Annotated in this window: 44 protein-coding genes (1 of these 44 cut by a window edge); 24 read left to right on the top strand and 20 right to left on the bottom strand. The window is 70.0% G+C overall.

Annotated features, from left to right (window positions below; translation table 11 throughout):
• Positions 1-491: the 3' portion of a transcriptional regulator CynR gene (cynR, locus tag T336_RS0110415; protein WP_026432490.1), read on the top strand. It extends 448 nt beyond the left edge of the window; only the last 491 of its 939 coding nucleotides appear in the window; its start codon lies beyond the left edge, outside the window; its stop codon occupies positions 489-491.
• Entirely contained in the window at positions 488-1,003 is a 516-nt protein-coding gene (locus tag T336_RS0110420; protein WP_026432491.1) for a hypothetical protein, read from the top strand. The genes cynR and T336_RS0110420 overlap by 4 nt, the downstream gene beginning before the upstream one ends.
• Positions 1,004-1,018: 15 nt before the next feature.
• On the opposite strand, the gene T336_RS0110425 is transcribed toward T336_RS0110420, so the two are convergent.
• The 8 genes from T336_RS0110425 to urtA form a co-directional block, all read right to left on the bottom strand.
• On the bottom strand, positions 1,019-2,053 hold the full coding sequence (locus tag T336_RS0110425; RefSeq protein WP_026432492.1) for an aliphatic amidase: 1,035 nt from the start codon (positions 2,051-2,053) through the stop codon (positions 1,019-1,021).
• A gap of 68 nt (positions 2,054-2,121) precedes the next feature.
• A complete protein-coding gene (locus T336_RS0110430) occupies positions 2,122-2,490 on the bottom strand; it encodes an FmdB family zinc ribbon protein (RefSeq protein ID WP_026432493.1) in 369 nt (122 codons plus the stop codon).
• A 35-nt stretch (positions 2,491-2,525) separates the two neighbouring features.
• The gene (gene fmdA, locus T336_RS0110435; protein WP_026432494.1) at positions 2,526-3,752 is read right to left on the bottom strand and encodes a formamidase; all 1,227 of its coding nucleotides are present in this window, start codon (positions 3,750-3,752) and stop codon (positions 2,526-2,528) included.
• A 27-nt stretch (positions 3,753-3,779) separates the two neighbouring features.
• A complete protein-coding gene (urtE, locus tag T336_RS0110440; protein WP_026432495.1) occupies positions 3,780-4,469 on the bottom strand; it encodes an urea ABC transporter ATP-binding subunit UrtE in 690 nt (229 codons plus the stop codon).
• Between the two features lie 430 nt (positions 4,470-4,899).
• The gene (urtD, locus tag T336_RS0110445; RefSeq protein ID WP_026432496.1) at positions 4,900-5,643 is read right to left on the bottom strand and encodes an urea ABC transporter ATP-binding protein UrtD; all 744 of its coding nucleotides are present in this window, start codon (positions 5,641-5,643) and stop codon (positions 4,900-4,902) included.
• A 28-nt stretch (positions 5,644-5,671) separates the two neighbouring features.
• On the bottom strand, positions 5,672-6,892 hold the full coding sequence (urtC, locus tag T336_RS0110450) for an urea ABC transporter permease subunit UrtC (protein WP_026432497.1): 1,221 nt from the start codon (positions 6,890-6,892) through the stop codon (positions 5,672-5,674).
• A gap of 50 nt (positions 6,893-6,942) precedes the next feature.
• Positions 6,943-7,857: an urea ABC transporter permease subunit UrtB gene (gene urtB, locus T336_RS0110455; protein WP_026432498.1), complete on the bottom strand. Its 915-nt coding sequence runs from the start codon at positions 7,855-7,857 to the stop codon at positions 6,943-6,945.
• A gap of 208 nt (positions 7,858-8,065) precedes the next feature.
• Positions 8,066-9,337 carry an urea ABC transporter substrate-binding protein gene (gene urtA / locus T336_RS0110460; RefSeq protein WP_013592748.1) on the bottom strand — a complete coding sequence of 424 codons (1,272 nt, stop codon included), beginning with the start codon at positions 9,335-9,337 and terminating at the stop codon, positions 8,066-8,068.
• A gap of 187 nt (positions 9,338-9,524) precedes the next feature.
• Here urtA and T336_RS0110465 point away from each other — a divergent pair, with 187 nt between their 5' ends.
• A complete protein-coding gene (locus T336_RS0110465; RefSeq protein WP_026432499.1) occupies positions 9,525-12,995 on the top strand; it encodes a hybrid sensor histidine kinase/response regulator in 3,471 nt (1,156 codons plus the stop codon).
• Positions 12,976-13,905, top strand: a complete 930-nt coding sequence (locus T336_RS0110470) for a response regulator transcription factor (protein WP_026432500.1) — start codon at positions 12,976-12,978, stop codon at positions 13,903-13,905. The genes T336_RS0110465 and T336_RS0110470 overlap by 20 nt, the downstream gene beginning before the upstream one ends.
• Before the next feature lie 7 nt (positions 13,906-13,912).
• On the opposite strand, the gene T336_RS0110475 is transcribed toward T336_RS0110470, so the two are convergent.
• Entirely contained in the window at positions 13,913-14,335 is a 423-nt protein-coding gene (locus T336_RS0110475; protein ID WP_026432501.1) for a PACE efflux transporter, read from the bottom strand.
• Between the two features lie 138 nt (positions 14,336-14,473).
• Here T336_RS0110475 and T336_RS0110480 point away from each other — a divergent pair, with 138 nt between their 5' ends.
• The 10 genes from T336_RS0110480 to T336_RS0110525 all read left to right on the top strand — a co-directional run bounded on the left by T336_RS0110480 (position 14,474) and on the right by T336_RS0110525 (position 24,014).
• A complete protein-coding gene (locus T336_RS0110480; protein WP_026432502.1) occupies positions 14,474-15,445 on the top strand; it encodes a LysR family transcriptional regulator in 972 nt (323 codons plus the stop codon).
• A gap of 31 nt (positions 15,446-15,476) precedes the next feature.
• On the top strand, positions 15,477-16,379 hold the full coding sequence (locus T336_RS0110485; protein WP_026432503.1) for a glycoside hydrolase: 903 nt from the start codon (positions 15,477-15,479) through the stop codon (positions 16,377-16,379).
• The gene (locus tag T336_RS0110490) at positions 16,376-16,801 is read left to right on the top strand and encodes a DUF4087 domain-containing protein (protein ID WP_019701059.1); all 426 of its coding nucleotides are present in this window, start codon (positions 16,376-16,378) and stop codon (positions 16,799-16,801) included. The genes T336_RS0110485 and T336_RS0110490 overlap by 4 nt, the downstream gene beginning before the upstream one ends.
• 72 nt (positions 16,802-16,873) lie before the next feature.
• Entirely contained in the window at positions 16,874-17,005 is a 132-nt protein-coding gene (locus T336_RS27505; RefSeq protein WP_019701058.1) for a hypothetical protein, read from the top strand.
• Positions 17,006-17,051: 46 nt separating this feature from the next.
• Entirely contained in the window at positions 17,052-17,423 is a 372-nt protein-coding gene (locus T336_RS0110500) for a hypothetical protein (protein ID WP_026432504.1), read from the top strand.
• Positions 17,423-17,596, top strand: coding sequence for a hypothetical protein (locus tag T336_RS26610; RefSeq protein ID WP_019701056.1), 174 nt, complete (start codon positions 17,423-17,425; stop codon positions 17,594-17,596). The genes T336_RS0110500 and T336_RS26610 overlap by 1 nt, the downstream gene beginning before the upstream one ends.
• 279 nt (positions 17,597-17,875) lie before the next feature.
• On the top strand, positions 17,876-20,017 hold the full coding sequence (locus T336_RS0110510) for a TonB-dependent siderophore receptor (RefSeq protein ID WP_026432505.1): 2,142 nt from the start codon (positions 17,876-17,878) through the stop codon (positions 20,015-20,017).
• A gap of 66 nt (positions 20,018-20,083) precedes the next feature.
• Positions 20,084-21,565 (top strand): amidase, encoded by a 1,482-nt coding sequence (locus tag T336_RS0110515; protein WP_026432506.1) that lies wholly within the window; start codon positions 20,084-20,086, stop codon positions 21,563-21,565.
• Between the two features lie 88 nt (positions 21,566-21,653).
• Entirely contained in the window at positions 21,654-22,541 is an 888-nt protein-coding gene (locus T336_RS0110520) for a PPK2 family polyphosphate kinase (RefSeq protein WP_026432507.1), read from the top strand.
• A gap of 171 nt (positions 22,542-22,712) precedes the next feature.
• Positions 22,713-24,014: a Glu/Leu/Phe/Val family dehydrogenase gene (locus tag T336_RS0110525; RefSeq protein WP_019701052.1), complete on the top strand. Its 1,302-nt coding sequence runs from the start codon at positions 22,713-22,715 to the stop codon at positions 24,012-24,014.
• A 163-nt stretch (positions 24,015-24,177) separates the two neighbouring features.
• On the opposite strand, the gene T336_RS0110530 is transcribed toward T336_RS0110525, so the two are convergent.
• The 8 genes from T336_RS0110530 to T336_RS0110565 all read right to left on the bottom strand — a co-directional run bounded on the left by T336_RS0110530 (position 24,178) and on the right by T336_RS0110565 (position 33,344).
• Complete coding sequence (locus T336_RS0110530; RefSeq protein WP_026432508.1) at positions 24,178-25,281, bottom strand: hypothetical protein; 1,104 nt, start codon at positions 25,279-25,281, stop codon at positions 24,178-24,180.
• 119 nt (positions 25,282-25,400) lie between these two features.
• Entirely contained in the window at positions 25,401-26,267 is an 867-nt protein-coding gene (locus T336_RS0110535) for a hypothetical protein (RefSeq protein WP_026432509.1), read from the bottom strand.
• Positions 26,268-26,395: 128 nt separating this feature from the next.
• Complete coding sequence (locus tag T336_RS0110540) at positions 26,396-26,977, bottom strand: cytochrome b (RefSeq protein ID WP_026432510.1); 582 nt, start codon at positions 26,975-26,977, stop codon at positions 26,396-26,398.
• A gap of 32 nt (positions 26,978-27,009) precedes the next feature.
• Positions 27,010-27,624: a TetR/AcrR family transcriptional regulator gene (locus T336_RS0110545; protein ID WP_035225666.1), complete on the bottom strand. Its 615-nt coding sequence runs from the start codon at positions 27,622-27,624 to the stop codon at positions 27,010-27,012.
• 40 nt (positions 27,625-27,664) lie between these two features.
• Complete coding sequence (locus T336_RS0110550) at positions 27,665-28,837, bottom strand: AAA family ATPase (RefSeq protein ID WP_026432512.1); 1,173 nt, start codon at positions 28,835-28,837, stop codon at positions 27,665-27,667.
• On the bottom strand, positions 28,824-29,693 hold the full coding sequence (locus T336_RS0110555; RefSeq protein ID WP_026432513.1) for an RNA ligase family protein: 870 nt from the start codon (positions 29,691-29,693) through the stop codon (positions 28,824-28,826). Before T336_RS0110555 ends, T336_RS0110550 begins: the two co-directional genes overlap by 14 nt.
• Positions 29,694-30,018: 325 nt before the next feature.
• Complete coding sequence (locus tag T336_RS0110560; protein ID WP_026432514.1) at positions 30,019-32,418, bottom strand: ATP-dependent DNA helicase; 2,400 nt, start codon at positions 32,416-32,418, stop codon at positions 30,019-30,021.
• 38 nt (positions 32,419-32,456) lie between these two features.
• On the bottom strand, positions 32,457-33,344 hold the full coding sequence (locus tag T336_RS0110565; protein WP_035225669.1) for a hypothetical protein: 888 nt from the start codon (positions 33,342-33,344) through the stop codon (positions 32,457-32,459).
• A gap of 143 nt (positions 33,345-33,487) precedes the next feature.
• On the opposite strand from T336_RS0110565, the gene T336_RS0110570 reads away from it, so the two are divergent.
• Together T336_RS0110570 and T336_RS0110575 are read left to right on the top strand one after the other, a co-directional pair.
• Positions 33,488-34,786 carry a serine hydrolase gene (locus T336_RS0110570; RefSeq protein WP_026432516.1) on the top strand — a complete coding sequence of 433 codons (1,299 nt, stop codon included), beginning with the start codon at positions 33,488-33,490 and terminating at the stop codon, positions 34,784-34,786.
• The gene (locus tag T336_RS0110575) at positions 34,710-35,828 is read left to right on the top strand and encodes a serine hydrolase (RefSeq protein ID WP_026432517.1); all 1,119 of its coding nucleotides are present in this window, start codon (positions 34,710-34,712) and stop codon (positions 35,826-35,828) included. Before T336_RS0110570 ends, T336_RS0110575 begins: the two co-directional genes overlap by 77 nt.
• On the opposite strand, the gene recQ is transcribed toward T336_RS0110575, so the two are convergent.
• Positions 35,786-37,648 carry a DNA helicase RecQ gene (gene recQ, locus T336_RS0110580; RefSeq protein WP_026432518.1) on the bottom strand — a complete coding sequence of 621 codons (1,863 nt, stop codon included), beginning with the start codon at positions 37,646-37,648 and terminating at the stop codon, positions 35,786-35,788. The genes T336_RS0110575 and recQ overlap by 43 nt on opposite strands.
• Positions 37,649-37,912: 264 nt before the next feature.
• Here recQ and T336_RS0110585 point away from each other — a divergent pair, with 264 nt between their 5' ends.
• The 4 genes from T336_RS0110585 (at position 37,913) to T336_RS0110600 (ending at position 41,909) form a co-directional block, all read left to right on the top strand.
• Positions 37,913-38,899 (top strand): Bug family tripartite tricarboxylate transporter substrate binding protein, encoded by a 987-nt coding sequence (locus T336_RS0110585; protein ID WP_026432519.1) that lies wholly within the window; start codon positions 37,913-37,915, stop codon positions 38,897-38,899.
• A 151-nt stretch (positions 38,900-39,050) separates the two neighbouring features.
• Positions 39,051-40,307, top strand: coding sequence for a CaiB/BaiF CoA transferase family protein (locus T336_RS0110590; RefSeq protein ID WP_035225706.1), 1,257 nt, complete (start codon positions 39,051-39,053; stop codon positions 40,305-40,307).
• 19 nt (positions 40,308-40,326) lie between these two features.
• A complete protein-coding gene (locus tag T336_RS0110595) occupies positions 40,327-40,746 on the top strand; it encodes a cupin domain-containing protein (RefSeq protein ID WP_026432521.1) in 420 nt (139 codons plus the stop codon).
• Positions 40,746-41,909, top strand: coding sequence for an acyl-CoA dehydrogenase family protein (locus tag T336_RS0110600; protein ID WP_026432522.1), 1,164 nt, complete (start codon positions 40,746-40,748; stop codon positions 41,907-41,909). Before T336_RS0110595 ends, T336_RS0110600 begins: the two co-directional genes overlap by 1 nt.
• Before the next feature lie 21 nt (positions 41,910-41,930).
• Here T336_RS0110600 and T336_RS0110605 read toward each other — a convergent pair whose 3' ends face one another.
• Entirely contained in the window at positions 41,931-42,725 is a 795-nt protein-coding gene (locus T336_RS0110605; RefSeq protein ID WP_019701036.1) for a GntR family transcriptional regulator, read from the bottom strand.
• An 8-nt stretch (positions 42,726-42,733) separates the two neighbouring features.
• Positions 42,734-44,449, bottom strand: coding sequence for a glycerol-3-phosphate dehydrogenase/oxidase (locus T336_RS0110610; RefSeq protein ID WP_026432523.1), 1,716 nt, complete (start codon positions 44,447-44,449; stop codon positions 42,734-42,736).
• A gap of 236 nt (positions 44,450-44,685) precedes the next feature.
• On the opposite strand from T336_RS0110610, the gene T336_RS25020 reads away from it, so the two are divergent.
• The 4 genes from T336_RS25020 to T336_RS0110630 form a co-directional block, all read left to right on the top strand.
• A complete protein-coding gene (locus T336_RS25020) occupies positions 44,686-46,227 on the top strand; it encodes an FGGY-family carbohydrate kinase (protein WP_051647117.1) in 1,542 nt (513 codons plus the stop codon).
• Positions 46,228-46,295: 68 nt separating this feature from the next.
• The gene (locus T336_RS0110620; protein ID WP_026432524.1) at positions 46,296-48,068 is read left to right on the top strand and encodes a thiamine pyrophosphate-binding protein; all 1,773 of its coding nucleotides are present in this window, start codon (positions 46,296-46,298) and stop codon (positions 48,066-48,068) included.
• 49 nt (positions 48,069-48,117) lie between these two features.
• Positions 48,118-49,215, top strand: a complete 1,098-nt coding sequence (locus tag T336_RS0110625; protein WP_026432525.1) for an ABC transporter ATP-binding protein — start codon at positions 48,118-48,120, stop codon at positions 49,213-49,215.
• A 1-nt stretch (position 49,216) separates the two neighbouring features.
• Positions 49,217-49,968 (top strand): ABC transporter ATP-binding protein (locus T336_RS0110630; RefSeq protein ID WP_026432526.1); only part of this gene is annotated, 752 nt, incomplete at its 3' end.

Here is a 49,968-nt window from a genome sequence, read left to right on the forward strand (position 1 = left end):
CGCACCGCGAGGAGATCGAGGCCGAGCCGCTGTTCGAGGAGCGCCTGCAGCTGGTGGTGCACGCGGGCCACGCGCTGGCGCGCCGCCGCAGCCTGCGCATGCGCGAGTTGGCCGGCGTGCCGCTGGCGCTGCTGCCGCAGAGTTTCGCGACACGCCGCATGATCGACGCGGCCTTCGCCCAGGCCGGCGTGGCGCCCGTGGTGCGGGTGGAGATGGAATCGGTGGACGCGCTGCTGCACGCATGCCGCAGTGGCCCGCTGGCCACCATCGCGGCCGAGCGGGCAGCGGGCCAGGCCGGGCCGGGCATGCGCGCGATCACGCTGACCGAACCCGCCACCGTGCGCCGTGCGGGCGTGCTGTGGCGCCGGGGTGCATCGCGCAGCGCGGCGGCGCGGGAGTTCGTGGCGCGGTTGCGGCCGGTGGCGGGCACCCGCGCCGCTGCTGCTGTTGCCGCCACTCGGCAGGCAGCGTGCCGGACAATGCAGCAATGAACGACTCTCCCCTGCAGAAGACCGCCGAGGCATCGCCCGACAACCACGACGCACCCATCCAGGAAGCGCGCCTGTGGAGCGATGGCCGCTGGACGGCCGAAGTGATCAAGAACGAGGACGACGACGGCTGGGCCGTGGCCATGACGCTGCGCGGCGAATCCGAGCCGGCGCTGGTGGGCCCGTGGACGATGGGCCGCGACAAGAAGAACCCCAAGCCGCTGGACGTGGCGGCCTTCCACACGCTGGTCAAGACCGCCTCCGAGGTGCTGCGCCGCCACGAGCAGCAACTGCATGCGCAGTTGCACAAGGAGGTGGCCGTGGGTGCCGGGGCGGACCTCGTCCGGGTGGCGCTGCGCATCGTGCCGGACGAGGAATATCCGTATGCCGTGCTGACGGCGCACGACGCCGCAGGGCAGTTGCTGGGCGAGGCGCGCGTGGAGGCGAACTTCAAGCTCGGCCAGGCCAGCGCCCAGGCCTGGATCGAGAGCGATTATTCGTCCCGGGGACGGTAGGCGCTGCCGTGCGCGTCAGGACTCTGATGCGCCATGCGGTATGCCCTCGATCGGGCATTGCGGCGTGCCCACGGTGCCGCGCGTGACGGCCTCGGCCGTGCGGCGCGCGGCGCCCGGGTCGGTCACCCACTGGCGGTAGAAGCCGTAGGGGCAATCCGCCACGCCCTGGTCGCCCTCGCCCGAGTTCAGCAGGCCGGTGTAGCCCCGGTGCATCAGCTTGAACAGGTGGTTCTCGCTCTGGCCGTGGCGGCGGAAGTCACGGATCAGGTGCTTGGAGAGCGCGGCGTACTGCACGCCCATTTCCTCCTCGCCGCATTCGCCCAGCGTGCGGCCGTCGAAGCCGATCAGCGCGCTGTGGCCGAAGTAGCTGTACACGCCGTCGAAGCCGGCCGCATTGGCCACGGCCACGTAGCTGTTGTTGGCGAAGGCCATGGCCTTGCTCATCAGGATCTGCTGCTCCTTGGCCGGATACATGTAGCCCTGGCAGCGCACGATGAGTTCCGCGCCCTGCATGGCGCAGTCGCGCCAGATCTCGGGGTAGTTGCCGTCGTCGCAGATGATGAGGCTGATCTTCAGGCCCTTGGGGCCGTCGGTGACGTAGGTGCGGTCGCCCGGATACCAGCCCTCGATGGGCGTCCACGGCATGATCTTGCGGTACTTCTGCACGATCTCGCCCTGGTCGTTCATGAGGATGAGCGTGTTGTAGGGCACCTTGCGCGGGTGCTCCTCGTGCCGCTCGCCGGTGAGCGAGAACACGCCCCACACCTTGGCCTTGCGGCAGGCGGCGGCGAAGATCTCGGTCTCCTCGCCAGGGATGGTGGCGGCGGTATCCATCATCTCCTGCCGGTCGTACATGATGCCGTGGGTGCTGTATTCGGGGAAGATGACCAGGTCCATGCCCGGCAGGCCGGCCTTCATGCCGACCAGCATGCCGGCGATCCTGCGGGCGTTGTCCAGCACCTCGGCCCGGGTGTGCAGCCGGGGCATCTTGTAGTTGACGACCGCGACGCCGACGGTGTCGTCGCTGCTCGAAATATCGCCGTGGATCATGGCGCGGGCTCCTGGGAAAACGGTGAATCGATGACGAGAGAGAAGAAAAGGCCGTCCGTGCGCCGCGCTCAGTGGCTGATCATCCAGGGCCGTTTGGACGGAAAAGCCTTGGCGCCGTTGGCGGCGGTGACGGTGGCGCTGCGCTTCGCCCCACCTCCGCCGCCGCTGCAGCAGCCGCAGCCCGCGGGGTGGCGCAGCCGGCCGTAGCCGCCGGCGTCGGTGTCGCGCGAGGAGCGCGGCGCGTGGCGGGCGCGTTCGTTGGTGTCGTGGGCGCGGCGCTGGTCCGGGCCCAGGCAGGCCAGCCGCGGCGCGCTGGCGAACACGCGGGGCGACGGCGCGCCGCAGTCCGGGCAGGCGGCGGGCTCGTTGCGCTGGGCCAAGCTGCGCAGCGCGTCGAAGCCGCCGCAGTCCGCGCAGTGGTAGTCGTAGGTGGGCATCTGCGGCCTCCTCGTCTGTTCTTCGGTGCGCGCGCTCAGGCGAGGTCGGGCGACAGGGGCATGTCGATGCTGCCGTCCAGCATCTTCACGGGGCCGCTGGCGCTCGGGTTGATGTCGAAGTCGAAGATCTGCGTGGGCAGCCAGAGCGTGGCGCAGGCGTTGGGCACGTCCACCACACCGCTGATGTGGCCCTGCACCGGGGCCGTGCCGAGGATGGAATAGGCCTGCGCGCCGCTGTAGCCGAACTTCTTCAGGTATTCGATGGCGTTCAGGCAGGCCTGGCGGTAGGCCACGTTCACGTCCAGGTAGTACTGCTTGCCGGCCTCGTCCACCGAGATGCCCTCGAAGATCAGGTAGTCGTTGTAGGTGGGCACGATGGGGCTGGGCTTGAAGATCGGGTTCTTGATGCCGTACTTGGCCATGCCGCCCTTGATGAGCGTGACCTTCATATGCACCCAGCCCGCCATCTCGATCGCGCCGCAGAAGGTGATCTCGCCGTCGCCCTGGCTGAAGTGCAGGTCGCCCACGCTCAGGCCCGCGCCGTCCACATAGACCGGGAAATACACCTTCGCGCCGCGCGAGAGGTCCTTGATGTCGCAGTTGCCGCCGTGCTCGCGCGGCGGCACGGTGCGGGCGGCCTCGGCGGCGGCCCTGTCGCGCGCCTCGCCCTGCATGCGGCCCATGTGCGCGGTGCCGGGCGAAGGCGGGTTGGCCAGACCCGCGGTGGGGTCGCTGTCGATCAGCTGCTGCTCGCGGGCGTTCCACTGGTCGAGCATGGCCCGGTCGGGCAGGCAGCCGATCAGGCCGGGGTGGATCAGGCCCGCGAAGTTCACGCCGGGGATGTGGCGCGAGCTGGTGAACATGCCCTTGAAGTCCCAGATGGACTTCTGCGCCTCGGGGAAGTGCTCGGTCAGGAAGCCGCCGCCGTTCTTCTTGGAGAAGAAGCCGTTGAAGCCCCAGAGGCTGTCCTGCTTGGCGCCGATGTCCAGCAGGTCCACGACGAGCAGGTCGCCCGGCTCCGCGCCCTTCACGCCCACCGGGCCGGAGAGGTAGTGCACGGTGGTGAGGTCGATGTCGCGCACGTCGTCGGCGCTGTCGTTGTTCTTGATGAAGCCGCCAGTCCAGTCGAAGGTCTCCAGGATGAAGTCGTCGCCCGGGTTGACCCAGCAGGTCATCGGAATGTCCGGATGCCAGCGGTTGTGGATGTTCTCGTTCTCGGTGGGCGACTTCGTGAGGTCGACTTTGATGAGGGTGTCGGTCATGGCGGGCTCCTTGGGTTTGGATGGTGGTCAGACGGAGAGGTAGGACTTGATGCGCTGCTGGTCGGTGTCGGCGCGGGTGGTCTCGTGCACCAGGCGGCCGCCCTCGATGACGAAGAGCCGGTCCGCCACGTCCATCGCGAAGCTCAGCACCTGCTCGGACACGACGATGGTGAGCTGGCGCATCTTTCGGATCTCGTTGAGGGCCTTGGCGATGTCCTTGATGATCGAAGGCTGGATGCCCTCGGTGGGTTCGTCGAGCAGCAGCACCTTGGGGTCGGTGACGAGGGCGCGGGCGATGGCCAGTTGCTGCTGCTGGCCGCCGGAGAGGTTGCCGCCCTTGCGGCGGCGCATGTCCCAGAGCACGGGGAAGAGCGCGTAGATCTCGTCGGGGATGCGCTTGTCTTTGGCGTTTTCCAGGCCGGTCTGGATGTTCTCTTCCACGGTGAGGGTGGGGAAGATCATGCGGCCCTGGGGGACGTAGGCGATGCCCTTGGCGACGCGGCGAAAGCTCTCGTCGCGCGTGACGTCCTGGTCCGCGACGCGGATGCTGCCGCTTTTGGTGGGGAGCACGCCCATCAGGCTCTTGAACAGCGTGGTCTTGCCCATGCCGTTGCGACCCATGATGGCGACGGTTTCGTTGGCATGGCCTTCGAACGAGATGCCGTGCAGGGCCTCGCTCTGGCCGTAGGCGACGTGGAGGTCGGTGACTTTCAGCATGGGATCGCTCCTGGGGGGTGCTCTGGGGTGCTTGGTACGTCGTCGGCGCGGGTGTGCTTGCTCTGCGTTGTTTCAGTCGCCATCGCTGCAGAGTTCTTGATGTGCGGGATGGGCGCCCGGGCCGGGATCGCCGGGTGGCCCCTTCCGCGAATGTCCCCCGGCTTCGCCTCCTCCTTTATTTCGCTGCAGGGGCCACCCGGCACTCCCGGCCAGTTCACCGCTCTGCCTTGCCGGCCATGGAGAAGGCGCGGCGCTGTTTGCCCGTGGTGGTGGCATGCCCCGCGCAGCGAAATAAAGGAGGAGGCCGCAGGCCGGGGGACATTCGCGGAGCGGGGCATGCCGCCGCCACGGGCCACCCCGGAAGCACGCTGTGCGCAGCCCTCGTTCCGGCACCAGAGCAAACAGGACAACCGTCGTTCGCACCGCATGCTCAATGCCCCAGGTACACGTCGATGACCTTCGGATCGGCCTGCACCTTGTCCATCGGCCCCTCGGCCAGAATCTTTCCCTGGTGCATCACCGTCACCTTGTGCGCGATGCGCTTGACGAACTCCATGTCGTGCTCGATCACGATCACCGCGCGGTTGCGGCAGATGCGCTCCAGCAGCTCCGCCGTCAGCTCCCGTTCGCGTGCGCTCATTCCCGCGATCGGCTCGTCCAGCATCAGCAGCTCCGGCTCCTGCATCAGCAGCATGCCGATCTCCAGCCACTGCTTCTGCCCGTGCGATAGCAGGCCGGCCTCGGTCTCCAGGCGGCCGGCCAGGCCGATGTCCTCGGCCACGGCCTGCACGCGTTCCTTCACCGCGCTGGTGCAGCGGAAGGCCAGCGCGCCGAACACGGTGCGGCCCGTGGGATACGACACCTCCAGGTTCTGGAAGACCGACAGGTTCTCGTAGATGGACGGCGTCTGGAACTTGCGGCCGATGCCCAGGCGCACGCGTTGGTGCTCGGCCATGCGCGTCAGCTCCTCGTTCTTGAACTTGATGCTGCCGCCGGTGGCGCGCGTCTTGCCGCAGATGAGGTCCAGCAGCGTGGTCTTGCCCGCGCCGTTGGGGCCGATGATCACGCGCAGCTCGTTCTTGTCCACGTACAGCGTGAGGTTGTCGATGGCCTTGAAGCCGTCGAAGGAGACGGTGAGGTCTTCCACGGCGAGGGCGAAGTCGGTGTTGCTCATGGATGGGGCTCCTGCGCGGTGGTGGTGTTCAGACGCCCTGGTGGCGCGTGCCCTGGGGCAGCGGCGCGCCGGCGGGGGCGGCCAGGGCAGAGGGCTGCGGCTCGGCGGCTGGGGCCTGCGCGGGCCATGGCGCCGGCGAAGGCGCGGGCACGGCGGCGCGGCGCAGGGCCTCGCGGCGGCCCTTCCACCAGGGCACGATGCGCTCTTCCCACACGCCGGCCAGCCCCATCGGGAAGGCCATGGTCACGCCGATGAAGAGCGCCGCCATGAGGAACAGCCACAGGTCCGGAAAGCTCTCGGAAAAGTACGTCTTGCCCGCGTTGACCAGCAGCGCGCCATAGACCGCGCCCACCAGGCTCATGCGCCCGCCCACGGCGGCGTAGATCACCATCTCGATGGACGGCACGATGCCCACGAAGCTCGGCGACATGAAGCCCACCTGCAGCGTGAACAGCGCGCCGCCGATGCCCGAGAGCGCCGCCGCCAGGCAGAAGGTGAAGACCTTGAAATTGGCCACGTCGTAGCCCGAGAAGCGCACGCGGTCTTCCTTGTCGCGCATGGCCAGCAGCAGCGTGCCCAGCTTGCTCGTCTGGACGTAGCGGCACAGCACGATGGAGGCCACCAGCAGCACCACGCACACGTAGTAGAGGACGATCTTGGCGCTGTCGGTGCGCGTGTCCCAGCCCCAGAGGGTCTTGAGGTCGGTCATGCCGTTCACGCCGCCCGTGTAGCCCTGCTGGCCGATGATGAGCACTGTGCAGATCAGGGCCACGGCCTGCGTGATGATGGCGAAATACACGCCGCCCACGCGGCGCTTGAACATGGCGAAGCTGACGATCCAGGCCAGCAGCGTGGGCAGCACCACGACGGCCGCCAGCGCGAACGGCAGGCTCTTGAACGGCACCCAGAACGAGGGCAGCGCGGTGATCTGGTTCCAGTCCATGAAGTCCGGAATGCCGGGCGTGGACTGGATCTTGGTGCTGACCGGGTCGGAGGCTTCGAGCTTCAGGAACATCGCCATGGCGTAGCCGCCCAGGCCGAAGAACACGCCCTGCCCCAGGCTCAGCACGCCGCCGTAACCCCACACCATCACCAGGCCGATGGCGACGAAGGCGTAGGTGAGGTACTTGCCCACCAGGTTGAGGCGGAAGACGTCGAGGGCCAGCGGCAGGACCACGGCCAGCAGCACGGTGAGCAGCACCAGGCTGGCGAGCTGGTAGCGCTGGACCCAGGCTTTGAGGGCGTTCATGGGAGGACTCCGGTGGATGCGGACGGGAAGGAACGGCAGGGAGCGGCGCGTCAGCGGCGGACCTTGGAGGCGAACAGCCCCTGCGGCCGCACCATCAGGATCAGCACGATCAGCGAGAGCGTGATCACCTTGGCCATGGAGCCGGCCAGAAAGAATTCGGTGATCGACTGCGTCTGCGCGATGCCGAAGGCCGACACCACGGTGCCCAGCAGGCTGGCCGCGCCGCCGAAGGTGACCACCAGGAAGGCATCGACGATGTAGAGCGAGCCGGAAGTAGGCCCCGTGGAGCCGATGGTGGTGAAGGCCGCGCCCGCCACGCCGGCGATGCCGCAGCCGATGGCGAAGGTGAGGCGGTCGGTCTTCTTCGTGTCGATGCCGATGGCGTTGGCCATCACGCGGTTGCTCACGGTGGCGCGCACCCGCAGGCCCCAGCGGCTCTTGTGCAGCGCGATCAGCACGCCGGCCGTCACCACCACGGTGAGTGCCAGCACGAACAGGCCGTTGACGGGAATGTCCAGCCCCTCGGCCGGTGCCCAGGAGCCCATCAGCCAGTCCGGCAGCGTGGGGCTCACTTCCTTGGGGCCGATGAAGGTGCGGAAGCACTGCTGCAGCGCCAGGCTGATGCCCCAGGTGGCCAGCAGCGTGTCCAGCGGGCGCTTGTAGAGGTGGCGGATCAGCCCCCACTCCACCAGCCAGCCGGCGGCGAACGCGAGGCCGAAGGCGGCCACGATCGACAGCGGGAAGTAGAACGGCATGAAGCCGGGCGCGTACTGCGCCGTCAGCGTCGAGCCCAGGTAGATGGTGTAGGCGCCGATGGTCATGAACTCGCCGTGCGCCATGTTGATCACGCCCATCTGCCCGAAGATGATCGCCAGCCCCAAGCCCATGAGCAGCAGCACCGCGAACAGGCTCAGGCCCGCGAAGCCCTGCATCAGGCCGATGTTCATCATTTCGGAGAAAGTCATGGTGCAGCTCCTGCGTGCAAGCCCATCGGAAGAAATGGCGATTCGTGGGGTAATCGAGAACCGCAGTGGCAAGCCCGGGGGCACGGCGCCTGAAACTGGCGCGGCCCAAGGCGAGAGACACCGAGGAAGGGCCGCCCCGCACCGAAGGTGTCGCCCCCCTCCCGCGTAGCGAGAGAGGGGGGAGGCGCGCAGCGACTCAGGGGGTGCCTTACTGGTAGCCTTTAGGGAACGGATCGGGCTTGATCAGCTCGGGCGATTCGGACACCACCTTGAACGTGCCGTCCGGCAGCCCCTGGGCGATGCGCGATTTGCTCCAGAGGTGGTGGTTGGCGTCCACCTTCACGTAGCCTTCGGGCGCGGTCTTGAGTTCGATGCCGGGCGAGGCCGCCACCACCTTGTCCACGTCGAAGCTCTTGGCCTTCTCCACTGCGGCCTTCCAGAGCCAGGGGCCCAGGTAGCCGGCCTGCGTCACGTCGCCGATCACCGCATTGGGGCCGTACTTCGCCTTGAACGCGGCCACGAACTTCTTGTTGTTCTCGTTGTCCAGCGACTGGAAATACTTCATCGACGAGTAGAAGCCCGCGAAGTTCTCCCCACCCACGCCGGTCATCTCGTCTTCGGTGACCGACAGCGTCACCAGCAACTGCTTGTCGCCCGTGATGCCGGCCGCCTTGAGCGCCTTGTAGAAGGCCACGTTGGAGCCGCCCACCACCGCCACGAAGATGCAGTCGGGCTTCTGCACCTTGATCTTGTTCATCAGCGAGCCGAAGTTGGTGCTGCCCAGCGGGTAGTACTCCTCGCCGACGACCTTGCCCTTCTGGAAGTTCTCGATGTGCTTGCGCGCGATCTTCATCGAGGTGCGCGGCCAGATGTAGTCGGAGCCGATCAGGAAGAAAGTCTTGGCCTTCTTCTCCTTCTGCGCCCAGTCCAGGCTGTAGAGGATCTGCTGCGTGGCTTCCTGGCCCGTGTAGATCACGTTCTTCGACTGCTCCAGGCCCTCGTAGAAGGTGGGGTAGTACAGCAGGCCGTTCTCCTTCTCGAAGATCGGCAGCACGGCCTTGCGCGAGGCGCTGGTCCAGCAGCCGAACACGGCCGCGCAGTGGTCGTTGATGAGCAGCTTCTTGGCCTTCTCCGCGAAAGTGGGCCAGTCGGAGGCGCCGTCTTCCTTGATGACCTTGATCTTGCGGCCCAGCACGCCGCCCATGGCGTTGATCTGGTCGATGGCGAGTTGCTCGGCCTGGATGGAGCCCGTCTCCGAAATCGCCATCGTGCCCGTGGCCGAATGCAGCTGGCCCACCGTCACTTCGGTGTCGGTCACGGCCAGCTTGGTCGTGTTGACCTGCGCGGTGGGCTGGGCATGGCCCCAGGCCGGCAGGCCGGCGATGGACGCGGCGCCCATGGCCTGCAGCAGGCGGCGGCGGCCCGCGTCGGCGCTGGCCAGGGGGGACGAAACGTTCCGGGGGTCGAGGGGATGCTTCATGAAGGCGCTCCTTGCGTCTGGCGGGTGGATGGCGGCGGTGGTGTCGTACCGGATGGACGACAGGTGCCGCGCTGGAATGAAGGTTAGGGAGAACCCTGCGAAGCGCCCATACGTCAATTAACGTAGGGGGCCTGCGTACGGCGCCGCCCGCGACGCACCAAGAACGTTTCTTGCATGCGGTCCGGGCATGGCCGCCCACCCCACCGCCACCCCTGCCGATGCCCCCGCCGCGACGCAGACGATCTTCCGCTTCCGGCGCGAATACAACGCCTGGGTGGCCGACGAGTCGATGGAGGACTACGCGCTGCGCTACACGCCCAAGGGCTTCCGGCGCTGGAGCGAATTCCGCGTGGCGAACACCGCGTTCGGCTCGCTCTCGTTCCTGGCGCTGGAGGCCATCGGCGGCGCGGTCGCGCTCAACTACGGCTTCGCCAACGCGATGTGGGCGATCCTCGCGGTGGGCGTGCTGATCTTCCTCACGGGCCTGCCGATCGCCTACTGCGCTGCGCGCTACGGTCTGGACATGGACCTGCTCACGCGCGGCGCGGGCTTCGGCTACCTGGGCTCGACCATCACCTCGCTGATCTACGCGGTGTTCACCTTCATCTTCTTCGCGCTGGAGGCGGCCATCATGGCGCTCGCCCTGCAGCTGGTGGTGGACTGGCCGCTGCAGTGGTGCTATGTGCTCTCGTCCCTCGTCATCCTGCCGCTCGCCATGCGCGGCATCACGCTGATCTCGCGCCTGCAGGCCTGGACGCAGCCGCTGTGGCTCTTCCTGCTGCTGCTGCCTTTCGTGTGGATCGCGCTCGCGCAGCCGCAGCTCTACCGCGACTTCGCCAGCCTCTCGGGCCTCAAGAGCGGCAGCAGCCAGTTCGATCCGCTCATGTTCGGTGCGGCCTGCGCGGTGATCTTCTCGCTGGTGGTGCAGATCGGCGAGCAGGTGGACTTCCTGCGCTTTCTGCCCGAGCGCACCGCCGCCAACCGCTGGCGCTGGTGGGGCGCGGTGCTGGTGGCCGGGCCCGGCTGGATCGCCATGGGCATGCTCAAGATGGCGGGCGGCGCCTTCCTCGCGTTCGCGGCGCTGCAGTTCGAGGTCGGCGTGCACCGTGCGGCCGAGCCCACGCAGATGTTCCTGGCCGGCTTCCAGCAGGTGATGCAGTCCCTCGGCCTGCCGGGCATGGCGGTGGCCGTGACGGTGCTGTTCGTGGTGGTCTCGCAGATCAAGATCAACCTGACGAATGCGTATGCGGGCTCGCTGGCCTGGTCCAACTTCTTCGCGCGCGTCACCCGCAGCCATCCGGGGCGCGTGGTGTGGCTGGTGTTCAACGTGGGCATCGCCACGCTGCTGATGACGCTGGGCGTGTTCGGCGCGCTGGAGAAGGTGCTGGCGGTGTACAGCAACGTGGCCATCGCCTGGGTGGGCGCGCTGGTGGCCGACCTGGTCATCAACAAGCCGCTGGGCCTGTCGCCGCGGGGCATCGAGTTCCGCCGCGCGCACCTGTACGACTTCAACCCCGTCGGCCTGGGCGCCATGGTGCTGGCCGCGGCCGTGGCCTGCTGCGCCTATGCCGGCCTGCTGGGCGAGGCCGCGGCGGCGTTCTCGCCCTTCATCGCCCTGGCCCTGTCGATGGCGCTCGCGCCGCTGTTCGCGTGGTGGACCGGCGGGCGCTACTACCTGGCCCGGCAGCCCGCCACCGGCTGGGCGCCGGGCGAGCTGGTGCGCTGCGCCGTCTGCGAGAACCGTTTCGAATCCGAGGACATGGCCCGCTGCCCCGCCTATGGCGCCGCCATCTGCTCGCTGTGCTGCTCACTCGAATCGCGCTGCCACGACCGCTGCAAGACCGGTTCGCGCGCAGCCGACCAGTTGCGCACCCTGGCCGCGCTGCTGCTGCCACGCGCCTGGGCCGCGAAGATGAACTTCCGGCTGGGCCAGTACCTGATGGTGTTCGCCTCGCTCTGCGCGGTGGTCGCCTTCCTGGTGGGCGTCGTGTATGTGCAGGAAGGGCTGGAGACACCCGCGCAGTTCCTGCGCACGCCCTTCCTCAAGGTCTATGCCCTGCTGGCCCTGCTCGCGGCCGTGTGCGCGTGGTGGGTGGTGCTCAGCACCGACAGCCGGCGCATGGCGCAGGACGAATCCGAGCGCCAGACCCAGCTGCTGCTGCAGGAGATCGAGGCGCACAAGCGCACCGACGCCGAGCTGCAGGCCGCGCGCGACCGCGCTGAGGCCGCCAACATGGCCAAGACCCGCTACGTGGCGGGCATGACGCACGAGCTGCGCTCGCCGCTCAACAGCATCCTGGGCTACACCCAGATCCTGCAGAAGGCGCCGCCGGATGCGCACGCGCTGCGCGACGCGCTCTCCACGATCGAGCGCAGCGGCCGGCACATGCATGCGCTGATCGACGACTCGCTCGAACTCGCCCGCATCGAGGCCGGCCGGCTGCGCCAGGCCGTCGCGCCGCTGCCGCTGGCCGAGCTGGTGCGCGACGTGGAAGGCATGCTGCGGCCACAGGCCGAGGCCAGGGGGCTGGCCTTCGCCGTGGAGGTGCTGGGCACCATGCCCGCATGGATCCGCGCGGATGCCAAACGACTGCGGCAGATCCTGATCAACCTGCTCTCCAACGCGGTGCGCTTCACCCGGCAGGGCGAAGTGCGGCTGCGCCTGGACTTCCGCGCCCACGTCGCGCGCATCGAGGTGATCGACACCGGCATCGGCATCGAGCCGCAGGACCTGGAGCGCATCTTCCTGCCGTTCGAGCGCGGCAGCGCCGGCCGCCGCGCCAGCGAGCCCGGCACCGGCCTGGGCCTGACCATCACCCACCTGCTGACCGAGCTCATGGGCGGGCAGCTCAGCGTGCGCAGCACCGTGGGCGAGGGCAGCACCTTCACCGCGCGCCTGTACCTGCCCGCCGCCGCGCCCGACCCGGCCTGGCAGCCCGCCCAGGCCGCCGCGCTGCGGCCCGTGGTGGGCTACCGGCCGCCGCGCCGCACCCTGCTGGTGGTGGACGACCAGCCGCTGCAGCGCCAGCTGCTCGCGGGCCTGCTGGTGCCGCTGGGCTTCGACGTGCGCGAAGCCGCGAGCGGGCGCGAATGCCTGGAGATCGTGCGCCAGTCGCCCCCGGACCTGGTGCTGCTCGACATCAGCATGGACGACCTGGACGGCTGGCAGACCGCCGCACTGCTGCGCGAGCGCCTGCCGGCTGCGGAGCTGCCCATCGTCTTCGTCTCGGCCAACCAGTTCGACAACGACGGCGCGCGCGTGGCCGCCCATGGGTGCCAGGGCTTCGTGGGCAAGCCGGTGGTGGAATCGGAGCTGCTGCAGGCCCTGCAGTCCGCGCTCGGGCTGCAGTGGCTGCACGATCCGGCGCCGGAAGCTGCCCCCGCGGGCCCCGGCGCCCCGCCGGAGCAGGCCGGTGCCGCGGCGGCATCCGCAGGCCCGCTGCCGGAGCCGCTGCGCGAGGCGCTGCACCACCTGGCCCGCACCGGCCAGGCCACCGCGCTGCGCTCCCACCTGCACGCGGCGCGCAACGAACACCTCCTCCATGCCGCGCAGCTGGAATCGCTGCAGGACGCCGCCGACCGGCTGGACTTCGACCGGCTCACCCGGCTGCTGCGCGCCCCCGAAGACGACACCGATGATGAACCCGCCCGACCCTGATCCCGCCTCCGCATCCCTGTCCCGCGCCGTGGCGCAGCGCGCCATCCTCGTGGTGGACGACGACATCGCCACCCTGCGCATGCTCGGCGATGCGCTGGCCGCCGAAGGCTACGCCGTGCTGGCCGCGCGCGATGCCGACGAGGCGCTCGAGCGCTTCGACCTGGCCGTGCCCGACGGCGTGCTGCTGGACGCCGTCATGCCCGGCACCGACGGCTTCACGCTCTGCGCCCGCATCAAGGCCACGCCGCCCTGGTCGCACGTGCCCATCGTGTTCATGACCGGCCTGTCGGAAACCGACCAGATCGTGCGCGGCTTCGCGGCCGGCGGGGTGGACTACGTGGTCAAGCCCCTGCGCCTGCCCGAGGTGCTGGCCCGGCTGGCCACGCACGTCGCCAACGCCCGCGCCGCCCGGCTGGCGCGCGAGGCGGTAGACGTGGCCGGCATGGGCGTGGTGGTGCTGGATGGGCAGGACCGCATCGCCTGGCGCTCGCCCCAGGCCACGCGCTGGCTGGAGGCCGCTTTCGCCGCCGAACCCGCGCCGGGCCCCGCCATGGCGCGCTGGCTGACCCAGGCGCAGCAGGCGGGCGAAGGCGCCACCGGGCTGGAGCCTGGCCAGCGCCTCCTGGCGCGTCCGCTCGGCGCCAGCGGGCTGGGCGAGACCATGCTGCTGCTGTCGGTGCAGGCCGCCGGCGAGGCACCCGCGACGCGCCTGCCCCGCGTGGACCTGACCCCGCGCGAGACCGAGGTGCTGTCCTGGATCGCCAAGGGCAAGACCAACCGCGACATCGCCGACATCCTGGGCATGAGCCCGCGCACGGTGAACAAGCACCTGGAGCACATCTTCGAGAAGCTCGGCGTGGAGACGCGCACCGCGGCGGCCGCCCTGGCAGGGCAGTGGCTCCAGGAATGACGCCGGATCAGCCCCGCGCCGAGGCCGGCAGGCCGAACACCCGGTCGAAGAGCCAGTTGAAGACGAAGGTATAGCCCAGGAAGAACAGCAGCAGGCCCAGGTCCATCACCAGCGCCTGCCAGAGGGTCACGTCGAACCACCAGGCAAAGAGCGGCACCAGGATGAGCGCCAGCCCGCCCTCGAAGCCGATCGCATGGGCCACGCGGCGCGCCACGCTGCGGCCGCGTACCGCCTGCCGCGACTCCCAGCGCTCGAACGCCCAGTTGAAGCCGACGTTCCAGACGATGGCGATCACCGAGCACGCCACCGCCACGGCGCTGGAATGGCCGGCGCCCTGCCCCGTCAGCATGGCCAGGCCGGCGGTCGCGAAGGCGATGGCGATCAGTTCGTAGAGCGAGACATAGACCACGCGGCGCCAGGGGCCCTGCAGGCCCGGGGCTTCACGTGCGCCAGCGGATGCGGAGACGGCGGCGGAAGAGGAGGATGGCACGGACATGCGTCGCACTTTATGTGTGCCACGCTGATACATAAAGTCAGCTTGTTTCAGTTTTTCTGATAGAACGACGGCATGGCATTTTCTTCCGACAGCGTGAACGTATTCCTGGCAGTGCTGGACAACGGCTCGTTCTCGGCCGCCGCCCGGGCACTCTCGCGCGTACCCTCGGCCGTGAGCATGACCATCGCCCACCTGGAGGCCGAGCTGGACGTGCAGCTCTTCGACCGCAGCGGGCGCGAGCCGCGCCCCACCCCCGCCGCCCGCGCGCTGGAGCCCCAGGCCCGGCTGCTGGGCGCGCAGTTGCGCCAGCTCAATGCGCAGGCCCTGGCGCTCACCCAGGGGCTGGAAGAGCGCCTGACGATCGCCATCGCGCCCGAACTGCTGGCCGGCCCCTGGACCGAGGCGCTGGCCGCGCTCACTGCCGAGTACCCCCAGCTGCAGGCGGAGGTGCTGGCCGCACCGCAGGCCGACGCCATGGCGCTGCTGCACGCGGGCCGCGCCCAGCTGGCGCTGGTGTTCGAGCGCTCCAGCCTGGATGGACGGGAAGGTTTCCAGGAAGTGGGCAGCGAGACGCTGGTGGCGGTCATCGCGCCGCAGCATCCGGTCATGCAGGCCTCCGCCGGCGCGCCGCTGAGCGAAGTCCACCTGACCACCACGCGCCAGATCGTCGTGGCCGGGCGCGATCTCGCGCAGACCGATCCGCGCTTCGTGTTCGCGCGCCACCACTGGCGCACCGACAACCACCTGGCCGCGCTCAGCCTCATCGAGGCCGGCCTGGGCTGGGGCTGGCAGCCGCGCGAACTGGTGGACCCGCGCATCCAGGCCGGCTCGCTGGTGGAAATGCCGTTCGACAACCTCTCCAACGGCGTGGAGCTGTGGGTGGATGTGGTCTGGTCCAGGGAGCGGCCACAGGGCCTGGGCGCGCGGCGTTTCGTGGAGCGGCTGCGGCAGTCCGCCCAGGCTCCTGCAGGCCGCGGCAGCGGAGGTGATACAGGCTTGCAGAAATTACATCCGGCAAAACAAAGCCGCGGACGAGCGTCCTAGACTGGCGCGTCTCCATTCCACGGATGGGCCCATGCCTGCGCCGCAGAAAATCAATTACCAACACACCGGCCCCTATGACCGGGTCGTTTTCCAGGAACAATTCACCCAGCAGTTCGGCACCAGCGGCAGGTACAACGCCGCAGCCATTCCCGACATGCTGTCCCTGCTGGGCATGATCGAGCGCGACACGGCCATCAACGACGTGCGCCAGGCTGCCTACATGCTCGCGACCGTGATGTGGGAAACCACCTCTCCGGTCACCGTCACCAAGGTGGCGACGAACAAGAAGGGGCTGCCGCTGGTGGACAAGCACGGGCAGCCCGTCGTCCTCAAGCAGAAGAAGTGGCTGATGACCATGGCCCCCGTGGCCGAGATCGGCCACGGCAAGGGACGGCAGTACCACGAACCCGTCAAGGTCAAGCTGCTGCCGGATGGCGGGGCGCGCATCACCGAGCAGGACGGCGACCAGTTCTCGGTCACGGCGGCCGGGGACATCTCCCCGCTCACCAAGGGTGCCAAGATGGGCACCAAGGACGACGGCGCCGCCACCAAGTCCTACGACTCCGACGACGGCATCGAGCAGGCCTATTACGGGCGCGGCTACGTGCAGCTGACCTGGTGGTCCAACTACGCCAAGGCAGGCGTCGCGCTCGGCCGGGGGCTGGGGCTGCTGACGGACCCGGAGCAGGTCAAGACGCCCGAGACCGCCTATGCACTGATGTCCTACGGCATGCGCACGGGCGGCATCTTCGCGAACGGGCGCAAGTTCTCGCTCTACTTCTCGGGGGACGCGACCGATTACGTGTCGGCCCGGAAAATGGTCAACGGAAGCGACCACGCCGAAGACATCGCCAAGATCGCCCGGAAGTTCGAGGCGGTCCTGCTGAAGGCCCGGCCGAACGCCATCACCACACCCGCCGCCCCCAAGCCATGACACGCTGCACTGCCCCGAAGACCCTGCGCGGCCCGATGACGGCCCGCGTCCTCCATGCCCTGCTGTGGCTGGGTGCCTGCCAGTTCGCGGCCGCCGCGATGCCGCCCGACACGACCACGCGCTGCGGCTGGTTCGACAACCCGACGCCGGGCAACGCGACCCTGGTGGACAAGGACGGGGAATGGACCATCGGCATGCAGGGAGGCCACCAGGCCGAAGGCGACTGGCCGACGTTCCCCAAGTCGCGCTGGGTGGCGACCGGCACCGGCAGCGCGGGCTACGGCTGCGCCTGCCTGAAAGTCAGCGCCCGCGCCGATACGCAGGAAGTGACGCACATCTTCTCGTCACGCACCCAGCCCTTGTCGGTCTGCCGCAAGGACAAGGCGCTGACGGGCAAGGAGCCGGAGAACCCGCTCAAGTAAGTCCGGCGGCCGGGTTACTGACTTGGTAGATGGCCGCATGGGCTGAGCAGCGCCACAAAAAAAGCGCGACCAATGGCTGACAACTCACTGATCTGCCGCCGCGAGGGCTGCGGCACACCCGTCCAGATCTCCGACGCGGGCGCCGTCCACCGGCTCATGCTCAAGCTGCGGCAGCTCTACGTGCAATCCACAGGCGGCCGATGAAGCTACCCAATACTGGGCAGGCGTCGCCACCCAGTCTCGGAGTCCTTTGGCGCCGCTGGCCCACGTGCCCGGCGTGTTCGCCGCGCTGTGGACCCCGGACATTGCACCCACCACGGCCACAGTACTGAGCACTGCCGGATATGGCTTTGCAGCGCTGCCGAAGAGCCTGATCCACTTTACGACGAAGGCAGGGGCCGCAGGCATCGCGCGAACCGCCGTCATCCACTCCAGCAAATTCGGCCTGCATGGATTTTTCGGGCCTGGCGTGTACATGGCCAGATTCGGCCGCCCTCTGAACATGATGATCAAAGAGGCCGCGACGATTCCAATACACCTTTCGACCCCAGCCGGCACCGTCCGTATCCTTCCTTACCTTGTGTACGTCCGGTGGGGCTTCAACGGTGTGAGGATGCTCTGATGAAACGCCTTCGCTTTTCCACCATCTTCGGCTGGTGCACCGTCCTATTCGGCTGGACCTGCTGGGTGCTGGCCTACGTGCAGGGCAATTGGTGGTGGGTCGTGGTTTCCGTCATTCCGTATGTGATCTACCAGGCGTTCTTCAACAAGGACGGGCAGGAGGGCAGCGGCTGAGCTGCTCGAACAGGTCCGGTTGCGGCTCCTCCGGTAGCCCTGCGAACCGCCCGTGCGCAGCGTCGCGGCAATGCGACAGCGAATGAGATTGGTTCTCAACCTGGTGTTACAGTTCGGCGCCTTCACGGCCGAGCTGCGCACCGTTGCGCACTGATCCGTTCCCCGTCGTTTTCGCGTCTTCTCTCGCGCCGGAGCCTGCTCCGGCCTGCTCTGCACATGCCCGCTCTCTCGTCGCCTTCCATCCCGGCCACCGTGGCCGCGGCCCCCTCGCGCTCCGCCATGCCCCGCCGCGCCCCGCTGGCGCAGGCCGTGCTGGCGCTGGCCGCCACCCTGTCCGCCCAGCACCCGGCCCATGCGCAGGAGGCCGCCACGGCCCCGGCAGCCTCCACCGCCACGCTGCAGGAAGTGCGCGTGCAGGATGCCACCGACGGCTCCGGCTACCAGGGCGCGCAGCGCAACACCGCCGCCACCCGCACCGACACGCCCCTGGTCGAAACCCCGCAGGCGGTGCGCGTGGTATCGCAGCAGCTCATCCAGGACCTGGGCGCCACGCGCCTGGCGGACACGGTGGACTTCGTGAGCGGCGTCACGCGCCTCAATGACTTCGGCGGCACCTGGGACAACTACGCCATCCGCGGCTTCAGCAATACCGACGGCGGCTCGCTGCTCAACGGCTTCGCCTCCGGCCGGGGCTATGGCCCCATGCGCGACATGGCGACGGTGGAGCGGGTGGAGTTCCTCAAGGGCCCGGCCGCCGCGCTCTACGGCAGCAGCGAGCCCGGCGGCACGCTCAACATCGTCACCAAGAAGCCGCAGTTCACCGCGTCGCACAAGGCCGGCCTGGAAGTGGGCACGCTGGGCATGCGCCGCGCCACGCTGGACACCACCGGCCCCATCACGCAGCACCTGGCCTACCGCCTGAACGTGGCGGCCGAGGACGGCGCGAGCCGCACGAATCTGGTGGACAGCCACAAGTACGTGGTCGCCCCCGCGTTCACCTGGGCGCTGGGCGCCGACACGGTGCTGCAATACGAGGCCGAGTTCATCCGCATCCGCACGCCGCTGGACCGGGGCACCATCCAGGTGAACGGCAATGCCCTGGCCCTGCCCGGCGACCGTTTCCTGGGCGAGCCCAACCGCGGCAAGCTGCATGTGACGGGCGACACGCACCAGCTGACACTGGACCACGACCTGGGCGGCGGCTGGCGCACGCGCCTGGGCGCCTCGTACCGGGAGACTGCGTACTACGGCGACGCCATGGACTTTGGCAACGGAAGGCTGGGCCTGCTGCAGGCCGATGGCCGCACGCTGTATCGCAGCGACACCTGGCGCAGCCTGCCTTCGCGCGACACCTCGGTGCAGGCCGAGGTGGAGGGCAAGGCCACCACCGGCAGCCTGCGCCACACCCTGCTGGCGGGCCTGGAGTCCTCGCGCCTGTTCGTGGGCCAGTACGGCGAGGCCTCGGCCCGAGGCTCCCGCCTGTACGCCATCGACATCTACCAGCCCACCTACGACCTGTCCCGGACAGCGTCGATGACGCCGTATTTCAGCAGCCAGGACCACCAGCGCGCCACGGGCCTCTTCCTGCAGGACCAGATCGACCTCACGGCGCGCTGGAAGCTGCTGGCCGGCGTGCGCTTCGACCGTTTCCATCAGAGCCTGGACGACCGGCTCGCCAACAGCAACACCACTCAGGAGCATTCATCCACCTCGCCGCGCGTGGGACTCAGCTACATGCTCACGCCGGACAGCTCGGTCTATGTCTCCTACGGCCGCTCGTTCCGGCCCAATGCCGGCGGCGATGCGTCGGGCAACGCCTTCGCACCGACCAAGGGCAAGGCCTTCGAAGCCGGTGCCAAGTGGCAGTCGCCCGACCAGCGCCTGATCGCCTCCATGGCCGTGTTCGACATCCGCAAGACCAACGTGCTCACGCCTGATCCGAACAACGCCAACTTCAACGTGGCGGCGGGCGAGGTGCGCAGCCGTGGCGTCGAGGCCGATGTGTCCGGCAAGCTCGACGCTCATTGGCGACTGACGGCCAACGCGGCCTACACCGACACCGAGGTGCTGCGCGATAACGACAAGACTCTGCTGGGCAAGCGCCTGCTGGGCATCCCGCGCGTGAGCGGCGGCCTGTTCGCCATCCGCGAAGACCGCCTGGCCTCGGGCGGCCGCTACGGCGTGGGCGGCGGCCTGGTGCACGTGGGCGAACGCACGGCCACGGCCAACGACACCTACCGCCTGCCGGCCTACACAACGGCGCGCCTCACCGCCTACTGGCAGGTCGATCCGCGCACACGCCTGACGCTGGACGTACACAACCTCTTCGACAAGCACTACGCCGCCACGTCATGGGGCGCGCTCACCGCCATGCCGGGCCTGGGCCGGCAGGTGGTGGCGGGGCTCCAGCACAGCTTCTGAGTCCATCGCCCGTTCCTGTGGCAGTCTTGGCGTTTGCGGCGACCACATGAAACGGAAGGCATCCACATGGGCTTGGCAATGGGTTGGGACGAATGGGCCGCGCACGACGCGGTAGGGCTGGCCGGACTGGTGCGCCGCGGCGAGGTGACCCCCGCCGAGCTCGCCGCCCAGGCGGCGGCCGGCGTGGCGAAGGTCAACCCCGCCCTGGGCGCGGTGGTCGAGGTCTTCGCCGATGCGGTGGCCGACCCGCTGCAGGCCGGCATGCAGCCCGGCGGCCCGCTGGCCGGCGTGCCCTTCTTCATGAAGGACCTGGGCCCCACGCTGGCCGGGCGGCTGCAGGAGCAGGGCTCGCTCTTCATGCGCGGCAACCGCCCCACCGAAGACGCCTGGCTCACGCGGCAGATGCGCCGCGCGGGGCTGAACCTCATGGGCCGCACCACCACGCCGGAATTCGGCGTCTGCAGCTCGGCCGAGAACCCGGCCGTCTATGTCACGCGCAACCCCTGGAACACCGGCTACACCACCTGCGGCTCCTCCGCCGGCACGGCCGCCATCGTGGCGGCCGGCGTGGTGCCCATGTCGCATGCCACGGACGGCGGCGGCTCCATCCGCATCCCGGCGGGCTTCAACGGCAACATCGGCCTCAAGCCCTCGCGCGGCGTGTTCTCCATCGCGCCGCAGGCCTCGGACATCACGGGCTATGTCTCCACCCAGGGCTGCCACAGCCGCACGGTGCGCGACACGGCCGCCTTCGTCGATGCCTGCCGGGGCGGCGCGCCGGGCGAGTTCATGCCCTACTGGACCGCGCCCGAGCCCTATACAGAACTGATCCGCCGCGACCCGGCCCGCCTGCGCATCGCGCTCTCGCACGAATGGGGCGACTACCGCGCCACGCCCGCCATCGTGGCCGAACTGGAAAAGGCCGGCCGCTTCCTCGAAGGCCTGGGCCACCACGTCGAATGGGCGCTGCCGCAGGTGGACCTGCGTGCCGCCTTCCGCGCCCAGACCACCTGCTACATCAGCAATTTCGCCCAGGTCATCAACGGCCTGCTGGAGCGGCGCGGCCTCGAATCGCCGCCCTCCGACCTGATCGAGCCCGTCAACATCCGCATCTGGGAGGCGGGCCGCGGCCTGCCCTATGCCGAGCGCCACCGCATGCAGACCGTGTTCAACACCACGGCGCGCGGCTTCGGCGCCTTCTTCGAGGCATGGGACATCATCCTCACCCCCATCACCGCGCGGCCCACGCCGCCCGTGGGCACCACCGAATACCTCACCACCAGCAGCAACCCCGACGTGCTGGACTGGTTCGACAACCTCTGGCAGTTCTTCGCCTATACGCCGCTGTCCAACCTCTGCGGCATTCCGGCCATCTCCCTGCCCATGGGCGCGCAGGACCACGGCCTGCCCTTCGGCATCCACGCCCAGGCGCGCCAGGGCCACGACGGCCTGCTGCTGCAGCTGGCCGCGCAGATCGAGCGGGCGCTCGGCGGGCGCTGGAACGATGGCCGCAGGCCGGCGGTGCACGTGGCATCGGCTGCGCAGTAGCGGTCGGCCCGGCAGTAGCGCGTTTCTCCCACGGCAGGGCACGCAGGGGGCCGGGTACAGTGGTCCATCGCCCAGGAGACCCCCACCGATGGAATTTTCCCCGCCCTTTTCCCGCATCGACCCCGCCCTGGCCCGCCAATGGGCCGGCTGGCAGCCGAAGGAGTTCACCAGCCTCCCGGCCCTCCGCAAGGGCCTGCCCGACCCCCTGCCCCTGGAACGCTTCGACCCCGGCGCCAAGCCGTTTTCCTCCGGCGAGAAAGCCATGGACAAGGCCGCCGTGGAAGCCCTGGCCGAGGAGCTGGACGGGCTGCAGAACCTGTTCTACGCCGACCGCCGCTTCAAGCTGCTGGTGCTGCTGCAGGGCACCGACACCTCGGGCAAGGACGGCACCGTCCGCGGCGTGTTCGGCCGCATGAGCGCCCTGGGCGTGCGCGCCGTGGGCTGGAAGGCCCCCACCGAGACCGAGCGCTCGCACGACTACCTCTGGCGCATCCATGCCCAGGTGCCCGCGGCCGGCGAGACGGTGGTCTTCAACCGCAGCCACTACGAAGACGTGCTGGTGCCTGTGGTGCAGGGCTGGATCACGCCCGGGCAGCACGCCCAGCGCCTGGCGCACATCAACGACTTCGAGCGCATGCTGGCCGAGACCGGCACGGTGATCGTCAAGTTCATGCTGCACATCAGCAAGGACGAGCAGCGCGAGCGCCTGCAGGCCCGGCTGGACGACCCGGCCAAGCACTGGAAATTCGAGATGGGCGACATCGCGGCCCGCAAGCAGTGGGACGACTACCAGCGCGCCTACGCCACGCTGCTGGCCGCCACGCACACGCCCTGGGCGCCGTGGACCATCGTGCCGGCCGACTCCAAGACCCACCGCAACCTGATGATCGCCACCGTGCTGCGCGAGGTGCTGCGCAATCTCGACCTGCGCTACCCGGAGGGCGATCCGGCGCTGGCCGATTTCCGGATCGAGTGACACCGCCGCCATGCACGCCGCGCCCTGCCCCATTCCGCCCATCGGGATGCATTCGCTCCTGTTATGCATCCGCCGCATAACCCGGAAACACTCAGGCCTTGGACAGCCCGGGGGGCGAGGCATACAGTCGCTGGCCTGACCCTACCTCCTACACCCAAGGGAAACATCCGCATGTCGAACTCCGCCGGCACCCTCGTCCAACATCCCGTGCCTTCCTACCTCCAGGCCGACCACCTCGGCCCCTGGGGCAACTACCTGCAGCAGGTGGACCGCGTCACGCCGTACCTCGGCAACTTGGCGCGCTGGGTGGAAACCCTGAAGCGTCCCAAGCGCATCCTGGTCGTGGACGTGCCCATCGAACTGGACAACGGCACCATCGCCCACTACGAGGGCTACCGCGTGCAGCACAACCTGAGCCGCGGCCCCGGCAAGGGCGGCGTGCGCTTCCACCAGGACGTGACGCTGTCCGAAGTGATGGCCCTGTCGGCCTGGATGTCGGTGAAGAACGCCGCCGTGAACGTGCCCTACGGCGGTGCCAAGGGCGGCATCCGCGTCGATCCCAAGAAGCTCTCGCGCGGCGAGCTCGAGCGCCTGACGCGCCGCTACACCAGCGAGATCGGCCTGCTCATCGGCCCCTCCAAGGACATCCCCGCTCCTGACGTGAACACCAACGGCCAGGTCATGGCCTGGATGATGGACACGTACTCGATGAACGTGGGCGCCACCGCCACCGGCGTGGTCACCGGCAAGCCCGTGGACCTGGGCGGCTCGCTGGGCCGCGTGGAAGCCACCGGCCGCGGCGTGTACACCGTGGGCGTGGAAGCCGCCAAGCTCACCGGCCTGCCCATCGAGGGCGCACGCGTGGCCGTGCAGGGCTTCGGCAACGTGGGCGGCATCGCCGGCAAGCTCTTCGCCGAGGCGGGCGCCAAGGTCGTGGCCGTGCAGGACCACACGGGCACCATCCTGAACAAGAACGGCCTGGACGTGCCCGCCCTGCTGGCGCACGTCAAGCAGACCGGCGGCGTGGGCGGCTTCGCCGGCGCCGAGGCGATGGCGAAGGAAGACTTCTGGGGCGTGGATTGCGAGATCCTCATCCCCGCCGCGCTGGAAAACCAGATCACCAAGGAGAACGCCGGCCAGATCAAGGCCAAGCTGGTGATCGAGGGGGCCAACGGCCCCACCACCACCGAGGCCGACGACATCCTGGCCGACAAGGGCGTGCTGGTGCTGCCCGACGTGATCGCCAACGCCGGCGGCGTGACGGTCAGCTACTTCGAATGGGTGCAGGACTTCTCCAGCTTCTTCTGGAGCGAGGACGAGATCAACGCCCGCCTCGTGCGCATCATGCAGGAAGCCTTCGCCGGCATCTGGCACGTGGCCCAGGAACACAAGGTGACGCTGCGCACCGCCACCTTCATCGTGGCCTGCCAGCGCATCCTGCACGCCCGCGAAATGCGCGGCCTGTATCCCTGATGCACTGACATCGGCAAGACCGACGGCCCCTGCCGCGCGCGCCCATCGAGCGTGCACGGCAGGAAGAAGCCGCCAGCGCCCTACCCGGGCCTGGCGGCTTTTTTCATGGCATGGCCATGCGCCACCGGGCCCGGAGCCGTGCCGCCCGCCGGAGCGCGGCCGCTCAGGCCGGGTGACGGGGAGCCTGCACCCGCAGCGCCAGGCAGAAGGGCTGCTCGCAGGGCGCCCGGCCTTCGTAGGGGCAGCCCGGCTGGTCGCAGGGCGGCACCGCACCCCGGCGCGCGGCGGCCTCGGCCTCCTCGTCCTCGCGGCGCCAGCCGCTGGCCTGCAGCGCCGCCATCTGCAACCAGGGATCGGCACGCAGGGCGGGCTGCATCCACTCGCGTCCGTACAGGCCCTGCTGGGGCGGCGGCTGGAATTCCAGGGACAGGAGCGCGCTCGTCCTGCCCGGCGCACCCGCGTCGTCCCGGGCCGGCTGCAGCACCAGGGCGAACACGCCCGGCTCCAGCCGTGCCTGCCGCCCGGTGAACGGTACGGCCAGGGCCTGCGCGCCCGCGGACGCCGCGGCTCCCGCCATGCCCGCGCCCGCCCCGGCGGCCGCGCCGCGCGCCGCCCAGGCCGATGGCACCTGGAGCGTGAAGGCGAATCCCCGCTCGCCGTCTTCCGCCTGCACGCGGCCCTGCCCCACGCGCCAGGTCTGCAGGGCGGCCGGCCCTCCCTGGGCCGACACGGCAGCCCGCAAGGCCCGCGCCATGTCCGCCGTCCAGGCCTGGGCCGACACCACGCGCAGGGCCGGGCCACCGGCTTCCGCCAGGCGGTGCACCAGCATGCCGACCAGGGAACGCATGGGGCCGCCGACCCCGCCGGTGGGCCAGGCCTCGCCCGGGCCGTCCACCGGGGCCATGCCCGCGGCCGGCGCAGGCACGGCCAGGCCAGGCAACCCGGCCGGAGGGCGGCCCGCCCCCGGCGAGCCCTGGCCCGCGGTGCCCGGCACCACGGCTCCGCCGCGCGCAGCGGCCCCCGGGCCCGGGCCCAGCGCGGCATCCGCGCGTGCGCGGGCCTCCGGCGACACGCTCACGCGTTCGGTGGACGGCGGGGGCGGCGTAGCAGTGCCGGGAGCCTGCGGCGGGGCCGGGGCCGAGGGGGCGGCGTCACCGCCACGGTCGGTGCCGAGCAGCATGCCCTGCCGCTGCAGTGCGGCTTCCGCGAACAGGCGCGCCAGGGCGCCCTGCGGCGGGAGCGGCGGATCGATGGATGAAGGGGGCATGGCGTTTCCGGAAGGCCCGCCGCGCACGGCGGCCTGACCGGATTCTGCGGCCTGGCGGCCGCGAGCGCCATGCCTGCCGGCGCGTGCCCGCGGCTACGCGCCAGCCAGGCCCCGCCGCTTCAGGGCGCGGGGGCCTGCAGGGCCACGGCTTCCAGGTGGGAGCGCAGGGCCGCCTGCAGGGGGGCGGGAGGCGCAGCGCCTTCCGCGGAGTCGGCCGACTTCAGGGCGATGCCCGTGCCGTCGCCCTTGGCCGTGGCGACGCGGCGTGCGACCAGGAACTGCTGGGTGTTGCTGCTCGCCCCTTGCGAGTAGCCCTCGCCGTCGTGGATGCTGTAGTTCATCACATAGACGCGCTGCAGCGTGCCGCTGCTGCTGACGCGAACGCACAGCACGCTGCCCGCCAGCGTGCCGGACACCTGGTGCTCGCAGCCGAACAGGCCGTCGCTGCTCGCCAGCAGGCCGTTGCCATTGCTGGTGCCCGAAAGCGGCGTGTCCAGCAAGGCGGCATCGGCGCGGGTTCCTTCGGAGCCCACCGAGGTGAAGGTCCAGATGCCCGCCAGGCTGGAAGGCTTCTGCGGATAGCCGAAGTTGAAGCGGGAGATGGGCTTTTCCGGCTCGTTCGGGAAGGTGATGAAACCGGTCGTCCCGCTGGTGAAGCGGATGGTCACGTTGCCGGGGCTGCCGGCCTCGGTGCCCGACTGCGCCGGGCTGCCGAAATAGCGGCCGCCGGTGTAGCGGTTCAGTCGCGCCGTGACCCTGTTGTCCGCCACGGTGCCCACGGCGAGGTAGAACGTAGGCTGGCCGCTGTTCTCGTAGGCATACATCTGCAGGGCGAGCGTGCCGTTCTGGACATCCACCGACAGGCCTCGGCCGGGCTTGCCATCCACTTCCGACGACACGACCCAGGTGCCGGCCTGGGGTTCGTAGGCATGTGCGCCCGCAGCGCACGCCAGCAGCGCGACCGCTGTCCATTGCTTGAAATCCAAAGCGCTCTCCTCCACAGAAAGATCACGCGGTTATACCGAACCTGGGAGGAAACGTGAATATTTGTAATCCATTCACCCCGGGTCACACTCGGCCACTTGATTTGTCAGCAGCGCGTAAGCGTCACGACCTAGCGCCGCCCAGGCAGCATGCGGGTGAGCACGTCGTCGCGCCGCACACGGTGGTGGAAGAGTGCCGCCCCCACGTGCAGCAGCACGACGGCCCAGGCCACGAACTTGCCCAGGAAGTGGTGGACGGCATCGACCGGCGCCTCGAACGCCTCCCAGCCCACCTGGAAGGTTCGGCTGATCCATGCGAAGAGCGCGGTGTCGTTGAATCCCGTCACGGTGAACAGCCCGAAATCCGTAGGCGCCCCGGTGCCGATGTAGCCCGTGAGCGGCATGGCGACCAGCAGGCCGTAGAGGCCCCAGTGCGCCGCATGGGCCAGGATGTGCTCCAGGGGCGTGCCGGGCGGGTCCTCGGGCTGCACGTCCAGCAGCCGCCAAAGCAGCCGCGGCAGCACCAGGAAGCCCACGATCAGGCCCAGCACCCAGTGGATGTTGAGCACGGGCAGGGATTCGTCCGAGGTGTCGTCCATGAACCAGATGACGTAATAGACGACCACATAGGCGCCGATGAATGCCGCGGCGCTCGTCCAGTGGAAGAATTTGGCGAGCGCCCCGAAACGGGTCGCGGTGTTGGTCCACTGCATAGGGTGTGTTCCTTGATGGGCGGGAAAGAAGATCAGGGGTGCACGAGCAGGCCGTGCAGCAGCCGGTCGAGGCCGTCCAGGGCCTGTGCGAGGCGCTGCGCCACGTCCCCGTCCGGCTCGGCGATCCAGAACGAGGCTTCGGTGACCACGCCGTAGAGCATCCGGGCCATGGCGCCGGCATGCAGCGGGGCCACGGTGCCCTGCTCGATCAGGCCCTGCAGCGCGGCTTCCAGCGCGGCGATGCCCGCCGACTGCGCAGCCTGCGGCACGTCCCCGAAGACGGCCCGGGCGTCCTGCAGGACGATGCGGCGGATCTCGAGCTCCAGCGCCAGTTCCAGGTAGGTGCGGCAGCGGCGGCGGAATCCTTCCCACGGCGTGGGCGCCGCCCCGGACACGGCGCGCAGGCGCTCGCCGACCTCGGCTTCGATCTGCTCGATGACCGCGGCCAGCAAGCCCTCCTTGCTGCCGAAGTGGTGGTAGAGCGCCCCGCGCGTCAGGCCTGCCTCGCCCGTGAAATCGTCCATCGACGTCTGCGCATAGCCGCGCGCCGCAAAGGCGCCGCGCGCCGCGGCCAGGAGCCGGGCCCGCGTGGCCTCGATCATTTCCGCCCGTGTCCGGCGCTGCTGCGTGGGTGCCCTGGTTGACATACGGCGCGTATGCTAATTTGCATACGGAGCGTATGTCAATTCACGGGCTGCGCGTCCATGGAGAGGTTGCCGCCGCCAGGGCGCAGCAGGTCACGCGGTGCGCCTCGGTGCGCGACGGCACTTCCCAGCGATGGAGCATCCCCAGCAGCGCCTTGTCGGTCAGCGATGTGTCCCGCTGGCCATTGCGGCGCAGCAACTCGGCGCGCGGGGCTTCCAGGTACACGATCTCCACCTCGGCGCCGTAGGCATAGCAAAGGTCCAGGGTCTTGGTGCGCATCTGGCTGCCGAGGTGGGTGGCGTTCCACACGAAGGGTTCCCTGTGCCTCAGCAACTCCTTCGCCTTGTCCAGCGCCCGGTGCGCGACCTTGCCCTCGGCCTTGCCATGCCGCAGGCCCAGTTCCGCACGGGCATCGTCGTACGAGACGACGGGCAGGCCAGGGCAGTGTTCGGCCACCCAACGGTTCTTCCCGGATGCCGGCAGGCCGGCCATGACGACCACCCGGCTGCCCCGCTCCTGGTAGAGAGGAAAGTCCGGGTGCACGTTGGCGCCGCGGAAATAGCTGACGGCCGTGTGGGCATCGGCGAACGCGCGCGGGCTCCTGTAGCAGCCCTCCTCCTGCGCGAGTTCCCGGAACAGCGCGATGGCATCGAGGACCTTGCGCTGGTCCTCGCAGATGCGGCCACGCATGTCGGCTTCGGCCAGTGCGCAGAGCAGGTGCAGGTCCACGCGCCACGACAGCTCCCGGACACTGAATTCCGGCGTGATGCCGCGCCGGGACGGTTCGAACGCATGGAAGGGCCGCTGGTGCGACTCGATGAGCGAGCAGACCGCTTCACGCGCGACGAAAGGAACACCGGCATCCCACAGCGCGATGCGGGCGTCGATGGCCCCTTTCTTCGAATGGCCGGGGTGCGAGATTTCTCCCGTCTCCGGATGGATCGCCGTCGTGCTCGCCTTGGCCACGTCGTGCAGCAGCGCGGCCAGGAAGACGATCTCCTGCTCATCCCGGGCAAGGGCACCATAGTCCGCGCCCTCGATGAGCGCGCGCACGACGAGCCGGGTATGGATCCAGCAATCGCCTTCGGCATGCCAGCGCGGCGACTGGGGCGTGCTGCCCAAGGCACGCAACATGGGAAACGCATCGAGGCAGGCATCGAAGTCCGGCGCGGCGCCGGGGGCGGGCACCAGTGCCCGCAGGTCAGTCCATTGCATGATTTTCTCCTGGTGCGCCGGCGCGGGGCCAGCGCTTGTCCACGGTGGGCGCGAAGAGGTCCGTTCCGGGGCGCAGCCCGTTCGGAACGATCGGCCGCGTGCTGTGGTGCGATCCCGAGTCGAGGATCGTCTGCACGAAATCGCTCCGCACCAGCTTGTAGCGCTCCACCGTGCGGCCGTTCTCCTCGACCTTGACGTAGAGCCCTTCGGCCAGCTCGGACCGGTCGGTCTGCATCCAGCACAGGCCCGGATCCAGTTTCTGGCGACGGACTTCCGCTTCGAAGTCGTCACGCCAGGCCGCAGTGCGGCCCAGGGAGGGCGCGATCATGGCGACCAGGTCCTGGTACCTCGGCGGCGCGATCCCCGCATACAGCACGGGCACCGACACGACGGGCAGGGCATCGAGGAGCGCATGGCGCGACGCCGTGTCCAGAAACGATCCGGTGGATCGGTCCCAGACATCGAATTCGAGGAACAGGTGCGGCAGGGCGTTGTAGGCCACGCTGTGCTTGGCGTACATGTATTCGCCGTAGCACACGTATCTGTCTTCGAGCACCTCCAGCAGGCCATCCTCGTGGAACCGCGCCCAGCGCTTGAACATGGCGAAGGCACGCTCTCTTCCAGCCTGGGTGTCCAGGTGGAGGTAGTGGCCGCGGGACTGCAGGTACAACTGCCCGCCCGCATCGAAGCTCATGCCGGCGTTGGCTCCGTCGAACTTCTCTTCGACGACGATGAACCGGCCCGACAGGGCCTGGTACGGTGCTGGCGTGCCCTTGTCGCCGGGCTGGTAGCGGGACCCCTGCAGATGCGGGGTACGGGGGTATTTCGCGAGTTCGCGATCGAGGATGTCCGACATGGCTGTCTCCGTGCAAGCTGTTGGCCAGGGAAAGGACCCTGGAGCTGTGGCCGAAGACAACATGCGATCGCGCTCTGGCGATCGGGGCGGACGTGATGGGAACCGGAGGGCGCCGTCAGGCGCCGTCGGGATTTCTCATGCCCACACGAGTGGCATAACCCACGGCTTGAGGCCGGGGGCTTCGTGTGACGTGTCGTTCAGCAGGAACGGAGGCGGCGGGGCATGGAAATCTCGCTCGAGGAGGGGTTGCGGGTTGGCAGGGCGCGGATGATAAGGGCATCCGGCGCCGGCCGCCAACCCACCGTGCGACGTTGTTGCGCTGCGGCTACGCGGCTCCTGGCGGCCACGCGGCCGTGCCCACCTCCCACCACGCGGGCAGCAGCCGCCGCACCTGCGCGCGCGCGAAGCGGTCGTCGATGAGGTGCACCACGCCTTCGTCCTCGGGCGTGCGGATCACCCGGCCCGCGGCCTGCACGACCTTCTGCAGGCCCGGGTAGAGGTAGGTGTAGTCGTAGCCGGCCCCGAAGAGCCGGTCCATGCGCTCTCGCACCTGCTCGTTCACCGGGTTCACCTGCGGCAGCCCCAGCGTGGAGAGGAAAGCCCCGATCAGCCGGCGGCCGGGCAGGTCGATGCCCTCGGCGAAGGCGCCGCCCAGCACCGCGAAGCCGATGCCCCGGCCCTGCTCGGTGAAGCGCTCCAGGAACGCGCGCTGCCCGGCCTCCTGCATGCGGCGCGACTGGCACCAGTGCGGCACGCCGGGATGGCGCTGCGCGAACACCTCCGCCACCTGCTGCAGGTAGTCGTAGCTGCTGAAAAAGGCCAGGTAGTTGCCGGGCCGGTCCGCGAACTGCCCCGCCATGAGGTCGGCGATGGGCTGCACCGAGGCCGCGCGATGGGCATAGCGCGTGGAGATGTGGCGCGCGATATGCACCTGCAGCTGCGCCGCGCGGAAGGGCGAGGCCACGTCGGTGCGGACATGGTCCTGCGGCAGGCCCAGCAGGTCGGCGTAGTAGTCCATGGGCTGCAGCGTGGCGGAAAACAGCGTGCTCGACTGCGCGGCCTGCAGGCGCGGCCCCAGGAACGGCGCGGGCACCAGGTTGCGCACGCAGACCACGGAACTGCCGGCGGCGCCCTGCGCGGGGCGGCTGACGTCCACGATGGAATGCGCATCCAGCAGTTCGGCCATGCGCAGCAACTGCAGCACTTCCAGGTGGAAGGTCTGCAGCGCTGCGTCCATCTGCTCCGGATGCTCGGCAAAGTGCTCGCCCAGCGCGACCGAGCACTGCTGCAGCGCCGCCAGCAGCTTGCCGGGAAAGGCCTCCAGCACGGCGTAGTCGCCCGGCTGCTCCCGGTCGATCGCCACCCAACAGCGCCGCACGCGGTCCAGCGCCTTCTTCACGGCCGGCACGGCGCCGGCGGTGGCCGAGCGGCGGGCCTGGAAGAGCGAATCCGGCAACAGCTCCGCGCTGTACATGCGCCGGCCGCGCTCCACCAGGTTGTGCGCTTCGTCCACCAGCAGGGCCACGCGCCACTGGCTGGCCTGCGCCAGGCCATGCAGCAGGCCGCCCATGTCGAAGTAGTAGTGGTAGTCGCCCACCGCCACGTCGGCCCAGCGCGCGAGCTCCTGGCCCAGGTAGTAGGGGCACACCCCGTGGCGCAGGGCGGCATCGCGCACGCGGGCCTGGTCCAGCGGCGCCGGCGCCTCGCCGCCGGGCGGATGCAGCGCATCGGCCCGCGCGGCCGGCAGCCGGTCGTAGAAGCCGCGCGCGAGCGGGCAGGCGTCGCCATGGCAGGCGCTGCCCGGATATTCGCAAGACTTCTCGCGCGCCACCAGTTCCAGCACGCGCAGGGGCAGGGGCGCCGCGGGGGCCTCTCCCTGCGGGCCCTGCGCGGGCGCCGCCGCGATGCGGGCGAGCGCGTCCAGGGCCACCTGCCGCCCGGAGGTCTTGGCCGCGAGGAAGAAGACCTTGTCGATGCCCGCGCCCGGCGCGGCCTTGAGCAGCGGGAACAGCGTGCCCACCGTCTTGCCGATGCCCGTGGGCGCCTGCGCGAGCAGGCAGCGGCCGGCGACGGCGGTCCGGTACACGGCTTCGGACAGGGGCCGCTGGCCTGCACGGAAGCCCCCGGCGAACGGGAAGGCCAAGGTGCGCAGCGCGGCATCGCGCGCCGCCCGGTGGGCCACCTCCTGCGCAGCCCAGTCCATGAAACGGCCGCACAGCGCCTCGAAATGCGCCTGCAGCGCCTGCGCCGTCCATTCCTCGGACAGCACGGTTTCCTTCTGGGTGCCGATATCCAGGTACACCAGCGACACGGTGAGCCCCGGCAGGCCGCGCGAGGCGCACAGCAGCCACCCGTACACCCGGGCCTGCGCCCAGTGGAGCGCGCGGTGGGCGGCCGGCTGGCGGTCGAGCCGGCCCTTGAAGGTCTTGACCTCGTCCACGCGGCCCGCCGCGGCATCGAAACCGTCGGCGCGGCCCCGCACGCGCAGCAGCCCGCACACGCCTTCCAGCGGCACCTCGGCCTCGTAGCCCGGGGCCTCGGCCGCCCGCCGGGCCGCCACCGCGGCATGGCCCGCCATGCCCTCCCGCGCCGTGGGCGCCGGGGTGAAGCGCAGGTCGAGGTCGCCCTGCTTGGCGGTGAACTCGCACAGCTCGCGCACGGCCACGGTATAGCCCTGCGGCGGCGCAGGCCCGGCACCGGGCACTCCAGGGTGCGCGGGCTCCATGGCCGTTTCCTCCGCTGCCATCCGCATGGGCGGGCGCGTCAGGGAGCGGCGGAGGGCGCCGCCGCAGGCGCCTCTGGCCGCACGTCGGAGGCCGGCGCGCCGCCCTCCTCGCCCAGCAGCGCCTGTGCTGGCTCGCCTTCGCTGTGCAGGGGCGTGGCGCGGCACAGCGCCATCCAGACGGCGAAAGGCAGCGGGCACCGGGCATGGCGCGCGGGGCGCAGCAGCTCGAAGCGGCCGGTCTCGATCGGGCCGTGCAGCACCCACACGCCGAAGGGCTCGGGAATTTCCGACGGCTCGGCAATGCCCGCGGGAAAGACGTAGTAGCACTCCTCGCACAGCCACTGGTAGGCCTCGCGCTTGGCCGCATGCCGCAGGTCGGAGAGCAGGTCGGCGCGGCTCGCCTTCACCTCGTGCACCATGGGCTGCAGGTAGGCGGGCACGCTGGTGTGGCGGATCGAGAACAGGTCGGGCCGGGCCATGCGCCACACCCGCGCCACCGCGGGCGGCGGCAGGCAGGCGCCGGTGCCGGCGTCTTCCCCGTCCCACAGTCCGGCGAGGGCGCCACGGCCGGCCGCCGCCGGAGGCAGAGGCGCAGCAACTGGCGGTGGCAGCGCCTCCACGGCGGCGCGCAGCGACAGCTCCCGCCAGACGATGCGGCCCGCCGAGAGCAGTTGCTCCGCGAAGCGCATCGCCAGCCGGTCGTGGGCACTCAGCGCCCGCGCATTGCGCTGCCGCGCCTGCGCCAGGCAGGCGATGCCCGCGTCGGTCAGGCGGAGCACCTCGTGCCCGCCCGGCTCCGGCACCAGGCGCAGCATGCCGGCGGCGAGCAGGTCGATCTCGACCGTATCGCGGCAAGGCCAGCCCGCGGACCGCCAGATCTGCAAGAGGCGGGTGCGATGGATGCGTTGGAGGGCGATGTCCGGCATGGCGCGATTGGAACACTGATTGTAAATACAGTGTATGGCGCGCTCCTGGCCACCCTGCAGGCCGCAAGGGGCATTGCCCTACGGCGCCGCGCGCGCGCCGGCGCTAGGGTGGACCCGTCGCGTCCGTTTCCGAAACCGTCCGCATGCCCCAGATACCCGCATCCCCACGCCCCTTGTTCCGCCCGGCCCGCCCTCTGCGCCAGCTCAGGCTCCTGGCCTGCGCCACCTCCGCGCTGTGGCACATCGCCACGGGCACGGCGCACGCGCAGGCCGCGGATGCACCATCCGCCACGCTGACCGCTCCATCCTCCGCGCCAGCCTGGGTGCAGCCGCTGGAGCGTGCGCTGGCGCGGGTGGAGGCGGACAGCGGCGTGCGCATCGGCGTGTACGTGCGCGACCTGGACACGGGCGCCTCCGCATCGCTGCACGGCACGGAGCCGTGGTACCTGGCCTCGTCGGTCAAAGTGCCGGTGGCGATCGCGGTGCTCCGCGGCGTGGAGCGCGGCGACTTCACGCTGGAGACGCCCCTCACCCTGCGCGCGGCCGACTACGTGGATGGCGCGGGTCCCACCAACAGCCGGCCCGTGGGCACGCCGCTGACCGTGCGCTACCTGCTGGAGCAGATGATCGTCTACAGCGACAACACCGCCACCGACATGCTCATCGGCCTGGTCGGCATCGGCACGGTGAACGCGGTGGTGCAGTCGCTGGTGCCCCGGGGCTTCGGGCGCATCACCTCGCTGGCCGACGTGCGCCGCCACGTGTACGGCGTGCTCACGCCCGCGGCATCGCACCTCTCCGGCACCGACTTCCTGGCACTGCGGCAGCAACAGCGGCTGCATGGCGACGCGGCGGCACGGTCCGCGCTGGCCACGCTGCTGCGCGTGCCCGAGCGCTCCCTCGCGCCCACGGACCTGGCCTCCGCCTACGAGACCTACTACGCCACCGGGCTCAACAGCGGGCACCTCGATGCCTATGCCGACCTGCTGCAGGCACTCGTGGAAGGCCGCGCGCTCGATGCCCGGCACACGGCCTACCTGCTGTCCGTGATGGAGCGCGTGAAGACCGGCACCCAGCGCATCAAGGCGGGACTACCGCCGGGTGCGCGCTTCGCCCACAAGACCGGCACGCAGCGCGCACGAACATGCGATTCCGGGCTCGTCACCGTGCCGCGTTCCCACCCGGGGCCGCGCGTGCTGGTGGTGGCCTGCACGCGCGGCGAACCTTCCACGGCCCGGTCCGATCGCGCGCTCCGGCAGGTGGGCATCGCCCTCTGCCAGTCGGGCCTGCTGTCCGACGGGAGACCGCATGAACCACGCTGCCCCACCCTGCCCTCCCGCTCCACCGGCAACACGCCGCCGGGCGATGCGCCGGCGGCTCGCCCGCCCGGCGCTGGCGGCGGCGCTGCCCCTGCTGACGGCGCTGTGGACGACGACGCCTGAGCGGGCGCTGGCCGCCCCCGCCTGGGCCGAAGCCCTGGGCAGCCAGGTGCAGAAGCTCGAACGCGAAACGCCCGGCCAGTTCGGCCTGTATGTCAAGCGGCTGGACAACGGCGAGACCTTCGCCTGGCAGGCCGACCGGCGCTGGTACCTGGCCTCTTCCGCGAAGCTACCACTGGCCATCTCCGTGCTGCAGGAGGTGCAACAGGGCCGCCTGCGGCTGGACCAGGAACTGCGCGTGGAGGAGCGCGACAAGATCGACGGCTCCGGCGCGCTGGTCTGGCAGCCCGTGGGCACGCAGCACAGCGTCGAGACGCTGCTGCGCCGCATGCTGATGGACAGCGACAACACCGCGGCGAACCTGCTGATCCGCACCATCGGGCTGGAGACGTTCAACACGCGCGCGCAGGCGCTCATGGGCGCGCGCAACGTGGGCCCGCTCACCAACTTCACCCAGGTGCGCCAGGATGTGTACGCGGAGCTGCATCCCCGCGCGCGCGAGATCGCGCCGATGGACCTGGTGCGCTTGGCCGCCGCTCCCATGGGCCCGCAGCGCGTGCAGGCGCTGGCGCGCACGCTGCAGGTCAAAAAGGACGAGCTGCAGGTGAAGACGATGGAAGAGGCCTACGACCGCTACTACGCGCGGGGTGCCAACACCGCCACCCTCGCGGGCTATGGCGGCATGCTGGAGAAGCTGGTGCGCGGCCAGCTGCTGACGCCGCCGCACCAGCAGATGCTCTACAGGGACCTGAAGTTCGACACCTACGACGCCTACCGGCTGGAAGCCGGCCTGCCGCGCACCGTGCGCTTCATCCACAAGACCGGCACGCAGTACCACCGCGCCTGCCACGTGGGCGTGATCGATCCGCAGGATGGCGGCGCGCACGCGATCGTGGTGGCCACCTGTGCCGAGGGCATGGACGAGATGCGGCAGGCGGGGCGCCTGTTCGAGCAGATCGGGCGCGCGATCACGCGCACGCTGCTGAAGGACCGGCCGTCCGCTCAGCCCGCCGATGCGCACACGCGCAGCACATCGGCGCCGTAGGCCTCCAGCTTCTTGGCGCCCATGCCGCTGATGCCCTGCAGGTCTGCGAGCGAGGCGGGCTGCCGCTCCGCGATGGCCGCCAGCGTGGCGTCATGGAAGATCACGTAGGCCGGCAGGTTGTGCTCGCGCGCCACCTCGGCGCGCCAGGCCTTGAGGTTGATGAAGCGCACCTGGGCATCCGGGCCCAGGTTGGCGGCGGCGGCCGGCGGCGCGGTGCTGCGGCGCGTGCGCCTGGCCGGCGTGCTGGCGGTGGATTCGCGCAGCTGGACGGGCACCTGGCCCTTGAGCACGGGGCGCGAGCCTTCGGTAAGGCTCAGCGTGTCGAAGCTGTGGCCGCTCTCCAGCATCACCTTGTGCAGGCCCACCGCGCCCGTGGCGAGCAGTTGGCGCAGCACGCCGCGCAGCTGCGGCTCGGTGTATTCCTTGCCGACGCCGAAGGTGGAGAGCTTGTCGTGGCCGAACTGCCGGATCTTCTCCGTGTCCTTGCCGCGCACGATGTCCATGATGTGCCCGGTGCCGAAGGTCAGGCCGCTCGCCTCGTGCACGCGGTAGATGGTGGACAGCAGCTTGCGCGCGGCGTCCGTGCCGTCCCAGACGGCCGGCGGGTTCAGGCAGTTGTCGCAGTTGCCGCAGGGTTCCGAAGGCTCGCCGAAGTAACCCAGCAGCCGCACGCGCCGGCAATCCGTGGCTTCGGCCAGGCCCAGCAGCGCGTCGAGCTTGCCGCGCATCACCTGCTTGAACTCCTCGCCCGCGGGGCTCTCGTCGATCATGCGGCGCTGGTTCACCACGTCCTGCAGGCCGTAGGCCATCCAGGCATCGGCGGGCAGCCCGTCGCGGCCGGCGCGGCCGGTTTCCTGGTAGTAGCCCTCGATGTTCTTGGGCATGTCCACATGGGCCACGAAGCGCACGTCGGGCTTGTCGATGCCCATGCCGAAGGCGATGGTCGCCACCATGACGATGCCCTCTTCCCGCAGGAAGCGGTCCTGGTTCTCCTGGCGCACTTCGGGCGGCAGGCCCGCGTGGTAGGGCAGCGACTTCAGGCCCGCATCGACCAGCGCGGCGGACATCTCCTCCACGCGCTTCCTCGACTGGCAATAGACCACGCCCGCGTCTTCCGGGTGCTCGCGCTCGATGAAGCGCAGCAGCTGCGCCAGCGGCTCCTTCTTCTCGACGATGGTGTAACGGATGTTCGGCCGGTCGAAGCTGGAGACGAAATGCTGCGCGCCTTCGAGCTGCAGCCGCTCCACGATGTCAGCCCGCGTGAGTTCGTCGGCCGTGGCGGTGAGCGCGATGCGCGGCACGCCCGGATAGCGTTCGTGCAGCACGGTGAGCGCGCGGTATTCGGGCCGGAAGTCGTGGCCCCACTGGCTCACGCAGTGCGCCTCGTCGATGGCGAACATCGACAGCTGCCCGCGCTGGTGCAGCCCGTCCAGCAGCTCCAGGAAGCGCGGCGTGGTCAGCCGCTCGGGCGCGGCATAGAGCATGGTGATGTCGCCGCGCGCCACGCGCCGCTCCAACTCCTGCGTCTGCTGCCAGTCCAGCGTGGAATTGAGATAGGCCGCATCCACGCCCGCCTCGTGCAGCGCGCCCACCTGGTCGTGCATCAGCGCGATCAGCGGCGACACGACGATGGCCACACCCCGGCCCGCATCGCGCCGCACGATGGCCGGCACCTGGTAGCACAGCGACTTGCCGCCGCCCGTGGGCATGAGCACCAGCGCATCGCCACCGGCGATCACATGCTCGACGATGGCCTGCTGCGGGCCGCGGAACTGGTCGTAGCCGAAGACGTCGTGCAGGACGAAATGCGCGGGGGACAAGGCGGTGGAACTCTCTGGTGGGTGTCGTCGGGTACCAGCGCGGCAGTGGCGCTGGGGGTGCAGGGCAGCTCGGCATCCCGGCGGAGCCGCTGCGCTGCACGCGGGCGAGGTGCCTATTGTGCTCCGTCCCGCAGGCCGGAAGCGCCGCAACCATTCGCAAAAGCTATCGCACGCTTCAACGATTGAATTGGACGCGAATGGATGGCGCCCCCAAGATGCCTTCCAGGCCCGGGCACAGAGGCCGCATTCCAGGAGACAGATACCATGCGCTTTTCCCATCCCCGCGCCCTCTTGCGGGCCTGCGGCGCCGCAGCCGCGCTCGCCGCCACGGCGGCCCTGGCGCAGGCGCCCGCCTATCCCAATGCGCCCATCACCCTCATCGTGCCCTTCGCCGCGGGCAGCGGCACCGATGCCGTGGCGCGCACCGTGGGCCAGAAACTGTCCGAACGCCTGAAGCAGCCGGTGCTGGTGGACAACAAGCCCGGCGCCAACGCCCAGGTGGGCGCGGTGCTGGCGGCCCGTGCCAGGCCGGACGGCTACACGCTGTTCATGACCACGAACACCTCGCACTCGGCCAACCCGGCGCTCTACACCAGCCTCAAGTACGACCCCATCAAGGACTTCACGCCCGTGGCCCGGGTGGGCGAGCTGCCCTTCGCGCTCGTGGTGAGCCCGGCCCTGCCGGTCAAGACCCTGCCCGAGTTCCTCGACTACGCCCGCGCCCATCCCGGCACGCTGAGCTACGCCACGCCCAACAGCACCTCGCTGGTGGCGATGGAGAGCATCAAGCACATCGCGAAGGTGGACATCCTGGGCGTGCCCTACAAGTCCAGCCCGCAGGCGCTCACCGACCTGCTGGGCGGACAGGTACAGGCCTACGTGGTGGACCTGGGCTCGGGCAAGACCATGCTCACGGGCGACAAGGTGCGCACGCTGGGCATCACCACCGCCCAGCCCTCGCCCCTGCTGCCGGGCGTGCCGCCGGTCGGGCAGACGGTGAAGGGGTTCGACCTGACCTCATGGAACGGCATCTTCGGCCCGGCCGGCATGCCGCCCGCCGTGGTGCAGCGCCTCAACACCGAGCTGCAGGCCGTGCTGGCCGACAAGGACACGCAGGACAAGCTCGCGCAGATCGGCTTCCAGGTCTGGCCCAGCAGGACGCCGGAGGAGTTCGCGCAGTACGTGGCGCAGCAGCTGGCGCACTGGCGTGCCTTGATCCAGCAAGCCGGTATTCAGGCGACAACCCCCTGAGCGGCTGCGCCGCTTCCCCCTTCTCTCGGCTTCGCCGGGAAGGGTGACGACGCCAGCGCGGCGGGGCGGCCCTTGCGCGGCGTCCGCTGGACTGGGCCGCGCGCTTGCGCAGGCCGTGAGCATGAATGAGCGCTGCTCAATGGAATACGACATGAAAGACTCTTCTTCCCCTGCTCCATCCGCTTCACGCACCGGTCCGTTGGCGGGCGTGCGCGTGCTCGATCTCACCTCGGTGATCATGGGGCCGTTCGCCACGCAGATCCTCGCGCAGCTGGGTGCGGAGGTGGTGAAGGTGGAGACACCCGAGGGCGACAACATGCGGCATGTGGGGCCGATGCGGCATGCGGGCATGGGGCATATCTTTCTGCATGCGAACGCAGGCAAGCAGAGCATCGCGCTGGACCTGAAGCACCCGGATGGGCGCGAGGCGGCGCTGCGGCTGGCCGAGGGCTGCGACGTGCTCATCAGCAATGTGCGGCCGCAGGCGCTGGCCCGGCTGGGGCTGGACTACGAGGCGGTGTGCGCACGCAACCCGCGCATCATCCACGTGAGCTGCTGCGGCTTCGACCAGGAGGGGCCGGACGCCGCGCGCCCCGCCTACGACGACCTGATCCAGGGCGCCACCGGCATTCCGTGGCTCATGCAGCGCTACGGCGCGCCGGAGCCGTCGTATGCGCCCACCACGCTGTCGGACCGGGTGACGGGCCTGCACGCGGTGTACGCCGTGACGGCGGCGCTCTACGCCCGCGAGAAGACAGGCCGGGGCCAGGCGGTGGTCGTGCCGATGTTCGAGGCCATGGCGCAGTTCGTGCTGGGCGACCACATGGCGGGCCTCACCTTCGAGCCGCCGCTGGGCGAGCCCGGCTATGCGCGCCTGCTCACGGCCCACCGCAAACCCTACGCCACGGCCGACGGCATGCTCTGCGTGCTGATCTACAACGACAAGCACTGGCGCAGCTTCTTCGCGGCGATCGGCGAGGACGGCGATGGAGGCCTGGCGCACGACCCGCGCTTCGCCACGCACGGCGCGCGCGCAGCGCACATCGACGCCGTGTACGCCGAGGTGGCGCGCATCCTGCGCACCCGCACCACGGCCGCATGGCAGGCGCTGCTGGACGCGGCCGACGTGCCCAACATGCCGATGAATTCCCCGGCCGACCTGCTGCACAACCCACAGCTGCGCGCCACCGGCTTCGTGCACGGCACCGAGCACCCCACCGAGGGGCCGATGCACGCCATGGCGCATCCCACCCGCTGGTCCGCGACGCCCCCGCAGCGCAGCCTGCCCCCCGCGCCGCGCCTGGGCGAACACACGCGCAGCCTGCTGGCCGGGGCCGGCTACACGCCCGCGCAGATCGACGCCCTGCTCGCGCAGCGCGCCTGCCGCGCCGCCGGAGACGGCGCATGACCCTCTTTCCCACGCACGCATGACCGCCATGACCACGACTGTTTCACCCTCCCGCTACCTGGTGCGCGCCGCCCAGGTGCCCGGCTACCAGCCCGCCAACCACCACCACACCGTGAACCAGCGCCTCATCGGCCCCGAGACCGTCGGCGCGCGCCAGATGGAAGTGCTGCTCGGCACCCTGCACAAGGGCGGCGGCGCGCTGCCGCACGCCCACCCGGGCATCGAGCAGGCCTGCTACCTGCTGGAGGGCACGGCCCGCGCCGAGGTGGAGGGCGAGTCCTTCGACATGGTGCCGGGCGACATGTGCTTCTTCCCGGCCGACCGCATGCACGTGTTCACCGTGACCAGCGACACGCCCGTGAAGCTGCTGGTGATCTACAGCCCGCCCTACGGCGAGTCGCCCGACAAGGTGATCCGCCCGGCCACGAAAGGCGCATGATGGACTTCGCGCTCTCGCCGGAACAGGAACAGATCCGCGATGCCATCGGGCGCGTCTGCGCGCCCTTCGACGCCGACTACTGGCTCGCGAAGGACCGCGATGGCGGCTTCCCGCACGACTTCCACCAGGCGCTGGCCGATGCCGGCTGGCTGGGCATCGCCATGCCCGAGGCCTACGGCGGCGCGGGCCTGGGCATCAGCGAGGCCGCGCTGATGATGCACACCATTTCGGCCACGGGCGCGGGCCTGTCGGGCGCCTCGGCCGTGCACATGAACATCTTCGGGCTGCACCCGGTGGTGGTGTTCGGCACCGAGGAACAGAAGGCGCGCTGGCTGCCGCCGCTCATCCAGGGCCGCGACAAGGCCTGCTTCGGCGTGACCGAGCCCAACACGGGCCTGAACACGCTCAAGCTGAAGACCCGCGCCGTGCGCCAGGGCGACCACTACGTGGTGCACGGCCAGAAGGTGTGGATCAGCACCGCGCAGGTGGCCAGCAAGATCCTGCTGCTGGCGCGCACCACGCCGCTGGAGGAGTGCCGCGGCACCGAAGGCCTGAGCCTGTTCTACACCGACCTGGACCGCAGCACGGTGGAAGTGCGCGAGATCGAGAAGCTCGGCCGCAAGTGCGTGGATTCCAACCAGGTTTTCATCGATGGCCTGCGCATTCCCGTGGAAGATCGCGTGGGCGAGGAAGGCAAGGGCTTCCAGTACATCCTGCACGGCCTCAACCCCGAGCGCATCCTGATCGCGAGCGAGGCCGTGGGCCTGGGCCGCGCGGCGCTGGCACGCGCGGCCGGCTATGCGCAGGAGCGCGAGGTGTTCGGCCGTCCGATCGGGCAGAACCAGGGCATCCAGCACCCGCTGGCGCAGTCGTGGATGGAGCTGGAGGCCGCGCACCTCATGGTGCAGAAGGCCGCCTGGCTCTACGACCGGCACCAGCCCTGCGGCGCCGAGGCCAACGCCGCCAAGTACCTCGCGGCCGAGGCCTGCTACCACGCCTGCGAGCGCGCCATCCTGACCCACGGCGGCATGGGCTACGCCAAGGAATACCACGTGGAGCGCTATATGCGCGAATCGTGGATCCCGCGCCTCGCGCCCGTGAGCCCGCAGCTGATCCTGTGCTTCATCGCCGAGAAGGTGCTCGGCCTGCCGAAGTCGTACTGACCCCTCCCGGGACGCCAGGCATCAGCCGATGCGCACGTGCAGCGAGGCGAGGTCGGTACGGAACAGGGCGTAGTAGTACTCGATCGGCCGCCCGCTTTCCGACAGGGCGCAGGACTCGATCGCCAGCAGCGGGCTGGAATGGGGGATTTCCAGCAGGTCGGCCTCTTCGGGCGTGGGCGTGACCGCCTCGATCCAGCGGTCGGCACGCTTGAAGATCAGGCCGTACTGCTTCTGCAGCACGTCGTAGAGGGAGCGCGTCTGCAGCGGCACCTGGTCCAGCCCGGGCGTGAGCTGCTCGGGAATGCTGTGATGCACCAGGATGCGCGGAATGCCATCGACCATCTGCACGCGCGACACCTCCACCACCCGGGACTCGATGCCCTCGCCGGCAGGCAGGCGCAGGTGCCGCTGCGCACGCTCGCTCGGCAGGCACGACTGCTGGCGCAGCACGCGGCGCGTGATGCGCTTGTGCCGGTCCAGCAGTTCGCCCGAGAAGCCCACGACCGAACCGACGAAGTTCTGCTCTTCCCGCCGGCCCGATACGAAAGCGCCCTTGCCCTGGCGCTTGTAGATCACATGCTCATAGACCAGCTGGTTCAGCGCCTCGCGCACCACCGTGCGCGACACGCCGAAGCGTTCGCACAGCTCCTTTTCCGAAGGCAGCGGGGCGTTGGCCGGCAGGGCGTTGTCGCTGATCATGCGCAGCACGGACTGCTTGACCTGGGACCAGAGCGGCCCGTGGGCCTCGGTGGACTGCGGGGGGTGGGCGCTGGCGCGGGAGGGGGCTTTCGGGTCGGTGGCTTGCGGATCGGTCATCGGGCGCGTTACGCGGGTGGCAGGGAGGGATCGCCCATTTGTACACCATGGCGTTCGCGCAGCAGCGTCGCGGTGGCGGCAGTCTCCTGCTGCATCCGCTCTTTGCTCCAGCCCAGTGCATCGCCCACGCAGCGGGCGATGGCCTGCAGAGCGAGCGGGGTGCAGCGCCCTTCGAAGGCGATCAGCGTGCGGCGCAGAACCACGTCGGCCAGTCGCCCGACACGCTGTTCGCGGGCGATGTAGGCGATCTCGCCCACGGTGTAGCCGGGAAGGTCGGGAATCGGCTGCAGGCCGGTGCGTGCGATGGCATCGGCCACGCGCTCGGCATCGCAGCCATGGCGGGCCCAGAGCCCTTGGGCCACGGTCCGGCCAAGCCCCGGCCTGGCGGCCAGCCTTTCGATGCGTGCGGCCTGCTCGGCGCTCTCGGGCCAGTCGCGCGCGCTGCCGATGCGCAGGCCGGCCGTGTCCACCCGGCGCCGGCGCTGCATGCGCGCCAGCACGGCGTCGGCGATCTGCGCGGCGCAGGCCCGGTAGGTGGTCCACTTGCCACCCACCAGGGTCAGGATGTCGTAGGGGCGCGTTCCCTCGGCCGGCAGCACGCGCAGCGAATGGTCGCGGCTGATGGCACCGGCCACCACGCCGTCGGCCGCCGGCAGGGGACGCACGCCCGCATAGCTGAAGACGATGTGCCCGGGTGCGACGTCGATGCGCGGCAGAGCCACGCGCAGCTCCCGCAGCAGGTAGTCGATCTCGGCGCCGGTGCAGCAGGCATCGTCGGGGTCGTCGGTGCGGATGTCCGTGGTGCCCAGCAGCACCAGGTCGGGCCCCACGGCATAGGCCAGGCAGATGCGGTGGTCGCCGGTCTCGAAATACAGCATACGGTCGCCCAGCTCGCCCGCCAGCGCGGCATGTCGCAGCACCAGGTGCGAGCCGCGCGTGCCGCCGATGAAGCGGTGCCGCACGTCCAGTCGCGCATCGACGCGGTCCACCCAGGCGCCGGTGGTGTTGACCACCAGCCTGGGCCGCACGGCGATGGCTTCGCCGCCGATCTGGTCGCGCAGCACCACCTCGGGGCCGGCGCCGGATTCCAGCGCCAGGTAGGACACGGCCAGCGCCTGCGGGCAGTCGCGCTCGGCATCGGCGACCAGCTCCAGCGTCAGCCGCTCGGGGTGGACGAGCCGCGCGTCGAAGAATTCTGCGGCCAGCCGGGTCCGTGGCGATATCGACGGCATGGCGGCACGCATGTCCGCCCCGCCCACCAGCCGGTGGCGCGGCACGCCGCCCACATGCCGGCCGAACCAGTCGTAGAACACCAGGCCGAGCTTGGTCACCAGCGCCCCCTTGGCGCCGGGGGCGCGCGTCCAGCCGAAGAACCGGCCCGGCGCCCGCAGCAGCCCGGCCCACCAGCTCGACAGCGGCACCCAGACCGCGAGCGGCACCACCAGGTGCGGCGCGTTGAGCAGCAGGCGGTTGCGCTCTTCCACCGACTCGCGCACCAGCGCGAATTCGCCCGTTTCCAGGTAGCGCAGGCCGCCGTGGACCAGGCGCGAAGGCGCGGCGCTGGTGCCGCTGCAGAAATCGCCCTTGTCCACCAGCACCGCGCCCACGCCCTGGGCTGCCAGATCGCGCAGCAGGCCCACGCCGTTGATGCCGCCGCCGACGATCAGCACATCGATGTCGGGCTGCGCCCGCACCTGGTCCAGCAACTCGCTCCGAAGACGCATGGCTCGTCTCTCCTATCCGGGGCTGGCGCCCCAACTTGTCATTACATATTCAAGACATGCTCTTGAACGGATGCGGATGATGACGCGCAGCTTTCCCGAAGCATGCTAGCGAAAGTACCTAGAAACAAGTGCCATCGACCTTATTGACGCGCAACAGGCCGTCGATAGACTTCCGATCCAGCGCAAGAACAAGCCTTAACTTGTAATAACGAGTTAGGCAAAAAAGGAGACAAGACATGACCCAATACCTGTTGGGACTGGACGCCGGCAACACGATGACGAAGGCGGTCCTGTTCCACCTCGACGGCAGGGAAGTCGGCGTGACGCGGCGGCGCAATCCGATCTCGTTCCCGGCCCCCGGCCACACGGAGCGGGATGCCGGCGCGATGTGGCGCGACCTGTGCGAGGCCGTCCAGGAGCTGCTGCGGCAGCACCAGGTGGATGCCGGCGACATCGCCGCGGTGTCCGTATCCGGCTACGGCGCGGGCCTGTATTGCGTGGACCGCCATGGCCAGGCGGTGCGCCCGGGCGTCATGTCCACCGACAGCCGGGCTGCGCAGATCCTGGCCGGCTGGGAGCGCGACGGCCGCGCGCTGCGCAACGGCCAGCGCATACAGCAGCGGCTGTGGCTGGGCCAGCCCGCGCCGCTGCTGCGCTGGCTCTCGGAGAACGAGCCTGCGGCGCTGGAGGCCACCGACACGGTGATCTTCTGCAAGGACTACATCAGAGCGCAGCTGTGCGGCGAGGTATCCACCGACATCACCGACGCCGGCCTGGGCGGCCTCATCGACGTCGCCACCGGCACCTACCCCGACGCTTTCTACGAGGACCTGGGCCTGCAGGCCTGGCGCGGCAAGCTGCCCCGCATCCACGGCAGCACCGACGTGGTGGGTGCGGTGAGCGCGCGCGCCGCCACGCAGACCGGCCTGCGCCAGGGCACGCCGGTGGTCTGCGGCATGGTGGACGTGTGCGCGGGCGCCATGGCCTCGGGCGTGGCCGCGCCGCACCAGCTCAGCATCATCGCGGGCACCTTCAGCATCAACTCCACCCTGCACGACGCGCCGCGGCTGGACACGCTGCCGCTGCTGCAGATCGCCTACCCCGTCGCCGGCCGCTACCTGGCGACCGAGGGCTCGCCCACCTCGGCCAGCAACTTCGAGTGGTATTGCAAGACCATCCTCGGCCCCGATGCGCTGGAGGCCGCGGCGCGGCGCGGGGTCTCCATCTACGACGCCTGCGCCGAGCACCTGGGCGCGGCGCTGCAGAGGCCCAACGACATCCTGTTCCTGCCCTTCCTGTTCGGCGGCCCGAACGGCGCGCCCGCCGGCTTCCTGAACCTCAAGGCCGGCCACGACAGCTCGGACATCATCCGCGCCATCTTCGAGGGCATCGTCTTCGCCCACAAGCTGGACATCGACGCCCTGCTCCAGGGCCGCGACCGGGCCCAGGTCAGCAGCATCCGGCTGACCGGCGGCGCCTCGCGCAGCGCCGTCTGGTCGCAGATGTTCGCCGACGTGCTGGGCCTGCGCGTGGAGGTCACCCAGGGCGGCGAGGTGGGGGCCCGGGGCGCCGCCATGTGCGCGGCCATCGCCATCGGCGCCTATCCCGACTTTCCCGCAGCCATGCAGCGCATGGTCCATGTCGAGCGCGTCCATGAACCGGACCCGGCCCGCCACGAGGCCTACGCGCGCAAGTTCCGCGCCTTCGGCCGCGCCGCCCGCTCGCTGGCCGAGCTCTGCAGCGAGCCGCAGGACGAACGCCAGGCGCTGGCCGCCTGAAAGCGGCGGCGCCGCCCGCCCCGTCCTTCCTTCTTCCCCTTTCTTCTCTTGTCTTGACTGGAACGACCATGAAACACGTTGGCGACCTGATCGCGCAGATGCTGCTGGACTACGAAGTGGAATTCGTCTTCGGCATGCCCGGAGGGCAGACCACCGCGCTGCACCAGGGCATCGACCGCCTGAGCCCGCGCATCGAGCACATCCTCGTGCGCGACGAGCGCAGCGCGCCCTACGCGGCCGATGCCTATGCCCGCCTGACCGGCAAGCCCGGCGTGTGCGACGTCACCGTGGGCCCGGGCGCCACCAAGCTCACGGACGGCATCGTCGAGGCCTACAACGCCTCCATCCCCATGGTCTGCATCGTGGGCGAACTGCCGGTGGACTGGGTCACGCTGCGCCACAAGGGCGTGGCCTCGCAGGGCTTCGACCAGCAGGGCTTCTTCCAGAGCATCGCCAAGGCGACCTTCATGGTGCCCAGCGTCACCGCCCTGCCCGACATCGTGCGCTCGGCCTTCCGCATCGCCACCTCGCCCCGGCCCGGGCCCGTGGTCATCATCGTCCCCCACGACGTGATGGACGCGCCCTGGGACGGCACGGACATCCCGCCCGTGGACGCGCGCTGCGTGCGCTCGCCCTCGATGCGCTACCGCCCGGAAGACGCCGAGCTGCGCCGCGCGGCCGAACTGATCGCCCGTGCCCGCCGTCCCGCCGTGATCGCGGGCGGCGGCGTCCATGCATCCCGGGCCGCCGAATTGCTGACCACGCTGTGCGACCGCATCCAGCCGCTGCACGTCTCCAGCCTCTCGGGCAAGGGCAGCGTGCCGGAAACGCGCCCCTACGCGGCCGGCGTGCTCAACCCCCTGGGCAGCGAGGCAGCCATCCAGCTGGTCAAGGAAGCCGACCTGCTGATCTGGTGCGGCAGCAAGGCCAGCCAGAACACCGCCATGAACTGGACGCTGCCGCTGGCCGGCCAGGCCAACATCACCATCGACATCGACCCCACGGAGCACGGCCGTACCTTCCAGCCCACGGTGGCGCTGTGCGGCGACATCGGCGCCACGCTGGAAGTGCTCAACGCCATGGTGGATGCAGCGCCGCAGCCCGATTGGCTGGAACGCATCGCCGCCGTCAAGGCCGAGAAGCAGGCCCGGCTGGACGCGGAGAAGGCCAGCACCCAGCTGCCCATCATCCCGCCCGCGGTCATGGCCGGCATCGCCAGCCGGCTGGGGCCCCAGGACGTGGTGATCAGCGACGCCAGCTTCTCCGCCGGCTGGATCGCCCAGTACATCCCCGCCACCGAAGTGGGCCGGCGCTTCATCTACGCACGCGGCCAGGGCGGCCTGGGCTATGCCTCGCCGGCGGCCATCGGCGCGGCGGCCGTGCTGCGCGGCCAGGGCGGCCGGGTGGTGACGCTGGCGGGCGACGGCGGCCACTCCTTCGCCATCGGCGAGCTGGCGACCCTGGCGCAGAACGGCATGCGCGTGGTCAACATCGTCATCAACAACGGCACCCTGGGCTGGCTGCAGATGTGGCAGGAAGCCTTCTTCGAAGACCTGCGCAAGTCGGTCGATCTGGCCATCGGCAGCAAGCCCGACTACGCGGGCGCAGGCACCGCCATGGGCCTGCTGGGCATCAAGGTCGCGCACCCCGAGGACATCGGCGCCGCCCTGGACCAGGCCTTCGCGCACGACGGGCCCAGCCTGGTGGAGATCCTGATCGATCCCGCCGCCACGCCCATCCACAGCTTCCGCCGCCGCCGCGAATCCGCCGGCACCAAGGCCCCCGTGCGCCCCGGCACCGTGTACGAGCTGCGGCAGTGGAAGCTGGCGAGCGACCTGTAAGCCCTGCGCACCTGCACAGAGCCCATCGCTTCAACGACCAGGACCGTCCATGAGACTCTCGCTCGAAGGTGTAGCGCAGCGCCACGGCGCCGCCACCCACCTCTATCCGCTGGACATGGCGCTGGCCCCGGATGCCGTCACGGTGCTGTTGGGCGCCACGCAGGCGGGCAAGACCAGCCTGATGCGCATCATGGCGGGGCTGGACACGCCCACGGCCGGGCGCGTGCTCGTGGACGGCGCCGACGTCACCGGCATGCCCGTGCGCGAGCGCAACGTGGCCATGGTCTACCAGCAGTTCATCAACTACCCCTCGATGACGGTGGCGGCCAACATCGCCTCGCCCCTGAAGCTGCGCGGCGAGACGCGCTCGGACATCGAGGCCCGCGTGCGCGAGCTGGCCCAGCGCCTGCACATCGACATGTTCCTCGAGCGCCTGCCCGCCGAGCTCTCCGGCGGCCAGCAGCAGCGCGTGGCCCTGGCGCGGGCGCTCGCCAAGGGCGCGCCGCTCATGCTGCTGGACGAGCCCCTGGTCAACCTCGACTACAAGCTGCGCGAAGAGTTGCGCGAAGAACTCTCGCAGCTCTTCGCTGCCGGCCAGTCCACCGTCGTCTACGCCACCACCGAGCCGGCCGAAGCCCTGCTGCTGGGCGGCTACACCGCCGTGCTGGGCGAGGGCCGCCTGCTGCAGTACGGCCCCACAGCCGAGGTCTTCCACCACCCCTGCTCGCTGGACGTGGCGCGCGCCTTCAGCGACCCGCCCATGAACCTGCTGCCCGCGCAGGCCGCGCCTGGCGGTGTGCAGTTGCAGGGCGCTGCAGGGCAGGCCGGCCCGCTGCTGGCCGTGCCGCTGCCCGCCGGGGCGGCCGCTGGCGCGCTCACCGCCGGCGTGCGCGCCAGCGCCCTGCGCGTGCAGGCCCGCCCGGGCGACCTCAGCCTGCCTGGCACCGTGGAGCTGGCCGAGATCTCCGGCTCCGACACCTTCGTGCACGTCACCACCGCCGTGGGCAGCCTGGTGGCCCAGCTCACGGGCGTGCACCACTTCGAACTCGCCGCGCCCCTGGCGCTGCACCTGGACCCCGAGCAGGTCTATGTCTTCGGCGCGGACGGCCTGCTGGCCCGCTCGCCCGAGCGCCGGGGAGGGCGCTGAGATGGCACGCATCAGCCTGGATCTGGCGCATTCGTACAAGCCCAACCCCCAGCAGGACAGCGACTACGCGCTGCTGCCGCTCAAGATGGAATTCGAGGACGGCGGCGCCTACGCGCTGCTGGGCCCCTCGGGCTGCGGCAAGACCACCATGCTCAACATCATGTCGGGCCTGCTCGTGCCCTCGCACGGCCGGGTGCTGTTCGACGGGCGCGACGTCACCCGCGCCAGCCCCCAGGAGCGCAACATCGCCCAGGTGTTCCAGTTCCCGGTCATCTACGACACCATGACCGTGGCCCAGAACCTGGCCTTCCCGCTGAAGAACCGCAAGGTGCCCGAGGCGCAGATCCGCCAGCGCGTGGGCCAGATCGCCGAGATGCTGGAGATGAGCCACCAGCTGGACATGCGCGCGGCAGGCCTCTCGGCCGACCAGAAGCAGAAGATCTCCCTGGGCCGCGGCCTCGTGCGCCAGGACGTCGCCGCCGTGCTCTTCGACGAGCCGCTCACCGTGATCGACCCGCACCTGAAGTGGCAGCTGCGCCGCAAGCTGAAGCAGATCCACCACGAGCTCAAGCTCACCCTGATCTACGTCACCCACGACCAGGTGGAGGCGCTCACCTTCGCCGAGGAAGTGGTGGTGATGACGCGCGGCCGTGCCGTGCAGGTGGGCTCCGCCGATGCGCTCTTCGAGCGGCCGGCGCACGTCTTCGTGGGCCACTTCATCGGCTCGCCCGGCATGAACTTCCTGCCCGCGCA

The sequence above is a fragment of the Paracidovorax oryzae ATCC 19882 genome (assembly GCF_000687165.1).
GTDB lineage: Bacteria > Pseudomonadota > Gammaproteobacteria > Burkholderiales > Burkholderiaceae_C > Paracidovorax > Paracidovorax oryzae.

What these genes read in the sequence shown, in the direction of transcription:
- T336_RS0110420 (WP_026432491.1), top strand. Translation starts at nt 488, where the DNA reads ATGAACGACTCTCCCCTGCAGAAGACCGCCGAGGCATCGCCCGACAAC.
- T336_RS0110425 (WP_026432492.1), bottom strand. Translation starts at nt 2,053, where the DNA reads ATGATCCACGGCGATATTTCGAGCAGCGACGACACCGTCGGCGTCGCG.
- T336_RS0110430 (WP_026432493.1), bottom strand. Translation starts at nt 2,490, where the DNA reads ATGCCCACCTACGACTACCACTGCGCGGACTGCGGCGGCTTCGACGCG.
- fmdA (WP_026432494.1), bottom strand. Translation starts at nt 3,752, where the DNA reads ATGACCGACACCCTCATCAAAGTCGACCTCACGAAGTCGCCCACCGAG.
- urtE (WP_026432495.1), bottom strand. Translation starts at nt 4,469, where the DNA reads ATGCTGAAAGTCACCGACCTCCACGTCGCCTACGGCCAGAGCGAGGCC.
- urtD (WP_026432496.1), bottom strand. Translation starts at nt 5,643, where the DNA reads ATGAGCAACACCGACTTCGCCCTCGCCGTGGAAGACCTCACCGTCTCC.
- urtC (WP_026432497.1), bottom strand. Translation starts at nt 6,892, where the DNA reads ATGAACGCCCTCAAAGCCTGGGTCCAGCGCTACCAGCTCGCCAGCCTG.
- urtB (WP_026432498.1), bottom strand. Translation starts at nt 7,857, where the DNA reads ATGACTTTCTCCGAAATGATGAACATCGGCCTGATGCAGGGCTTCGCG.
- urtA (WP_013592748.1), bottom strand. Translation starts at nt 9,337, where the DNA reads ATGAAGCATCCCCTCGACCCCCGGAACGTTTCGTCCCCCCTGGCCAGC.
- T336_RS0110465 (WP_026432499.1), top strand. Translation starts at nt 9,525, where the DNA reads ATGGCCGCCCACCCCACCGCCACCCCTGCCGATGCCCCCGCCGCGACG.
- T336_RS0110470 (WP_026432500.1), top strand. Translation starts at nt 12,976, where the DNA reads ATGAACCCGCCCGACCCTGATCCCGCCTCCGCATCCCTGTCCCGCGCC.
- T336_RS0110480 (WP_026432502.1), top strand. Translation starts at nt 14,474, where the DNA reads ATGGCATTTTCTTCCGACAGCGTGAACGTATTCCTGGCAGTGCTGGAC.
- T336_RS0110485 (WP_026432503.1), top strand. Translation starts at nt 15,477, where the DNA reads ATGCCTGCGCCGCAGAAAATCAATTACCAACACACCGGCCCCTATGAC.
- T336_RS0110490 (WP_019701059.1), top strand. Translation starts at nt 16,376, where the DNA reads ATGACACGCTGCACTGCCCCGAAGACCCTGCGCGGCCCGATGACGGCC.
- T336_RS27505 (WP_019701058.1), top strand. Translation starts at nt 16,874, where the DNA reads ATGGCTGACAACTCACTGATCTGCCGCCGCGAGGGCTGCGGCACACCC.
- T336_RS26610 (WP_019701056.1), top strand. Translation starts at nt 17,423, where the DNA reads ATGAAACGCCTTCGCTTTTCCACCATCTTCGGCTGGTGCACCGTCCTA.
- T336_RS0110510 (WP_026432505.1), top strand. Translation starts at nt 17,876, where the DNA reads ATGCCCCGCCGCGCCCCGCTGGCGCAGGCCGTGCTGGCGCTGGCCGCC.
- T336_RS0110515 (WP_026432506.1), top strand. Translation starts at nt 20,084, where the DNA reads ATGGGCTTGGCAATGGGTTGGGACGAATGGGCCGCGCACGACGCGGTA.
- T336_RS0110520 (WP_026432507.1), top strand. Translation starts at nt 21,654, where the DNA reads ATGGAATTTTCCCCGCCCTTTTCCCGCATCGACCCCGCCCTGGCCCGC.
- T336_RS0110525 (WP_019701052.1), top strand. Translation starts at nt 22,713, where the DNA reads ATGTCGAACTCCGCCGGCACCCTCGTCCAACATCCCGTGCCTTCCTAC.
- T336_RS0110530 (WP_026432508.1), bottom strand. Translation starts at nt 25,281, where the DNA reads ATGCCCCCTTCATCCATCGATCCGCCGCTCCCGCCGCAGGGCGCCCTG.
- T336_RS0110540 (WP_026432510.1), bottom strand. Translation starts at nt 26,977, where the DNA reads ATGCAGTGGACCAACACCGCGACCCGTTTCGGGGCGCTCGCCAAATTC.
- T336_RS0110545 (WP_035225666.1), bottom strand. Translation starts at nt 27,624, where the DNA reads ATGTCAACCAGGGCACCCACGCAGCAGCGCCGGACACGGGCGGAAATG.
- T336_RS0110550 (WP_026432512.1), bottom strand. Translation starts at nt 28,837, where the DNA reads ATGCAATGGACTGACCTGCGGGCACTGGTGCCCGCCCCCGGCGCCGCG.
- T336_RS0110555 (WP_026432513.1), bottom strand. Translation starts at nt 29,693, where the DNA reads ATGTCGGACATCCTCGATCGCGAACTCGCGAAATACCCCCGTACCCCG.
- T336_RS0110560 (WP_026432514.1), bottom strand. Translation starts at nt 32,418, where the DNA reads ATGGAGCCCGCGCACCCTGGAGTGCCCGGTGCCGGGCCTGCGCCGCCG.
- T336_RS0110565 (WP_035225669.1), bottom strand. Translation starts at nt 33,344, where the DNA reads ATGCCGGACATCGCCCTCCAACGCATCCATCGCACCCGCCTCTTGCAG.
- T336_RS0110570 (WP_026432516.1), top strand. Translation starts at nt 33,488, where the DNA reads ATGCCCCAGATACCCGCATCCCCACGCCCCTTGTTCCGCCCGGCCCGC.
- T336_RS0110575 (WP_026432517.1), top strand. Translation starts at nt 34,710, where the DNA reads ATGCGCCGGCGGCTCGCCCGCCCGGCGCTGGCGGCGGCGCTGCCCCTG.
- T336_RS0110585 (WP_026432519.1), top strand. Translation starts at nt 37,913, where the DNA reads ATGCGCTTTTCCCATCCCCGCGCCCTCTTGCGGGCCTGCGGCGCCGCA.
- T336_RS0110590 (WP_035225706.1), top strand. Translation starts at nt 39,051, where the DNA reads ATGAAAGACTCTTCTTCCCCTGCTCCATCCGCTTCACGCACCGGTCCG.
- T336_RS0110595 (WP_026432521.1), top strand. Translation starts at nt 40,327, where the DNA reads ATGACCGCCATGACCACGACTGTTTCACCCTCCCGCTACCTGGTGCGC.
- T336_RS0110600 (WP_026432522.1), top strand. Translation starts at nt 40,746, where the DNA reads ATGGACTTCGCGCTCTCGCCGGAACAGGAACAGATCCGCGATGCCATC.
- T336_RS0110605 (WP_019701036.1), bottom strand. Translation starts at nt 42,725, where the DNA reads ATGACCGATCCGCAAGCCACCGACCCGAAAGCCCCCTCCCGCGCCAGC.
- T336_RS0110610 (WP_026432523.1), bottom strand. Translation starts at nt 44,449, where the DNA reads ATGCGTCTTCGGAGCGAGTTGCTGGACCAGGTGCGGGCGCAGCCCGAC.
- T336_RS25020 (WP_051647117.1), top strand. Translation starts at nt 44,686, where the DNA reads ATGACCCAATACCTGTTGGGACTGGACGCCGGCAACACGATGACGAAG.
- T336_RS0110620 (WP_026432524.1), top strand. Translation starts at nt 46,296, where the DNA reads ATGAAACACGTTGGCGACCTGATCGCGCAGATGCTGCTGGACTACGAA.
- T336_RS0110625 (WP_026432525.1), top strand. Translation starts at nt 48,118, where the DNA reads ATGAGACTCTCGCTCGAAGGTGTAGCGCAGCGCCACGGCGCCGCCACC.